54 protein-coding genes (1 of these 54 running past the window's edge) are annotated in these 56,687 nt (G+C 61.1%); 34 read left to right on the top strand and 20 right to left on the bottom strand.

The window, feature by feature from the left end:
* Positions 1 to 118: 118 nt before the first annotated feature.
* The 7 genes from M0H32_RS25435 to M0H32_RS25465 all read right to left on the bottom strand — a co-directional run bounded on the left by M0H32_RS25435 (position 119) and on the right by M0H32_RS25465 (position 6,214).
* On the bottom strand, positions 119 to 376 hold the full coding sequence (locus M0H32_RS25435) for a hypothetical protein (protein WP_248159180.1): 258 nt from the start codon (positions 374 to 376) through the stop codon (positions 119 to 121).
* The gene (locus M0H32_RS25440; RefSeq protein WP_248159181.1) at positions 369 to 1,715 is read right to left on the bottom strand and encodes a DNA cytosine methyltransferase; all 1,347 of its coding nucleotides are present in this window, start codon (positions 1,713 to 1,715) and stop codon (positions 369 to 371) included. Before M0H32_RS25440 ends, M0H32_RS25435 begins: the two co-directional genes overlap by 8 nt.
* A gap of 67 nt (positions 1,716 to 1,782) precedes the next feature.
* Complete coding sequence (locus tag M0H32_RS25445) at positions 1,783 to 2,187, bottom strand: very short patch repair endonuclease (RefSeq protein ID WP_248159182.1); 405 nt, start codon at positions 2,185 to 2,187, stop codon at positions 1,783 to 1,785.
* 110 nt (positions 2,188 to 2,297) lie between these two features.
* A complete protein-coding gene (locus M0H32_RS25450; protein ID WP_248159184.1) occupies positions 2,298 to 2,645 on the bottom strand; it encodes an SMR family transporter in 348 nt (115 codons plus the stop codon).
* A 395-nt stretch (positions 2,646 to 3,040) separates the two neighbouring features.
* On the bottom strand, positions 3,041 to 3,859 hold the full coding sequence (locus tag M0H32_RS25455) for a hypothetical protein (RefSeq protein WP_248159185.1): 819 nt from the start codon (positions 3,857 to 3,859) through the stop codon (positions 3,041 to 3,043).
* A gap of 181 nt (positions 3,860 to 4,040) precedes the next feature.
* Positions 4,041 to 5,489, bottom strand: coding sequence for an aldehyde dehydrogenase (locus M0H32_RS25460; protein ID WP_248159186.1), 1,449 nt, complete (start codon positions 5,487 to 5,489; stop codon positions 4,041 to 4,043).
* A 20-nt stretch (positions 5,490 to 5,509) separates the two neighbouring features.
* Positions 5,510 to 6,214, bottom strand: a complete 705-nt coding sequence (locus tag M0H32_RS25465) for a GntR family transcriptional regulator (RefSeq protein WP_248159187.1) — start codon at positions 6,212 to 6,214, stop codon at positions 5,510 to 5,512.
* 209 nt (positions 6,215 to 6,423) lie between these two features.
* On the opposite strand from M0H32_RS25465, the gene M0H32_RS25470 reads away from it, so the two are divergent.
* The 16 genes from M0H32_RS25470 (at position 6,424) to ptsN (ending at position 21,185) form a co-directional block, all read left to right on the top strand.
* Positions 6,424 to 7,617, top strand: a complete 1,194-nt coding sequence (locus tag M0H32_RS25470; RefSeq protein WP_248159188.1) for an amino acid ABC transporter substrate-binding protein — start codon at positions 6,424 to 6,426, stop codon at positions 7,615 to 7,617.
* Positions 7,618 to 8,201: 584 nt separating this feature from the next.
* Positions 8,202 to 9,065 (top strand): branched-chain amino acid ABC transporter permease, encoded by an 864-nt coding sequence (locus tag M0H32_RS25475; RefSeq protein ID WP_248159189.1) that lies wholly within the window; start codon positions 8,202 to 8,204, stop codon positions 9,063 to 9,065.
* A complete protein-coding gene (locus M0H32_RS25480) occupies positions 9,062 to 9,988 on the top strand; it encodes a branched-chain amino acid ABC transporter permease (protein ID WP_248159190.1) in 927 nt (308 codons plus the stop codon). The genes M0H32_RS25475 and M0H32_RS25480 overlap by 4 nt, the downstream gene beginning before the upstream one ends.
* A complete protein-coding gene (locus M0H32_RS25485; RefSeq protein WP_248159191.1) occupies positions 9,985 to 10,716 on the top strand; it encodes an ABC transporter ATP-binding protein in 732 nt (243 codons plus the stop codon). Before M0H32_RS25480 ends, M0H32_RS25485 begins: the two co-directional genes overlap by 4 nt.
* On the top strand, positions 10,716 to 11,426 hold the full coding sequence (locus M0H32_RS25490; RefSeq protein WP_248159192.1) for an ABC transporter ATP-binding protein: 711 nt from the start codon (positions 10,716 to 10,718) through the stop codon (positions 11,424 to 11,426). Before M0H32_RS25485 ends, M0H32_RS25490 begins: the two co-directional genes overlap by 1 nt.
* A gap of 98 nt (positions 11,427 to 11,524) precedes the next feature.
* Complete coding sequence (locus M0H32_RS25495) at positions 11,525 to 13,897, top strand: heavy metal translocating P-type ATPase (RefSeq protein ID WP_248159193.1); 2,373 nt, start codon at positions 11,525 to 11,527, stop codon at positions 13,895 to 13,897.
* Positions 13,894 to 14,313 carry a Cu(I)-responsive transcriptional regulator gene (cueR, locus tag M0H32_RS25500; protein WP_248159194.1) on the top strand — a complete coding sequence of 140 codons (420 nt, stop codon included), beginning with the start codon at positions 13,894 to 13,896 and terminating at the stop codon, positions 14,311 to 14,313. The genes M0H32_RS25495 and cueR overlap by 4 nt, the downstream gene beginning before the upstream one ends.
* Complete coding sequence (locus M0H32_RS25505) at positions 14,313 to 14,738, top strand: c-type cytochrome (RefSeq protein WP_248159195.1); 426 nt, start codon at positions 14,313 to 14,315, stop codon at positions 14,736 to 14,738. The genes cueR and M0H32_RS25505 overlap by 1 nt, the downstream gene beginning before the upstream one ends.
* A 15-nt stretch (positions 14,739 to 14,753) precedes the next feature.
* Complete coding sequence (locus M0H32_RS25510) at positions 14,754 to 15,209, top strand: c-type cytochrome (protein WP_248159196.1); 456 nt, start codon at positions 14,754 to 14,756, stop codon at positions 15,207 to 15,209.
* 130 nt (positions 15,210 to 15,339) lie between these two features.
* On the top strand, positions 15,340 to 15,960 hold the full coding sequence (locus tag M0H32_RS25515) for a ribonuclease D (protein WP_248159197.1): 621 nt from the start codon (positions 15,340 to 15,342) through the stop codon (positions 15,958 to 15,960).
* Between the two features lie 50 nt (positions 15,961 to 16,010).
* Positions 16,011 to 16,661 (top strand): LPS export ABC transporter periplasmic protein LptC, encoded by a 651-nt coding sequence (gene lptC / locus M0H32_RS25520; RefSeq protein WP_248159198.1) that lies wholly within the window; start codon positions 16,011 to 16,013, stop codon positions 16,659 to 16,661.
* 3 nt (positions 16,662 to 16,664) lie between these two features.
* A complete protein-coding gene (locus M0H32_RS25525; RefSeq protein WP_248159199.1) occupies positions 16,665 to 17,243 on the top strand; it encodes an LptA/OstA family protein in 579 nt (192 codons plus the stop codon).
* Positions 17,244 to 17,383: 140 nt separating this feature from the next.
* The gene (gene lptB / locus M0H32_RS25530) at positions 17,384 to 18,139 is read left to right on the top strand and encodes an LPS export ABC transporter ATP-binding protein (protein WP_248159200.1); all 756 of its coding nucleotides are present in this window, start codon (positions 17,384 to 17,386) and stop codon (positions 18,137 to 18,139) included.
* Positions 18,140 to 18,228: 89 nt separating this feature from the next.
* Entirely contained in the window at positions 18,229 to 19,782 is a 1,554-nt protein-coding gene (gene rpoN / locus M0H32_RS25535; RefSeq protein ID WP_248159201.1) for an RNA polymerase factor sigma-54, read from the top strand.
* A gap of 287 nt (positions 19,783 to 20,069) precedes the next feature.
* A complete protein-coding gene (gene hpf, locus M0H32_RS25540) occupies positions 20,070 to 20,657 on the top strand; it encodes a ribosome hibernation-promoting factor, HPF/YfiA family (protein ID WP_248159202.1) in 588 nt (195 codons plus the stop codon).
* Between the two features lie 60 nt (positions 20,658 to 20,717).
* Positions 20,718 to 21,185: a PTS IIA-like nitrogen regulatory protein PtsN gene (gene ptsN, locus M0H32_RS25545; protein ID WP_248159203.1), complete on the top strand. Its 468-nt coding sequence runs from the start codon at positions 20,718 to 20,720 to the stop codon at positions 21,183 to 21,185.
* A 73-nt stretch (positions 21,186 to 21,258) separates the two neighbouring features.
* On the opposite strand, the gene mdoH is transcribed toward ptsN, so the two are convergent.
* The gene (mdoH, locus tag M0H32_RS25550) at positions 21,259 to 23,034 is read right to left on the bottom strand and encodes a glucans biosynthesis glucosyltransferase MdoH (RefSeq protein WP_248159204.1); all 1,776 of its coding nucleotides are present in this window, start codon (positions 23,032 to 23,034) and stop codon (positions 21,259 to 21,261) included.
* A 146-nt stretch (positions 23,035 to 23,180) separates the two neighbouring features.
* On the opposite strand from mdoH, the gene M0H32_RS25555 reads away from it, so the two are divergent.
* The 11 genes from M0H32_RS25555 to M0H32_RS25605 all read left to right on the top strand — a co-directional run bounded on the left by M0H32_RS25555 (position 23,181) and on the right by M0H32_RS25605 (position 34,479).
* Positions 23,181 to 24,194: a zinc-dependent alcohol dehydrogenase gene (locus M0H32_RS25555; protein ID WP_248159205.1), complete on the top strand. Its 1,014-nt coding sequence runs from the start codon at positions 23,181 to 23,183 to the stop codon at positions 24,192 to 24,194.
* 48 nt (positions 24,195 to 24,242) lie between these two features.
* The gene (locus M0H32_RS25560) at positions 24,243 to 24,641 is read left to right on the top strand and encodes a 6-pyruvoyl trahydropterin synthase family protein (protein WP_248159206.1); all 399 of its coding nucleotides are present in this window, start codon (positions 24,243 to 24,245) and stop codon (positions 24,639 to 24,641) included.
* Between the two features lie 7 nt (positions 24,642 to 24,648).
* Positions 24,649 to 25,707, top strand: coding sequence for a glycosyltransferase family 4 protein (locus M0H32_RS25565; protein WP_248159208.1), 1,059 nt, complete (start codon positions 24,649 to 24,651; stop codon positions 25,705 to 25,707).
* Positions 25,704 to 26,492 (top strand): class I SAM-dependent methyltransferase, encoded by a 789-nt coding sequence (locus tag M0H32_RS25570; RefSeq protein WP_248159210.1) that lies wholly within the window; start codon positions 25,704 to 25,706, stop codon positions 26,490 to 26,492. The genes M0H32_RS25565 and M0H32_RS25570 overlap by 4 nt, the downstream gene beginning before the upstream one ends.
* A 71-nt stretch (positions 26,493 to 26,563) precedes the next feature.
* Positions 26,564 to 27,094 carry a cytochrome b gene (locus tag M0H32_RS25575; protein ID WP_248159212.1) on the top strand — a complete coding sequence of 177 codons (531 nt, stop codon included), beginning with the start codon at positions 26,564 to 26,566 and terminating at the stop codon, positions 27,092 to 27,094.
* 215 nt (positions 27,095 to 27,309) lie between these two features.
* Entirely contained in the window at positions 27,310 to 27,558 is a 249-nt protein-coding gene (locus M0H32_RS25580) for an acyl carrier protein (protein WP_248159214.1), read from the top strand.
* A gap of 3 nt (positions 27,559 to 27,561) precedes the next feature.
* On the top strand, positions 27,562 to 28,743 hold the full coding sequence (locus tag M0H32_RS25585; RefSeq protein WP_248159216.1) for an acyl-CoA dehydrogenase family protein: 1,182 nt from the start codon (positions 27,562 to 27,564) through the stop codon (positions 28,741 to 28,743).
* Positions 28,744 to 28,745: 2 nt separating this feature from the next.
* Entirely contained in the window at positions 28,746 to 29,654 is a 909-nt protein-coding gene (locus tag M0H32_RS25590) for an amino acid--[acyl-carrier-protein] ligase (protein ID WP_248159294.1), read from the top strand.
* A 13-nt stretch (positions 29,655 to 29,667) separates the two neighbouring features.
* Complete coding sequence (locus tag M0H32_RS25595; RefSeq protein WP_248159217.1) at positions 29,668 to 30,693, top strand: DUF1839 family protein; 1,026 nt, start codon at positions 29,668 to 29,670, stop codon at positions 30,691 to 30,693.
* A 242-nt stretch (positions 30,694 to 30,935) separates the two neighbouring features.
* On the top strand, positions 30,936 to 33,413 hold the full coding sequence (locus M0H32_RS25600) for a glycoside hydrolase family 2 protein (RefSeq protein ID WP_248159219.1): 2,478 nt from the start codon (positions 30,936 to 30,938) through the stop codon (positions 33,411 to 33,413).
* A 1-nt stretch (position 33,414) separates the two neighbouring features.
* Positions 33,415 to 34,479, top strand: a complete 1,065-nt coding sequence (locus M0H32_RS25605) for a glycosyltransferase family 2 protein (RefSeq protein WP_248159221.1) — start codon at positions 33,415 to 33,417, stop codon at positions 34,477 to 34,479.
* An 18-nt stretch (positions 34,480 to 34,497) separates the two neighbouring features.
* On the opposite strand, the gene M0H32_RS25610 is transcribed toward M0H32_RS25605, so the two are convergent.
* Positions 34,498 to 35,817, bottom strand: a complete 1,320-nt coding sequence (locus M0H32_RS25610; protein WP_248159223.1) for a lipopolysaccharide biosynthesis protein — start codon at positions 35,815 to 35,817, stop codon at positions 34,498 to 34,500.
* A gap of 239 nt (positions 35,818 to 36,056) precedes the next feature.
* Between M0H32_RS25610 and M0H32_RS25615 the strand changes: the two genes are divergently transcribed.
* On the top strand, positions 36,057 to 36,737 hold the full coding sequence (locus M0H32_RS25615; protein WP_248159225.1) for a polysaccharide deacetylase family protein: 681 nt from the start codon (positions 36,057 to 36,059) through the stop codon (positions 36,735 to 36,737).
* 5 nt (positions 36,738 to 36,742) lie between these two features.
* On the opposite strand, the gene M0H32_RS25620 is transcribed toward M0H32_RS25615, so the two are convergent.
* Positions 36,743 to 37,798, bottom strand: coding sequence for a glycosyltransferase family 2 protein (locus M0H32_RS25620; RefSeq protein ID WP_248159227.1), 1,056 nt, complete (start codon positions 37,796 to 37,798; stop codon positions 36,743 to 36,745).
* 37 nt (positions 37,799 to 37,835) lie between these two features.
* Here M0H32_RS25620 and M0H32_RS25625 point away from each other — a divergent pair, with 37 nt between their 5' ends.
* The gene (locus M0H32_RS25625) at positions 37,836 to 39,608 is read left to right on the top strand and encodes an alpha/beta hydrolase family protein (protein ID WP_248159229.1); all 1,773 of its coding nucleotides are present in this window, start codon (positions 37,836 to 37,838) and stop codon (positions 39,606 to 39,608) included.
* 97 nt (positions 39,609 to 39,705) lie between these two features.
* On the opposite strand, the gene M0H32_RS25630 is transcribed toward M0H32_RS25625, so the two are convergent.
* The 6 genes from M0H32_RS25630 to M0H32_RS25655 all read right to left on the bottom strand — a co-directional run bounded on the left by M0H32_RS25630 (position 39,706) and on the right by M0H32_RS25655 (position 48,156).
* Complete coding sequence (locus M0H32_RS25630; protein WP_248159231.1) at positions 39,706 to 40,182, bottom strand: PAN domain-containing protein; 477 nt, start codon at positions 40,180 to 40,182, stop codon at positions 39,706 to 39,708.
* Positions 40,179 to 41,561 (bottom strand): GMC oxidoreductase, encoded by a 1,383-nt coding sequence (locus M0H32_RS25635; RefSeq protein ID WP_248159235.1) that lies wholly within the window; start codon positions 41,559 to 41,561, stop codon positions 40,179 to 40,181. The genes M0H32_RS25630 and M0H32_RS25635 overlap by 4 nt, the downstream gene beginning before the upstream one ends.
* A gap of 164 nt (positions 41,562 to 41,725) precedes the next feature.
* A complete protein-coding gene (locus tag M0H32_RS25640) occupies positions 41,726 to 44,062 on the bottom strand; it encodes a GumC family protein (RefSeq protein WP_248159238.1) in 2,337 nt (778 codons plus the stop codon).
* A 114-nt stretch (positions 44,063 to 44,176) separates the two neighbouring features.
* Positions 44,177 to 45,490 (bottom strand): O-antigen ligase family protein, encoded by a 1,314-nt coding sequence (locus M0H32_RS25645; RefSeq protein WP_248159242.1) that lies wholly within the window; start codon positions 45,488 to 45,490, stop codon positions 44,177 to 44,179.
* Between the two features lie 105 nt (positions 45,491 to 45,595).
* Entirely contained in the window at positions 45,596 to 46,927 is a 1,332-nt protein-coding gene (locus M0H32_RS25650; protein WP_248159244.1) for a glycoside hydrolase family 5 protein, read from the bottom strand.
* Complete coding sequence (locus M0H32_RS25655; RefSeq protein WP_345779371.1) at positions 46,924 to 48,156, bottom strand: glycosyltransferase; 1,233 nt, start codon at positions 48,154 to 48,156, stop codon at positions 46,924 to 46,926. The genes M0H32_RS25650 and M0H32_RS25655 overlap by 4 nt, the downstream gene beginning before the upstream one ends.
* Before the next feature lie 431 nt (positions 48,157 to 48,587).
* Between M0H32_RS25655 and M0H32_RS25660 the strand changes: the two genes are divergently transcribed.
* Positions 48,588 to 49,370 carry a WecB/TagA/CpsF family glycosyltransferase gene (locus M0H32_RS25660; protein ID WP_248159250.1) on the top strand — a complete coding sequence of 261 codons (783 nt, stop codon included), beginning with the start codon at positions 48,588 to 48,590 and terminating at the stop codon, positions 49,368 to 49,370.
* 8 nt (positions 49,371 to 49,378) lie between these two features.
* On the opposite strand, the gene M0H32_RS25665 is transcribed toward M0H32_RS25660, so the two are convergent.
* The gene (locus tag M0H32_RS25665) at positions 49,379 to 50,131 is read right to left on the bottom strand and encodes a cobalt-precorrin-6A reductase (protein ID WP_248159253.1); all 753 of its coding nucleotides are present in this window, start codon (positions 50,129 to 50,131) and stop codon (positions 49,379 to 49,381) included.
* A complete protein-coding gene (locus M0H32_RS25670) occupies positions 50,118 to 51,215 on the bottom strand; it encodes a cobalt-precorrin-5B (C(1))-methyltransferase (RefSeq protein ID WP_248159255.1) in 1,098 nt (365 codons plus the stop codon). The genes M0H32_RS25665 and M0H32_RS25670 overlap by 14 nt, the downstream gene beginning before the upstream one ends.
* 130 nt (positions 51,216 to 51,345) lie before the next feature.
* Here M0H32_RS25670 and cobA point away from each other — a divergent pair, with 130 nt between their 5' ends.
* From cobA to bchE, 3 genes are all read left to right on the top strand, one after another.
* Entirely contained in the window at positions 51,346 to 52,224 is an 879-nt protein-coding gene (gene cobA / locus M0H32_RS25675) for a uroporphyrinogen-III C-methyltransferase (protein ID WP_248159256.1), read from the top strand.
* Complete coding sequence (locus M0H32_RS25680) at positions 52,214 to 53,533, top strand: cobyrinic acid a,c-diamide synthase CobB (RefSeq protein ID WP_248159258.1); 1,320 nt, start codon at positions 52,214 to 52,216, stop codon at positions 53,531 to 53,533. Before cobA ends, M0H32_RS25680 begins: the two co-directional genes overlap by 11 nt.
* A gap of 112 nt (positions 53,534 to 53,645) precedes the next feature.
* Entirely contained in the window at positions 53,646 to 55,241 is a 1,596-nt protein-coding gene (gene bchE, locus M0H32_RS25685; protein WP_248159259.1) for a magnesium-protoporphyrin IX monomethyl ester anaerobic oxidative cyclase, read from the top strand.
* On the opposite strand, the gene M0H32_RS25690 is transcribed toward bchE, so the two are convergent.
* Both M0H32_RS25690 and M0H32_RS25695 read right to left on the bottom strand, forming a co-directional pair.
* Positions 55,190 to 55,819: a class I SAM-dependent DNA methyltransferase gene (locus M0H32_RS25690; RefSeq protein ID WP_248159260.1), complete on the bottom strand. Its 630-nt coding sequence runs from the start codon at positions 55,817 to 55,819 to the stop codon at positions 55,190 to 55,192. The genes bchE and M0H32_RS25690 overlap by 52 nt on opposite strands.
* A 53-nt stretch (positions 55,820 to 55,872) precedes the next feature.
* The gene (locus M0H32_RS25695; RefSeq protein WP_248159261.1) at positions 55,873 to 56,466 is read right to left on the bottom strand and encodes a Crp/Fnr family transcriptional regulator; all 594 of its coding nucleotides are present in this window, start codon (positions 56,464 to 56,466) and stop codon (positions 55,873 to 55,875) included.
* Positions 56,467 to 56,580: 114 nt separating this feature from the next.
* Between M0H32_RS25695 and M0H32_RS25700 the strand changes: the two genes are divergently transcribed.
* A protein-coding gene (locus tag M0H32_RS25700) for a hypothetical protein (protein ID WP_248159262.1) crosses the window boundary here: on the top strand, positions 56,581 to 56,687 show its 5' portion. It continues 463 nt past the right edge of the window; 107 of the gene's 570 nt are visible here — the first part of the coding sequence; its start codon is at positions 56,581 to 56,583; the stop codon falls past the right edge of the window.

A 56,687-nucleotide genomic window follows, 5' to 3' on the forward strand; every position in this document is an offset into this window, starting at 1 on the left:
GTCCCGGTTATGCTGTCGGCGAGTGATATCATCCCAGGGCATTCGATCCTCCATCTTCTAGACAAAGACGGTTGAATCACAACCCTTTGATATCACTCAACTACTTTTAAATCGGGCTCTAAACAGCTCGACCAGCGAGCTCAATTATCCATTCTTTTTCGTCGGGCTGAGTTTCCAATATTGAATCAGGTAGTGAGATCCGAAATCTAAACGAATAAAGTACGTCGCCAAGGTTCTTGGGTAAGGCGATGTCTAGTGCATTTGCCGCGACTTCAATATCGTCGCGAGCAAATTCAAGTTCAGTTGAACCTTCCTCGAACCGGTCAAAAAAAATCTTTTCAATAAGAGCGCCGTAGCGATTAACTGTTTTATCCATACGCCGTCCTTTTGGCGATCAATGTCTCTTCGATTTCTTCTTGTTTACGTTTTTTCGCACCGCTTTTCCTGTCTCTACGTGAGGGAATTGGAGGTACTCCAAACTTTTTCGCTGCCGCCGTAAGGTCCATTTCAAGAAGGCTGCGCCTGCCAAGTTCAATAGCATAGTCCGGTTGCGTGGGAGTAACGCCCAGAGCGTCAATCACTGCGGTCGCAACCGCACGAGCGAGAGGTGGGGGAACTGAGTTGCCAATCTGACGTGCGCCGTGCCATTTGGTTACGTGAAATCGAAACCAATCAGGATACCCGTGCAGACGAGCCATTTCACGCACAGAGATGCAGCGGGGATATTTATAGTGCACTGGTCGAGGGCTGGTGAATGCGCCCCGAGAACCGTCTGTGCCTGCCCGCAGCGTATTCGATAAGCCGTTGGCGGCGAGCTTGTAGAAGCGACTGATGGGTTCAACGCTCCCTGGTTCAGTAGCGGCAAAGCGCTTGCGCGAGATTTCAGTATGTTCAGTTCGAGCGCTTGAGGTTAATTTATTTGGCTGCCAAAGCCTTTGATAGCCGAAGTGCCAAGAATTATTTTCGAGACAGCGCATTTTTTTTCCGTAGGAAGAAAGAGCGCCAAATTTTACACTATTGACAGTATCGCCGGACAAAAGAGAAGGAAATTGATCGACATCAGGGAGGTCGCCAATAGCTTCCTCTACAGTTGGGCCAAGCGGTAAACCTTCAATCGGCTTCTTACCATCGGCTGCAGTTGTCACTGCGCCAGGATAATGAGGTAAATTTTCTCCCTTCTTTGCACCTATCAATATTAGCCGCTCTCGGTGTTGGGGTACGTCGAAATTTGAAGCGTTAAGAACCGTACCCTTCTTGTTCTTAAAGTTTACTTCGTAACCGTGGCTTTCAAATTCGCAGGCTAATTCTTCTAGAAATTTCTTGTGTTTGCCGACCGTCAAACCTTTGACGTTCTCAAAAACGAATGTGCGTGCATCGAGCTCAGCTACAAGCCTAACAAATTCCATCACCAAAGCGTTGCGAGGATCGTCGAAAGCGCGATGCCCAATCAGAGAAAATCCCTGACACGGAGGGCCGCCAAATACGCAATCTACCCGTCTATTGCCGATTCCTGCTCGTTCACGGATTTCCACCGCTGATAAACCGACAACGGACTTTGGAATTATTGCAGTCTCTGGAAAGTTAAATTCGTGTACCGCGCAATGCACCGGATCAATTTCTACTGCGGCAACGACGTCGAAGCCTGCCTGTTCGAAGCCGAGGCTCATACCGCCGGCGCCGGCGAACAGGTCAATACCGATCGGTCGTTTGTTCATGGTATGTCCCTCTTTTGATTCTGCACCATAGCGCAAACGGTTGTGGTTGTCGATCGGAAAAATGGATTTACTCTTGCAGAAAGCTGCGCAGTTTTTTCTCTAGTGCATCGTGATCGTCGATCTCGCATTGCCAGACGTCTAGCAGACGCCAATCCAGTTCTTCGAGTTCACTTCTTTTTCGAGCATCACGTGCCTTATTTGCTGTGATTTTTGGGCCCCAATATTCGAGTCTCGATTTTGGTAACTGACCCTTCGGGCAGCCGTGACCGTGCCAGAAGCAACCATTTACATTTATTGCTCTTTTCTTACTTCTAAACACTATGTCGGGCTTGCCAGGAAGGTCTTTCGGATGGAGCCGGAATCTAAAACCCATGGAATGCAGTAGCTTTCGAACAACTAGCTCAGGCGCGGTATTTTTGCTTTTCACTGACTGCATAATGCGTCGGCGTTGTTCAGGTGTTCTTGTGTCCATGGTGCAAAATATAAGGGGAATCTCAAAAATGTTCCATGATGAGTGAGGGGTTGTACTTGAAAAGTTGAAAGGGCCAGAAGGCCTTAATTAAGGAATGCAGCGAAGCCCCCTCAATGCCCCACCGCCTTCGAAAACACGTTGATCACCACCACCCCGGCGATGATCAGCCCGAGGCCCAGGATCGCGGGCAGGTCAAGGGTCTGTTTGAAAACCAGCCAGGCCACAAGCGTGATCAGGACGATGCCGGCGCCGGACCAGACGGCGTAGACGATACCGGTGGGCAGCACACGGATCGGGTAGGAGAGCAGCCAGAAGGAAATGGCATAACCGATCACCGTGATCAGGCTCGGGGCAAGCTTCGTGAAATTTTCCGTGCGAGCCAGGGCGGAGGTGGCGATGACCTCGGCGAGGATGGCGGCGGCGAGGAAGAGATAGGTGGTGAGCGGCGTCGCGGGCATGATGGGGATCCTGGCGTGGCGGATTTCTTGGCGGGCACGCATCGGCGGCGGCCGTCTTCCCAGTTACCACGAAACCAGCCGGCCCGCGCGGGCGCTCCGGACGCCAGACAGGCCTGAAAACGTCCTCCCGGGTCATGAGGTGCGGGGCGGGCAGCGTTCAGGTGGGGGCGAGGGACGGGGGGCTTTGACGGCAACGGCCTGGACAAAATGCTCCGGCGGCCGGTCCGCCAGGTGGTTGCCTTGGCGGCAAACGCGGGCGGTTCAGCGGAGCAGGCGCCTGCCGGTCGATCCGGCGAGCTGCTTTCAAGGCGCGGGTTGTTGTCTGTCCGGTTGTCTTCCGGCCCCTCAAAGTCCTTCCGGGCTCTGGCGGAAAGCGGCCATCCGCCAGCCAGCCTTCAGAACTTGTAGGAACTTTCCAGCAGCAGGCCGTAGCGGTGGTAGTTCTGGTCGAAGACGACCTTCTCGCCGGTGACGACATAGCGCCGGTCGAAGTTGGACTTCAGCCACCAGTAACGGCCGCCGACACCCACTTGCCAGTTCTGCGTCAGGTTGGCGGTCAGCATGGCGTCGGCCTCCAGGCCATAGGCCCAGTTGCTTTCCCAGCTCTGGATCTTGTTATGCGCCCAGGGCACGCCGGCGACATCCACCGACCAGCCAGCCCGCTGGCCGATATCGCCTTCCGCGCCAAGGCCGACCCGAAGCGCGTGCCAGTCCCGGGATTGCTCGTAGGTGCGGGAGTTGTAGCGCATGGACAGGTCGTCGGAGAGATACTGGTAGCCGGCAAAGCCCTTCAGGCGCGCATGCCCGCCCGCGAATCGCGCCACCTGCCAGCCGCCGTCGACCACCACATAGCTGAGCGTTGTGTTGTCCTTCTGGTCCATTTCCACGCCGAGATAGTCCGCTTCGCCGCTGACATTGCGGCCGAGGCCGACATAACCGCGCACAAAGGCGTTCGTGGTGGTGTCCTCCAGGGTGCCGACAAGTTCCGCCGTGTGCGATTTGACATTGTCGGTGGAAGAGAGATCGAAGCCGGTGCCGAGAAAACTGGAATTGTCCAGGTCCGACCGGGACTGGCTGTACCAATAGCGCAAGCCGATGCTGCCACGCAGGCTGGAGGTTTGGTAAAGCTGGTTGTCCGCCGGATAAGGATCGGCCGCAAGGACGGGGGACGCCAGGCAGGTCACCGCCCCAAGCGCCAGGAAAAGTCTTTTCATCACTGAAACACCGTTCGTTCGAAAAGGGATCGATTCGCGTTATTGGTGTGCCAGTTTATTGCCACTTATGGTTAATGAGGCGTGAAACCGCACCTGTGAAAAAGGACGATGCCAAGTTCCCGGTTCGGAAGCCGTGCCGGGAGCGAAGTGCTTGACGCAGAGGCAGAATTCAGGGCTGGCCTTAGATCGGATAGCCCTGCGCCGGGTCCTCGATGGTGATCCAGCGCAGCTCGGTGAATTCGTTGATCCCGGCCGAGCCGCCGAAGCGGCCATAGCCGCTGGCCTTGACGCCGCCGAAGGGCATTTGCGCTTCGTCGAACACCGTCGGGCCGTTGATGTGGCAGATGCCGGACTGGATCTGCTGCGCCACTTCGAGCGCCCGGCGCGTGTCCTGGCCGAAGACCGCAGCCGACAGGCCATACTCCGTGTCGTTGGCGATCTCGATGGCATGTTTTGTGTCGCGGGCGCGGATCATGGTGGTGACCGGGCCGAAGCTTTCCTCGCCATAGATGCGCATGTCGGGCGTGACATGATCGACAATGGTCGGCGCCATCACCGTGCCGACGTCCGGCACGCCACCGCACAGAAGCTTCGCGCCCTTGTCCAGGGCATCCTCGACCAGCAGGCGGGCATGATCGACCGTGTCCCGGTCGACCACGGAGCCGATATGGACAGGCGTGTCCGGCGCGCCGACGGTGAGGGCGCCGGCGCTGGCGGCGAATTTTTCCGCAAAGGCATCGGCGATCCTTGTGTCCACCACGACCTTTTCCGTCGACATGCAGATCTGGCCCTGGTTCATGAAAGCGCCGAAGCGGGCGGCGTTGACGGCCCCGTCCAGGTCGGCATCGTCCAGCACCACCAGCGAGGCCTTGCCGCCGAGTTCCAGAAGGCAGGGTTTCAGATGCCTTGCGGCACGCTCGGCGATGATCCTGCCGACCCTTGTGGAGCCGGTGAAATTGATCCGCCGGGTTTTCGGATGGTCGATCAGGGCGTTGACCACTTCCGGCGCATCGGCCGCCTCATGGGTCAGGATGTTGAGCACACCCGCCGGCAGGCCGGCATCGGCCATGACGTCGCCAAGCAGGCGGTGCAGCCCGGGGCATTTTTCCGAGGCCTTCATCACCACGGTGTTGCCGCAGGCGATCGGCAGGGCGAAGCAGCGCACGCCGAGGATCGTCGGCGCGTTCCAGGGCGCCATGCCGACGAGCACGCCGACCGGCTGGCGCAGGGCCATGGAAAAGGAGCCCGGCTTGTCGGAGGGGATGACCTCGCCCTTGATCTGGGTGGTCGCGGCGGCGGCCTCGCGCAGGATCTTGGCGGCGAACATGTTGTTGAAGCCGAGCCAGGGTGCGGTCGCGCCGGTTTCCCTGATGCCGACGGCGACAAAGTCCGGGGTGCGCTCTTCCAGGAGATCGGCGGCCTTGTTGAGGACCTTGCGCCTTTCGCTGGGGCCGGTCTTCGACCAGCCTGCGAAAGCGGCGTCGGCGGCGTTCACGGCCCGGTCGACATCGGTGGCGGTGGCGGCCGCGGCCAGGCTGGCGCGGTCCCCGGTTACCGGGTTCCTGCGTTCGAACACGGCGCTGGTCGCCGCCGCCCGGTCCTCGTTGTCAATGAAAAGGCCGTAATCCATGCCGGGTCTCCTGAAGTCGCTTAAGTGTCGTCCTTGCCCGTGAACAGGGCGGAATAGACGAGGGTCTGGTTGGCGTGTTCGCGCATGATCGATTCCGCCCGCTGCGGATCGCGCTTTGAAATGGCGTCGTAGATCAGCCGGTGCTGCATGTTGCCGAGACGCAGGCGCATCAGGTCCTGTTCCGGCTTGTCGCCGCTGAAGACGACCGTGCCCAGCTTGACCATCGGCAGGGTTTCCATGCGGTCGAAGGCAAAGCCGATATAGTCGTTGCCGCATTGGCGCATGATGGTTTCGTGAAAGGCGACATTGCCGTCCTGGTAGCCGGCGATCTTGGCGCCGGTGTCCGTTTCCGCCTCCAGCGCCGCGTCCATCGCGCCGATGACCTCGCGCAGGGTTGCCTCGACGGAAGCGCTCATGCCGGCCTTGGCCAGCGTACCGGCGGCGAGGCCCTCCAGCACGCCGCGCACCTCGTAGGCATGCTTGATGTCGCCGAGATTGAACTCCTGCACGGTGAAGCCGCGGCCGTCGCGTTTCTTGATCAAGCCTTCGACTTCCAGGGCGCGCAGGGCGAGGCGCGCGGGCGTGCGCGAGACGTCGAACATGTCGGCAACGCTGACTTCGCTGATCTTCGAGCCGGGTGCCAGTTCGCCGTCCATGATCATGCGATGCAGCACCGCCAGAACGCGTTTGTCGGACGGGGAGGCGTCGTTTGTCTTGGCCGTCATGTCATCTGCCATTTTGGATCCAGAAATCGTCAAGGGCGTCGAACCTAGCACAGGTAATTTTCCATTTATGTATCCAAAAATCATGAAATGTCATCATTTTATTTCGAAAATTGGCGTAAATGAATTCATTATGTTGCCATGATCAAAATTTATGGATACAAAATTGAGGTGCTCGGGTTTGGTCCGGAGCGCGACTGGGAGGACTTTCGATGCGTAAACTTTTCCTTGGAGCAACGGCGCTCACCGCCGCGCTGCTCGCAACGACCGCCTTCGCGGCGGACCCGATCAAGATCGGCCGGGTGGTGCACATGACCGGCCCGGCGGCCGGCGGCGACGCCGTCAGCCACACGCCCAATGTGAAACTCTGGGTGAAGCAGGTGAACGATCGCGGCGGCCTCAAGGTCGGCGACGAGATGCGGCTCATCGAGATGGTCGAATATGACGACAAGTCCAATCCGGCAGAGATGATCAAGGCGGTGCAGCGCCTGGCGACCCAGGACGATGTCGACTTCCTGCTGTCGCCCTGGGGCACGGGCTTCAATGCCGCGGCCGCGCCGATCTTCGCCAAATACGGCTATCCGCAGATCTCGGTGACCAACATCACCGACGAGATCCCCGAGCTTTCCGAGCGCTTTCCAGGCATGTTCTTCACCCTTGGCAGCACCACGGGCTTTGTCGAGGGCCTGCGCGACACGCTGAACAAATTGCGCGACAGTGGCGCCATCGGCAACAAGGTCGCCATGGTCAATGTCGCCGACAGTTTCGGCATCGAGCTCGCCGCCGTTGCCCGCGAGCTGCTGCCGGCGGCCGGCTACGAGATCGTCTTCGACAAGTCCTATCCGCTCGGCACGGCCGACCTGTCGCCGGTGGTCAAGGGCGCCAAGGCGGCCGAACCGGATGCCTTCATCGCCTTTTCCTATCCGCCCGATACCTTCGCGCTGACAGAACAGGCGATCATCGAGGACCTGAATGTCGGTGCGTTCTATACCGCCGTTGCCACTGCCTTCCCGGCCTATGCCGGCAAGTTCGGTTCCAAGATCGAGGGCAATCTCGGCGCCGGGGGGGTCAATCTCGACCAGGAGGCGATGAAGGCCTACCGGGCGGCCTTCACCAAACACAATGACGGTCCGCCGGAATACTGGGCGGCGGCCACCTATTATGCCGGTCTGCAGGTTCTCGAACAGGCGATCGAAGGCGCGGGCACCACCGACAGGCAGGCGGTGACCGACTTCATCAAGGCCAATGAATTCGACACGGCCATCGGCGCGATCAGCTTCGACGAGCACAACGAGTCCAGGCATTACTGGACGGTCGGTCAATGGAAGGACGGGGCCTTCAACGCGGTCGCGGGCGTTGGCGTTCCGGTCGGCATGGAGCCGGTCGCCAAGGACGGCTGGAACTGAACCGGCCGCTACTTCACGGGCCGGTTCGCGCCGGCCCGTTTCTTCTGGCTCGATGCCGAAGAAGGCAGCGCGGAAAGCGGGCAGCCACCCTCGGTGTCACCCCGGACGAGCAACGCGAGATCCGGGGCCCACTCATTTCCAGAGAATTGGGGCGTGTGGCACGATCTGAGAGATTTGCCAAGCGGATCTGCGAGTAGGCCGCGGCTCGCGCTGCGCTTGGCCGGGGGGCACCGAAGGGTGCGGTGTGATCGTGCCAGAGAGAGGGCAGTGGTTATTTCGTGTGTTGAATTGTGAATGGAACCGTCACGTTTGGTCTTGCTCCCGTCTCCCCCCTTGCGGGGGAGATGTCTCTGTCAGGAGACAGAGGGGGGGGACGGTCTATCGGCAATGACTGTGGTCCGAATTCGTGGTGAGGCTTCACCCCCCTCTGTCCGCATAGCGGACATCTCCCCCGTAAGGGGGGAGACAGGAGCAAGCGGTGACGCCTGTTTCGGACAGGAAAAGCGAGGCGCAGTTAAATGCCTTTCTGGAGAACGAAAGCAAATGGGCAACAAGACCCCGGTGCGGGTGAAGTGGAAAGCTGAATGGACATCCTGATATCCGGCCTGCTGCTGGGCGGGACCTACGCGCTGATCGCCATGGGACTGACGCTGCAATATGGCGTCGCGCGGATCATGAACCTTGCCAATGGCGAGGTGCTGGTGATCGGCGCGCTGACGGCGTTCCTGGTCTACACCTCGCTGGCGGTCAGTCCGCTGGTGACGGTTCTGGTGATCGCACCGCTGGCCTTTGCCGCCAGCTGGCTGGTCTACCGCATCCTGCTGCTGCCCCTGGTCAGGCGGGCCAAAAACCAGGGGCAGCTGGAGGTGGATTCGATCCTGGCGACCTTTGGCATGGGTTTCTTCCTGGTCGGCGGGATGGTGTTCATCTATCCCGAACTCTTCGCCTATTCCTATCTGGCGGTGCCGGTGGATCTCGCCGGCACGACGGTCGCCGCCAACCGGCTCGTCGCCTTTGGCGGCGCGGTCCTGATCGGGCTGGCGCTTTATCTGTGGCTGAACCGCACCCGGGCAGGCCTGGCGGTGCGCGCGGTCGCTGTCAGTCCGCTGGCGGCCGGCCTGGTCGGCATCAATGTCGAAAAGACCAGCGCGCTCGCCTTTGCCATTGGCGGCATGATCACCGCCATGGGGGGTGTCTTGATCTCCACCTTCATCACGCTCGATCCGTCCTTCGGGGTCATCTTCACCATGAAGGCGCTGATCATCGTCATCATGGGCGGGGTCGGCGACATTCGCGGCGCCATCGTTGCGGCGCTCATTCTCGGTGTTGTCGAAACCGCGGTGGCGACCCTGATCGATCCGGGCCTGACCCTGGCCGCGGCCTATACCATTTTCCTCCTGGTGCTGCTGTTCCGGCCCGAGGGCCTGTTCGGCCGGAGGCCCGCATGATGCCCGCGTCCCTACGTCCGCTCCTGGTGGCCGGGGGCCTCCTTGGGCTGGCCGGTTTCGTGCCGCTGGTCGCCGACGGCTACTGGCTGTCGATTGCCGTCACCATCCTCATGTATGTGGCGCTCTCGACCTCCTGGGCGCTGTTTTCCGGCCCGACACACTATATCGCGCTCTCCACCGGGGCCTTTTTCGGCATAGGCGGCTATCTCGTCGGCCTCGGCATGAGCGACTATGATCAGAGTTTTTGGGCCATGGCCGCCATCGCTCCGTTTGTCGCGACCGGTCTGGCGGCCCTGATCGGCTGGGCCACCCTGCGCCTCTCCGGCGTCTATTTTGTCATCTTCACGCTCGGGCTCGCGGAGATGATCCGCAACCTGATCAGCTGGATCCAGAACAATTTCCTCGGCAGCCGCGGGCTTTATGTGCTGACCGACCTGGACGAGCGCCACATCTACTGGATGTTGCTGGCGATCACCGCCGGTGTCTTCCTGTTCGGCTGGCGGCTCGGGCGCTCGCGGCTGGGCTTCGCGCTGCGCATTCTCGGCAATGACGAGGAGGTCGCCCGCCATGTCGGCATCAACACGGCGCGAACCAAGATCCTGATGTTCATGACGACCGGTTTTGTCGCCGCCCTGGTCGGCGCTGTGGTGGCGCCGCGCTATTATTACATCGAGCCGAACGTGGTGTTCTCCCCCGAACTCAGCTTCATCGTGGTGATCATGGCGCTGCTTGGCGGCACGCGCCGGCTCTATGGGCCTCTGCTCGGCGTCATTCCCTTCACGCTGCTATGGGAAGTGATCTCGGTGTCCTTCCCGAACGCCACCACCATGGTGCTCGGCCTGACCTTCCTTTTGATCGTCTACGGCATCCCGAACGGCATCACCGGGCTTCTGTCCGGCTTTGCGGCAAGGAGAAGCGCATGACCCCGGGCGATCCGATCCTGTTCGTCAACAATGTCACCAAACGCTTCGGCGGTCTGGTCGCGGTCAACAATGTCAGTTTCGAGGTGCGCGAACACGAGGTCATGGGCCTGATCGGGCCGAACGGCTCCGGCAAGTCGACCACCATGAACATGATCTCCGGCGCTCTCAAAGCCACCTCCGGCTCGATCACGCTGAAGGGGCACGACCTGACCCGGGCAAAGACCTTCGAGAATGCGCGCTTTGGTGTCTCGCGCACGTTCCAGCTGGTGCGCATCCTGCCCGAACTCTCCGTGCTGGAAAACGTCATCGCCGGCGCGGTTTTCGGTCACAAACGGCGCTGGGGCGCCGAGGCGGAAGCGTTCGCGGCCGGACTGCTGGAGCGTGTCGGATTGGCGGAGCGGATCACCGCACCGGTCGGGTCGCTGACCTATATCGACCAGAAACGGCTGGAGCTTGCCCGCGCGCTTGCCGGAGAGCCGAGCGTGTTGCTGCTGGATGAATGGCTGGCCGGGCTCAACCCCTCCGAATTGAAGGTCGGCATCGACCTTGTCGCAAGCCTCCGGCAGGAAGGCCGCACGATCATTCTGGTGGAACATGTCATGGACGCCATCCGTTCGCTCTGTGATCGCTGTCTGGTGATCAATTCCGGCACCAAGATCGCCGAAGGCACACCGGACGCGGTGCTGTCCGACCCGGACGTGATCCGCGCTTATCTCGGAGAGGGCTGATGCTGGAGATCCGGAACCTCACCGTCACCTACGGACTGCACAAGGCACTGCAAGGCGTCAGTCTGACGGCGGAAAAAGGCGAAGTGGTCGTCATCCTGGGCGCGAACGGGGCAGGCAAGAGTTCGCTCCTCAGGGCCATTGCCGGCATCAGCGAAGGCGATGTCGCTGGCGACGTTACGCTTGCCGGTGCATCACTGCGCTCCCTTGGTGCTGACCGGATTGTTGAGCAGGGCATTGCCTTCGTGCCGGAAGGCCGCGGCATTTTCGGCGATCTCAGCGTCTGGGAGAACCTGATGCTCGGAGCCTATCCGGAGCGCGCGCGGGCGCGCCGCAAGCAGAACCTGGAGCGGGTGGTGTCTCTCTTTCCGAAACTGGCGCAGCGGCGCGGACAGACGGTGCGCACCATGTCGGGCGGCGAACAGCAGATGGTGGCGATCGGCCGGGCGATCATGTCCAACCCAGACATCCTGATGCTGGACGAACCGTCCCTCGGCCTGTCGCCGCTGCTCTGCAGGGATCTCTTCGAAAACCTGTCGAAGATCCGCGAGACCGGCATCGGCGTGCTGCTGGTGGAGCAGAACGCCAAGCAGAGCCTTGCCATGGCCGACCGGGGCTACCTGATCGAGAACGGCCGGATCACCGGCGAGGGCCAGGCGGACGCGCTGCTCAGTGATCCGGCAGTGCAGAAGGCTTATCTGGGCGGGGTCTGAAGCGCCCTTTGCGTCTACGCAATTCCCCGTCTTGACCTTCCAGTGACTGGAGGTTCTATCTGCAGGGTCAGCGAAACGCGATCAGAGCCGTCAGGACCATGCAGGACACAGCAGATACCCCCAACGAAATCCAGCCGGAAGACAAGGTCCAAGACCCGGTCTGCGGCATGTCGGTCACGCTCGGCAAGGGCAAACCCTCGCTGACATACAAGGGCCGGGACTATCATTTCTGCAATCCCAAGTGCCACGACAAGTTCGAGGCGGACCCGTATTTCTACGTCTCCGGCAACAATAAGAAGAAAAAACAGCTGGAGGCGGAAAAGGACGCGGGCGGCGCGCTCTATACCTGTCCCATGGATCCGGAAATCGTCCAGGAAGGCCCCGGCACCTGCCCGATCTGCGGCATGGCCTTGGAGCCGATGAGCGGTGTTTCCGACGAGCCGAACCATGAACTGATCGATTTCACCCGCCGTCTCTGGGTCAGCGCGCTGGCGGCGATCCCGCTCCTGATCCTGACCATGGGGCCGATGCTGGGCGTGCCGATCCGCAGCTGGATCGGCGAAGGCGTCGCGATCTATCTGGAAGCCATCCTGGCAACGCCCGTGGTGCTGTGGGCGGCGCTGCCGTTCTTCCAGCGTGGCTGGACCTCGCTGATCACCCGAAAATTCAACATGTGGACGCTGATCATGATCGGTGTCGGCGCGGCCTATCTCTATTCCATGGTGGCGGCCTTCCTGCCGTTCCTGTTTCCCGAAGCGCTCAAGAGCGAAACCGGTCACATGCCGGTCTATTTCGAGGCAGCGGTGGTGATCATCGCGCTGGTCTTTGTCGGCCAGGTGCTGGAGCTGAGGGCACGCGAGCGCACGGGCGACGCCATCCGGGCTTTGCTGGATCTGGCCCCCAAAACCGCACGGCGGATCACGCCGGAAGGCGATGAGTACGACGCGCCGCTGGAGAACATCCTGGCGGGCGACCGGCTGCGGGTGCGGCCGGGCGAAGCGGTGCCGGTGGACGGCGAAGTGCTCGAGGGCGGCTCATCGGTGGATGAAAGCCTTGTCACAGGAGAACCGGTGCCGGTGGAGAAGAACCCGGGCGACACGGTCACCGGCGGCACGCTCAACAAGACCGGTTCCTTTGTCATGGAGGCCAGGCTGGTCGGTGCCGACACCATGCTGGCCAAGATCGTCGACATGGTTGCCTCGGCGCAGCGCTCGCGCGCGCCGATCCAGGGCCTGGCCGACAAGGTCGCCGGCTATTTCGTGCCGACTGTTGTCGGTGTCGCGATCCTTGCCTTTGTCGTCTGGTTGCTTGTCGGACCGAGCCCGGCTCTGGTCCATGCGATCATCGCGGCGGTCTCCGTCCTGATCATCGCCTGTCCCTGCGCGCTTGGCCTGGCGACGCCGATGTCGATCATGACGGCGACCGGACGTGGCGCCCAGGCGGGCGTCCTGGTCAAGACCGCGGAAGCGCTGGAGCGTCTCGCCTCGGTTGACACGATTGTCGTCGACAAGACCGGGACCCTGACGGAAGGCAGGCCGGTTGTCAGCGAGCTCGTCGCCGCAAAGGGTGTCTCCGAGGACGACCTGTTGCGGCTCGCAGGGGCCCTGGAAAAAGGCTCGGAGCATCCGCTGGCTGAATCCATCCTGGCGGAAGTCAACAAACACGGTCTCGACCTGCCGGATGCTTCGGGCTTCGAGGCGGTTACCGGCAAGGGCGTCCACGCCACAGTCGACGGTGCGGAGATCCTGTTCGGCAATGCCGATTTTGCCGCCGACAGCGGTGCCGATCTCTCAAGCCTCAGGGATCGCGGCGAGGAGCTTGCCGAACTGGGCAAGACAGTCATGTATCTGGTCAAAAAGTCGGGCGGTACCGCACAGCTGATGGGACTGATTGCCGTTGCCGATCCGGTCAAGGCAAATGCCAAGGCCGCCATCGGCGCCCTGCATGAGGACGGCATCAGGATCGTCATGGCGACCGGCGACGCGCCGCGCACGGCCGAAGCCGTTGCCAGGGCGCTCGGCATTGACGAGGTGCGCGCGGGTGTCTTGCCGGAAGGCAAGAAACAGCTCATTGAAGACCTTAGGGCAAAGGGCAAAGTGGTCGCGATGGCGGGGGACGGCGTCAACGACGCCCCGGCGCTGGCGGCCGCCGATGTCGGCCTCGCCATGGGAACGGGCGCCGACGTTGCCGTGGAAAGTGCCGGTCTGACCCTTTTGAAAGGCGATCTGGAAGGGATCTTGCGGGCGCGGACGCTGGCGCGCGAGACCGTGCGCAACATCCGCCAGAACCTGTTCTTCGCCTTTGTCTATAATGCGGTCGGTGTGCCGATTGCTGCCGGCATTCTCTACCCGGTCTTCGGCATCCTGTTGTCGCCGATGCTGGCGGCGGCGGCAATGAGCCTGTCGTCGGTGTCGGTGATCAGCAACGCGCTGCGGCTGCGCCGGCTGAAACTCGAAAGGGGCGGGGCATGAATATCGGTGCGGCGTCCGAGCAAAGCGGCCTGCCGGTCAAGACCATCCGCTACTATGAGGATATCGGACTGGTCCGGCCCGCCCGCAGCGAGAACGGCTACCGCGAGTTTCTCGACAGCGATCTGCAGCGCCTGAAATTCCTGCAGCGGGCGCGCAGCCTCGGCTTCTCCATCGAGGAATGCCGGGAGCTGCTGTCGCTTTACGAGGATCGCAACCGCGCCAGCGCGGATGTGCGGGAAATCACCAAGACCAAGATCAAGGAAGTGGATCGCAAGATTGCCGAACTGCAATCGTTGAAACGGGTTTTGTCGGACCTGGTCAAGGCCTGCCATGGCGATGACCGGACGGATTGCCCGATCATCGACGATCTTTCCGGCGGCCTCGACACGGCGTTCGAGGACAGGGGGAAAAGCTGATGCGCAGGACGTTTTTCTATCTGTCGGCCGCCTTGTCCCTGACCGTTCTTGCTGTGCTGGCCTGGGGCTGGCTGACCGAAGAGGACGCACCTTCAGAAACGGCGGGCGCTGCGATCGTTTCGGTGACGGTGCCGGAGCTGACCGGCGCGGCACTTGAGGGCGAGGCGCTGTTCCAGCAAAACTGCGCCGTCTGCCATGGCGACAACGCCGCCGGGCGCGACGGCATCGGTCCGCCTTTGGTGCACAAGATCTACGAGCCGGGCCATCACGGCGACGGCGCGTTTTACCTGGCGGCGCAACAGGGGGTACGGGCACATCACTGGCCATTTGGAAACATGCCGCCTGTCGAAGATGTGACCCAAAAGGACATTGAAAGCATCATTGCCTATGTGCGTAAACTGCAGCGGGCAAACGGAATCAATTGACGGAGAGGATGAACCATGCGGATTGGACGGACCGGACTTGTCGTGCTGACGAGCGTTTTTGTTGCGGGCGCTGCTCTCGCGCATGAAGGCGCAACCGGCGTCGTCAAGGAGCGCATGGACCTGATGTCGGATATCGGCGACCAGATGAAGATCATCGGCACCATGATGAAGAGCGGTCCCTACGATACCGCGGCGCTGGCGGCTGCCAGCGGCAAGATCGCCGCGCATGGCGGACCGGCGATGTTGAAACTGTTCCCGGAAGGCAGCATTCAGGAAAAGAGCGAAGCCAAGCAGGAAATCTGGACCGACTGGCCGAAATTCCAGGCCTATGCCGGTGAACTGGAAGCTTCGGCACAGGCGCTACAGGATCTCGCCGAGGAAGGCGCCGGCAAGGAACTGACCGGCCCGGCCTTCGGCACGCTGGCGGGCACCTGCAAGAGCTGCCACGAATCCTTCCGGGTGAAGAAATAGCCGAGGTGGCTTGATCCACGGACTCGAGCGGTCTTCCCGCTTGCCACATGCGGCAGCATGTTCTACCTCACGGTCAACTTAAACGTTTTTGTGCTGACGGCGCCGGACCGGCCAGAGGAGATGACACGCCATGACCATCCGCTATCACGAGGGCGATCTGCCCGATCTCTCGGGCTACCAGAGTGCAAAGGCTGTGGCGGTCGACAGCGAGACCCTCGGGCTCAATCCGCACCGGGACCGGCTGTGCGTGGTGCAGCTCTCGGCGGGCGACGGCTCGGCGGATGTGGTTCAGATCGCCAAGGGGCAGACCGGCGCGCCGAACCTCAAGGCGTTGTTCGAAGATCCGTCCAAGCCGAAAATTTTCCACTTCGCACGATTTGATGTTGCGGTGCTCCGGCACTATCTGGGAATTCAGGTCACGCCGGTCTGGTGTACGAAGATCGCCTCCAAGCTGGTCAGGACCTACACGGACCGGCACGGATTGAAGGACATTACGCGCGAACTGCTCGGAGTAGAGCTGTCGAAACAGCAGCAGAGTTCCGACTGGGCCGCCGAGACCTTGAGCGATGCGCAGCTTGCTTACGCGGCCTCCGACGTTCTGCATTTGCATGACCTGAAGGAAAAACTGGAATTCATGCTTTCCCGGGAAGACCGCGGCCATATTGCCGACGCATGTTTCCGGTTTCTTCCCGTTCGCGCCGAGCTCGACCTGAAGGGCTGGGAAGAAAACGATATTTTTGCCCATTCGTAATCGATAACGGGCCCGCCAGCCGAGCCCGGGGGCCATTCGCGGAGACGCCGTTGACTGCAGCCATGGATCAATTAGGGGGAGAGGCTCCCAAACGGCGCTACAGCCGCGCGCAACGCGCCGCCCGGAGGCACAGCCTCCTTGTGCATGTGATGCGCTGGCTGTTTCCCGGGATCGGCCTTGCGATCCTCGCGGGCATGATCGGCCTTGTGGTTCTGTTCAACATCCTGAGCGGCTTTGGCGCGTCCAACGTGATGCTGACAAGCGAAGGCCTGGTCATGGACCAGCCGGAGCTTTCCGGCCATGACGGTGAGCGCTCCTACAAGGTGACGGCGACCCGGGCGATCCAGCGTCTCAGCGATCCGCGCATCATCGATCTGGAAACCATCCGGGCCGATATCGTGCTCTCCAAGGACCAGCGCGCGGAGATAATCGCGCTCAAGGGCACCTACAACAACGCAGCCGAGACACTCCGGCTCTACGAGGGCATCCAGCTGGAGTGGAGCGAAGGCTACACTGTCGACCTTTCGGAAGTGGAGATCGACCTCAACAACGGCGCCCTGTCAACGTCCGAGCCGGTCTCCATCCGTTCAGCTCAGGGTCATGTTGTCTCCGGCAAACTCGATTATGATCAGACCAAGGGACTGGTGCGGTTTTCCGACAGCATCAAGATGACCCTCAATCCGGCCTCGCAAGGACAATAGGCAATGACATTTTTCAAACGCTTGATGATTGCATCGGCAGCAGCGGTCCTGTTCGCGGGGGCGGCGCAGGCCCAGACCTTTTCCGATGCCTTCGCCGGCTTCGGCTCCAATGACGGCGAACCGATCGACATCGAAGCCAGCGAGCTCAGGGTCGAGGACAACAACTCCACCGCGACCTTTGTCGGCAACGTGGTTGTAACCCAGGGCGAAACCAGCCTGAAAACCCAGCGTCTCAAGGTGTTCTATATCGGCTCCGGCGCCGAGCAGTCCAAGGACAGCGCGGTTCAGCAGCGCATCTCCCGCCTGGAAGCAGCCGGCGGCGTCTATATCACCTCCAAGGACCAGACCGCGCGCGGCGATGCCGCCAGTTTCGATATGACCCGAGAAGTCATGGTCATGACCGGCAAGGAAGTGGTGCTGAGCCAGGGGCCGAATGTGGTTGTCGGCAACAAGCTCACCGTCAACCTGAAGACCGGCCAGGCGAATCTTTCCGCCGGCAGCGGCAACGTCTCCGGGCAGGGCGGTGGCAGCGGCCGGGTCAAGGTTCGCATCCAGCCCAACAGCGTGCAGGACGGAAATTAATTGCGGCTGGTATAAGTTTGTTTGCGGGCTCCGACTCGACACTCTGGCCCGCAGACCTTATGTGAAGCCGCGACAACGAATGCATGGACAACGCATCAGTGAACAGAATTCCCCCGGACGATAACGATTTGCAGGGAAGCATGCCGGGTTCCGCCTATGCGGCGGAAGACCTGAGCCAGGCCCTGGTCGTGGACGGCATCGGCAAGACCTATGGCCGCCGTCAGGTGGTGAAATATGTCTCCTTGACCGTGAAGCCCGGGGAAGCCGTCGGATTGCTCGGACCGAACGGCGCCGGCAAGACCACGACCTTCTACATGATCACCGGCCTGATCCGGCCTGACCAGGGCCAGATCTCCCTGGAAGGCTTCAACATCACCCGCATGCCCATGTACCGGCGCGCCCGTCTCGGCATCGGTTATCTGCCCCAGGAAGCCTCGATCTTCCGCGGCCTCACGGTCGAGGAAAACATCCGTGCGGTTCTCGAGGTGATCGAGCCGAACCGCCAGAAACGCCGCGAGGAACTCGACGAGCTCCTGGCCGAATTCGGTCTCACACACCTGCGCAAATCGCCAAGCATCGCGCTGTCCGGCGGTGAGCGCCGGCGCGTAGAAATCGCCCGTGCTCTGGCCAGCCGGCCGTCCTTCATGCTGCTTGACGAACCCTTTGCCGGCATCGATCCCATTGCCGTCGGCGACATCCAGCAGCTTGTGCGGCACCTGACCCAGCGCGGCATCGGCGTGTTGATCACCGATCACAATGTCCGCGAGACCCTCGGTCTGATCGACCGTGCCTATATCATTGCGGCGGGTGAGGTTCTGACCGAAGGTCTGCCGCAGGAAATCGTCACCAATCCGGATGTGCGCCGGCTTTATCTGGGTGAACAGTTTACCCTCTGATGACAGGTTAGGCTCTAAGCTATACACTCGGTCTGCAACAAATAAGCAAGAAGCAGACCAACTGGGTAAAGCGGGCACCTAAGAGTCAGATGGCCATTTCAACAAAACTGGAGATGCGGCAGAGCCAGTCGCTGGTGATGACGCCGCAATTGATGCAGGCGATCAAGCTCCTGCAGATGTCCAATCTCGATCTGGTCTCTTACGTCGAAGCCGAGCTGGAACGCAATCCACTGCTGGAAAAGAGCGACGCCTCCGACGCGGCGCCGGAAAGCGGCAATGGCGCGGACAACCAGGCGGAAGCCTTCGCTGAAGCAGCGGAGCCACAATCCGGCAGCACCGACGAGCCGGGCTCCGGCGACTGGATGCAGAACGATCTGGAGACCGGGTCGGAGGCCATCGCCTCGCGCATGGACACCGATCTCGGCAATGTCTTCCCGGATGAGCCCGGGGTGCCGGCTTCGCCCGATCCCGCCATCCTGAAGGCCGGCGACAGTTACAAGAACGTCTCCAGCGGCGGTGCGTCCGAGGACTACAATCTGGAGGCCTTTGTCGCCGATGAAGCCTCGCTGGTGAATTCTCTGGAAGAGCAGATGCATCTGGCGCTGAACGATGAAGCGGACAAGATGATCGCCGGGCACCTGATCAATTCGCTGGATGAAAACGGCTATCTCTATCTCGACCTCGGCGAGACCGCGGAACTCCTTGGTGTAGAGCTGGAGCGCGTCGAAAGCGTTCTGGCCGTCTTGCAGACCTTCGAACCGGCCGGCGTGTTCGCGCGCGATCTCGCGGAATGCCTGAAGCTGCAGCTGATCGACAAGAACCGGTACGACCCGGCCATGGAAGCGTTGATCGACAATCTCGAGCTGCTGGCGAAACGCGACCTGAACGCGCTGCGCAAGGTCTGCGGTGTCGACGATGAAGACCTGATCGACATGATCGCCGAAATCCGGGCGCTCGACCCCAAGCCCGGCAGCGTTTTCGGCTCGTCCCTGGTGCAGCCCGTCGTGCCGGATGTGTTTGTGCGGCCAGCCAATGACGGCACCTGGGCGATAGAACTGAATTCCGACACCTTGCCGAAGGTGCTGGTCAACCAGACCTATTTTGCCAAGGTCATCAAGACCGCACGCAACGAGACGGAAAAGGAATACCTGACCGACTCGCTTCAGACCGCCAACTGGCTGGCCAAGAGCCTCGACCAGCGCGCCAAGACGATCCTGAAAGTGTCGACGGAAATCGTTCGTCAGCAGGACGGCTTTCTGACCTACGGCATCGCCCATTTGCGTCCGCTCAACCTAAAGACGGTCGCCGAGGCCATCGGCATGCATGAATCAACTGTCAGCCGGGTGACCTCGAACAAGTTCATGGCCACGCCGCGCGGCATTTACGAGCTCAAATATTTCTTCTCCTCGGCCATCTCGGCAACCGTCGGCGGCGACGCCCATTCGGCGGAATCCGTCCGGCACAGGATCAAGCAGATGATCGATGCCGAGGACCCCAAGGCCATCCTGTCGGATGACACGCTTGTCAAAATTCTGAAGGATGACGGCATCGATATCGCCCGGAGAACAGTGGCGAAATACCGCGAAGCCATGAAAATCGGCTCGTCGGTGCAGCGGCGGCGGGAGAAAAACAGCCGTTTGTAGGCGCAAGTTGCACCGCGTCGCCAGGGGTCAGACGCAACTTTCCCAAAGTTTCAGAGATTTCCACCGAAACAATACCTTGGAATTACACGGTGGTTTCTGAACATTGTTACGATATTTCATAATCAATTGACTCTTTGATCCGGCGCAATTATAGCACCGCCCTCGTGACGTAATCAGGGGATGGCGCTTCGGCGCTGACTGGTCCATTCTGTAGGCTTGAAACGTTTCGCGTTTCAGCGCCGGCGCTCGCCGGTGACCCGCGGTCAATAGAAAAAGAAGAGGTCCCCATGGCTTTGCGGATTTCGGGTAAGAATGTTGATGTTGGCGATGCAATGCGCGAACACATCACAGACCGAATCGAAGACGCTCTGGAAAAATATTTCGCAGGCGGATTTACAGGCCACGTTACGCTGAGCAGGGAGGGCACCGGTTTCAAATCGGAATGCAGCCTGCACCTGGACACTGGAATTGTGCTTCAAGTGTCCGCGCAGGATCAGGACCCGCGCAACAGCTTCGATCAGGCTGCTGACAAGATCGAAAAACGGTTGCGGCGCTATAAGCGCAAGCTGAAGGATCATCACGGCCACAACGGGGCCGACCGGGAAGCCATGGAAGCAGCGTCTTACGTGCTGGCTTCACCGGAGGAAGACGAGGAAGTGCCGGCGGATTTCAATCCGCTCGTCATTGCCGAGACTTCCGCGAAAGTTAAAACGATGACCGTCGGAATGGCGGTCATGGAGCTGGATCTGACCGAAGCGCCGGTTGTCATGTTCAAAAACGCGGCAAATGGCGGTGTCAATGTTGTTTATCGCAGATCCGATGGCAATATAGGCTGGATTGACCCAGCACTGGTGGCCACTGTGGCCGCCGAATAGTGATGCGGACGGGACCGGCTTCCATGGGGAAGCCGGTTTCCGAAACGAGTAGGCGAACTGATGGATCTTAGTGATCTTCTGGGTAAAGACGCAGTGATTGCCGGCCTGAAGGCCAAAAGCAAGAAACAGGCAATCCAGGAACTTGCAGGCAAGGCAGCGGAGCTGACCGGCCTTTCGGAGCGGGAAATTTTCGACACGCTCCTGCAACGCGAGCGCCTGGGCTCCACGGGTGTGGGCCACGGTATTGCCATTCCTCACGGCAAGCTGACGCGCCTGGACCGGCTCGTCGGTCTGTTTGCGAAGCTGGACAAGCCGGTCGATTTCGATTCGCTCGACGATGAACCGGTCGATCTGGTGTTTCTGCTGCTGGCGCCGGAAGGCGCGGGCGCCGACCATCTCAAGGCCCTTGCCCGGATTGCGCGCCAGCTGCGCGACGGCTCGGTTACGAAAGGCCTGCGCGGGTCTTCCGACAAGCAGGAAATCTACGATCTCCTGACCCAGCCGTTGACCTCGTCCAACGCAGCTTAATCGATTCAGTTGTAGCGGCATGAAAAAAGACCGGCCAAGGGCCGGTCTTTTCGCGTTTTCGGGACAGTTTTTCTTAAGCTTCGACCGGCTTGGCGTCGCCTTGACCGAGATCGGACTGCGTGGCCATCGGGGCCGTTCCCTTGGTGAGGGCGGGCAAATGCAGGGCCTGCAGCTCTTCCGGCGGCGTGGTTTCTTCCGGTATGCGCCACAGGGTCGAGCGGACGGCGATCCTGCCGAGGGTCGGCGTGGAGGTTCCGATCGCGATGATCGTGGCCAGAAGCGGACCAATGGCCACCGGGATGACCGGCCACACCAGGGCAAGGTCCTGGCCTGACAGCCACGCCAGACCGGCAAGCCCGAACAGGGTCTGGGGCCACAGCTTTTGCAAGGTCAAAAGCACCGGCAAACGCTGGACGCCGCGCGCCTGGGCGCCCCAGCCGATGGACTTGCCGAACAGCAGTCCGCCCATGAAAAGGGTGTGGGCGACCGCCATGATCGGCGCCAGCATGGCGGCATAGACGATTTCCGCGCCGACGCTGAGAAGAACGCGCACCGGGCCGCCAAAGGCACGGCGCAGATCCTTGCGCGCCAGCACATCCGCGACGGTCGCAAGTTTCGGCGCGAACACCATGGTCAGAACGGTGAAGAACAGCGCTGCGCCCGTGTCGGCCCGGTAAGGCATGTAGTCGGTGACCATGCCGAGAATGGCGGCGGCGGTCATGAAACCGATCCAGGCCGGCGAGCCCAGGAACATCAGGATGGCCAGCACCAGCTGGGCACGGCTGATCGGTTTCAGGCCGGGCAGGCCGAGCAGGCGGCGGTATTGCAGATTGCCCTGGCACCAGCGCAGGTCCCGGCGGATGAACTCCAGCAGATGTGGTGGATTGGCCTCGTAGCTGCCCGTTTCCAGCGGCAGCACGCGAACTTCAAAGCCCGCCCGGCGCATCAGCACGGCTTCCACCTGGTCATGCGACAGAATGGTGCCTGACAAGGGACCTTTGCCCGGCAGTTCCGGCAGGCGGCAATGCTCCTTGAAGGGCTGGATCCTCAAGATCGCGTTGTGCCCCCAATAGGGACCGCAATCGCCCTGCCACCAGGCGCTGCCGATTGTGTAGGAGCGCATACCGAGACGCATGCCGAACTGGAAGACACGGGCAAAGGCGCTGTCCGTCGGCAGGCCGACGACGAGGCTCTGCAGGATGCCCACCTTCGGATTGGCTTCCATGCGCCGCACCAGGCCCGTGATCGCCTCCGCGGACATGTAGCTGTCCGCATCCAGCACCAGCGCGAAGTCGTGCCGGTCACCCCAACGGTCGCAGAAATCCTCGATATTGCCGGCCTTGAAGCCTCTGTTGTTGCTGCGGCGGCGATAGATGACTTCCATCTGCCCGGCGAAACGCTCCGTGAGCCGTGCCGTCATCTGCTGTTCTTGCAGCGCGATGTCGTTCATGTCTGTGTCGCTGAGGACATAGAGCGTGAAATGTCGGGCCTCGTCCGCGCGAATGAGCTGCGCCACCATCGCACTCAGATTGGCCTCAAGGGACGCGGCGTCTTCGTTCCGGACGCAGGACAGAAGCGCCGTGGAGCTGGTCAGCCGCCGGTCAGCGTTGCCGTGCTCGATCGGGCAGACGGCATCGACCGGGTTTTTGGCAAGCCGCATGACCAGAAGTCCGATCACGGCGTTCCAGAAACCGATGATCGTCCAGGGCAGCGTGATCAGGAAACAGGCCAGGATGAACAGATCCAGCGGTGTGTATCCGCCGGGTGACAGCGTCACGGTCATCAAGGCGCCGAGGCCGACGAAGCTGACGGCGAGGAGGGCAAAAAAGAGGACGCGTCGGGCGGTCATGGAGGCGATCGATCCTTTAAAAGCAGTCATGTCGAAGACTCGAAACATTTTTGTGACTTCCAATCGCGGCGGTCATCGCAATAGTGCGCATGTCAAAATGTCCTAAGATTGACGGAGCCAGGGTTGATGACCGGAGAGGATAAAGCATGACCGCGGACACACCGGTGACGTGCGACACAGGCAATTCCAGGGCACTGTGGTACACGGGCCCCGAGCAATGCGGGTTGGAGCAGGCGGCGGTCGCCGGCGTTAAGGCCGGCGAGGTCCTTGTCCGCTCGCTTTTCAGCGGCATCAGCCGCGGCACCGAAGGGCTTGTGTTCCGGGGAGAGGTTCCGATGAGCGAATGGCAGCGGATGCGCGCGCCCTTTCAGGCCGGCGACTTCCCGTTTCCCGTCAAATACGGTTACGCCAATGTCGGCGAGGTCCTGGAGGGCGACCCCGGACTTGCCGGTCGTATCGTTTTTTCGCTCTATCCGCATCAAAGCGTCTTTACTCTCCCGTCAGATGCCTGCGTTCCGCTTCCGGACGGTGTACCGGCCGAACGTGCTGTTCTGGCGGCCAATATGGAAACGGCACTTAACGCTTTATGGGACGGAAAACCATCACCTGGGGATCACATCTGCGTGGTCGGCGGTGGTGTCGTCGGCCTTTTGACCGCATACGTTGCCGGGCGGCTGCCTGGATCAAAAGTGACGCTGGTCGATCGATATCCCGGTCGTTCTGCCGTAGCGGAAGCTTTGGGGCTTGGTTTTGCCCTGCCGGAGGACGCACCGCGCGACCAGGATCTTGTCTTTCATGCCAGCGCGACGTCCGCAGGGCTCGCCACCGCGCTGCAATGCGCCGGCGACGGTACCTCCGTCGTCGAGATGAGCTGGTATGGGGCCAATGAGGTCCAGGTGCCGCTCGGCGCCGATTTCCATTGCCGCCGTCTCAAGCTGGTGTCCAGCCAGGTCGGAACCATTCCGGTCGAGCGGCAGGCGCGCTGGAGCTACCGCCGGCGCCTGGAAACGGCAATGACCCTGCTCTGCGATCCCGCACTGGATCGTCTGATCAGCCATCGCCTGCCTTTTGCCGACCTGCCGCAGCGCCTTCCCGAAGTGTTGAACAAAGCGTCAGATGTCTTGGCGGCCGTGGTCGTCTATGAACCGGAAAGCCACTGACATCTCTGAACGACCCATCGAAGACCCAGTTATTTCAGGACGATAAGCATGTTTGCAGTTGAAGTACGCGACCACGTGATGATTGCCCATTCCTTCAAGGGGGACCTGTTCGGTCCGGCCCAGGCCCTGCATGGCGCCACCTTTGTCATCGACGCGGCCTTCCTGGCCGAGAGCCTGGATGCCAACGGGGTTGTCATCGATATCGGCCGGGCGCACCAAGCCCTGAAGGAAGTGCTCGAGTCGCTCAATTACAAGAACCTCGATGAAGTTCCCGAATTTTCCGGCATCAACACCACGACCGAGTTCCTGACCAAACATGTCCACGATCACCTGGCTCAGGCGGCCCGGGACAACCGGCTGGGCCGGCCCGGCCCGGAGCTGGCCGCCATCCGCGTGACGATCTCCGAAAGTCATGTGGCGCGCGCCTGGTATGAAGCGGCGATCTGATCGGCCGATGCCCTGCTTCTATTTTGCCTATCCGGGCGATCTGGACACGCCCACCGGCGGGTACGGCTACGACCGGCGCATCCTCGACGGGTTGCGCGCCCTCGGCTGGCGGGTGGAGCTGGTGCCGCTCGGCGACGGGTTTCCTTTTCCGAATGCCGGAACGATGACCGCCGCCGGCGACCGGCTTGCGGCGCTGCCGGATGACGCGCTTGTCGTTGTGGACGGGCTGGCCTATGGCGTTTTGGGAGAGGCCGCGGCTGCCCACGGCGACCGTCTCCGTCTGATCGCGCTTGTCCATCACCCCTTGTGCAAGGAAAACGGTCTCGACGAAGGCTCGGCAAGCGCACTGTTCAGAAGCGAGCAGGCAGCCTTGCAACATGTTCGGCATGTGATCGTGACCAGCCCGGCCACTGCCGCGCAGGTGCGGGAGCTGTTTGACGTTCCGAGCGGTCGGATCTCCACGATCCTGCCCGGTACAGACAAGCCGGAACCCTATCCGCGTTCGTCAGGCGAGTTGGTCAAGCTGCTATCTGTGGGCACGATCGTGCCGCGCAAGGGCTATGACCTGCTGTTCGAGGCCCTGGCAGAACTGGACGGACCGGATGCCGGCTGGCGCCTCGACATTGTCGGCGGGCTGGACGCCGATCCGGCCTGTTACGAGACCTTGCTGAAACAGGTGTCCGATCTCGGACTGGGGGCCAGGGTGACGTTTCACGGCGCCGTTCCGGCGGAGCGTCTGCCGGAGTTCTACCGCGCGGCGCATGTGTTTGTTCTGGCTAGCCGCTATGAGGGATACGGCATGGCCTATACCGAGGCGCTGGCCCATGGTCTGCCGGTGATCGGCAGCGGCGGCGGCGCGGTGCGCGACACCCTTCCGGAAGGGGCCGCGCTTTATTGCGGTACTGAAAATGTCGGGGCTCTGCGTAAGGCCCTGGAGCGGCTGATCTGTCATCCGCAGGAACGGGCAAAATTCGAAAAAGCAGCGAGAGTAGCCGCGCAAGGCTTGCCGAACTGGCAGGGCGCAGCGGCCGGTTTTGCCGAAATACTGAAAGGGGCCGGGAAATGAGCGGGTTTTCGTCCGACTGGCTCGCCTTGCGCGAACCGCTCGATTTGGCAGCGCGCAACAGCGACGCGGAAATGGTATTCTTCGACGCGTTGCCTGAGGGTCCCGTCCGCATCCTGGATCTTGCCAGCGGCGCCGGGTCGACGGTCGCAGCCCTCACGTCGCGCCTCGGCCGGGCAGCGGACTGGCAGTTGACCGACTATGATCCGGCGTTGCTGGCGATTGCTCAGAAGCGCTGGCCCGGTGTGATCGCGTGCCGCCGGATCGATCTTCAAACGGATCTGGAACAGTTGCCGTTCGACGATGTCGACGCAGTGACGACGTCCGCCTTTCTGGATCTTGTGTCGGCTCCGTTTCTGGAGCGGCTGGCCGGGCATGTGGTGTCCGCGCAAAAGCCGTTTCTCGCGAGCCTTACCTATGATGGCCGCACGAACTTCGAGCCCGCGCATCCGATGGACGAGACGCTGTTGACGGCGCTCAACCGGCATCAGCGCACCGACAAGGGGTTTGGACCGGCCCTGGGACCCGAGGCGGCACAAACGGCGATATCCCTTTTTGAAGCCAAAGGCTGCCGTGTCGTGCAGGGTCACTCCGACTGGGAGATCACGCCGGGGTCCTCCGGTTTCCTGATGGAGTTCCTCGGAGGTTGGCTTCGGGTCGGGCGGGAGCTGAAGCTGCCCGAGGACACTTTGCTGGACTGGTGGCGTGACCGGGAGGCCATGATCCGCTCCGGGAAGCTCTCCATGAGTGTCGGTCACATCGATTTTGTTGCGCTGCCACCCGCTTGAAGTGGCTTGCAGGCTTGTTCAATTTGCCGAGCCTGCCTAGGATAGTGGCCTTCGGGAGAGGAGAGGCGCGCATGGCGGACGTCAACGAACGCTATAGCCTGATTGCTCGGTCGATCCATTGGTTGACGGCGCTCATGGTGCTGACCATGGTGCCTGCCGGTCTGATCATGATCCGCATCGGCGGCGGCAGTCTTCAGAACCAGCTGTTCGACTTCCACCGCTCGGTCGGTATCGTGCTGATGGTCCTGACCGTTCTGCGTCTTGCCTACCGGCTCACGCACCCGCCCGCGCCTCTTCCGGACAGCATGCCCGGCTGGCAGAAATTTGCCGCCAAGGCCACACATGTCTTCCTCTATGGCTTTTTGCTGGTCAATCCGTTCCTCGGCTGGTTGGCGACATCCGCCTATGGTGCGAAGATCTCGGTCTTTGGCCTGTTCACCATGCCGGAAATCATCGCCAAGGACCGCGTGTTGTCCGAACAGCTGTTCCAGATCCATCTGGTTCTGGGCCTGCTTTTCACCGCGGCTGTCCTGATGCACATCGGAGCGGCACTCTATCACGGTCTCATTCGCCGTGACGGTGTCCTAAGCCGCATGATATGAGGCGTGCCGGCGCGTAACTCTACCTTTTGGTTGAAGTTGAAGCCTTCCGAGTTTCAATGATTAAAGAAAGATTAACTTAAGAAATTTTAATCCTGCTTCTTTTGTAATTTTTTACCATGCCCTTTAAGTGCAGTTTATTCTTTTTTGCACTAAATGACGCTTCGGAACATAGGCACAGGTTCCCGGCGAACCGAAAGACAGTGGCAAGGACTATTATGAAACAGACCATTCGGACCCTCCTGGCAAAACACGGCAACCTGCCTGTCTCGATCGAAGACGTCGCCGACGGCGCCGATCTCTACGACACGGGCCTGTCCTCCTTCGCGTCTGTGCAGGTGATGCTGGCTCTGGAAGAGGAGTTCGACATCGAGTTCCCGGAACATCTCCTGAACCGCAAATCCTTTTCCTCCGTCGAGGCAATCGAAGCGGCTCTGACCGAGATCCTCGAAGACCAGGCAGCCTGATCCATGACCGCTGCAGCCAAGATCACGGCGCTGGGCCTGGCCGAGCGCGCGAAACGCGCGGCCAAGGCCGCCACTGAGTTTGCCGATCGGGTCGATGTCGAAGGCAGGTTCCCGGCCGAAGGCATGGAGGCCCTGAAATCCGAACGTCTGATGGGCATCATGATCCGCCCGGAATTCGGAGGAGAAGGCGCCAGTCTGACCGAGGTTGCCGATGTCTGCGCCATCCTCGGCCAGGCCTGTGCAGCCACCGCGATGACCTACGCCATGCACCAGATCCAGATCGCCAGCTTGGCCGATTATGCCGTTGGCAGCGCCTGGCACGAGGCGTTTCAGCGCCGGATCTGTGCCGAGCAGCTGCTGATCGCCTCCGCCACCAGCGAGGCCGGCATCGGCGGCAATCTGCGCAATTCGCTTTGCGCAATCGAGGTTGACGGCGACACCGCGCGGCTTACCAAGGATGCCACCGTGATTTCCTATGGCGCCAATGCGGATGCCATCATGGTGACCTCGCGCCGCCATCCGGACGCAGCCCATTCCGATCAGGTCGCTACGATCTTCCTGAAGGACCAGTATACGCTCGAGCAGACCAGCAAATGGGATACGCTCGGCATGCGCGGCACCTGTTCCGACGGCTACATCTTCAAGGCCGAAGCGCCGGCCGAACAGATCCTGCCGCGTCCGTTTGCCGAAATCGCCGCGCAGTCCATGCTTGCCGTCTCGCACCTCCTGTGGGGTTCGCTGTGGTATGGCATTGCCGCGGACGCCGTTGCCCGCGCCCAGAGCTTCGTGAAGGCAGCCGCGCGCAAGTCGCCCGGCCAGGTGCCCCCTGGCGCGCTGCGTCTGGCGGAAGCCTCCAGCCTGTTGCAGCTGGTCAAGGCCAATGTGGTCGCTGGCCTGAAACAGTTCGAAGGCTGCAAGGGCGACAGCGATGCGCTGAACGCGATGAGCTTTTCGGTGGCCATGAACAACATCAAGATCGGCACCTCGCAGACCATCCTCGAGATCATCAATCACTGCATGCTGATCTGCGGAATCGCCGGATACAAGAACGGCACGCCGTTCAGTCTCGGCCGCCATCTGCGCGACGCCCATTCGGCACAGCTGATGATTTCCAACGACCGGATCCTCGGCAATACGTCGACAATGCTTTTGGTCAACAAGCAAGACACGAGCCTTTTGGGGTGATGATGGACGCGCAGGTTTCCTTTCTCGATCAGTTGTTCAATGAAGGCGTTTTGCATGACAGCGGCGTGGACGGGCTCTATGCCCGCAGCGGCGAATTTGAGGACGTCATCGCCCGCTTTGAAAAATTCGCCCTGACCTATGGCCAGGACGAGATTTCCGAAGCCATGGTGTTCCCGCCGGGCATGACGATGCAGGACTTCGAAACCAGCGGCTACATGAAGAGTTTTCCGCAGCTGGCCGGTACCGTCCACGCCTTTTGCGGCAACGATCACGACCATATGGGCCTGCTGCAATGCATGGCCGCCGGTGACGACTGGTCGGAACATCAGAAACCAACCCAGGTGGCGCTGACGCCGGCCGCCTGCTATCCGCTCTACCCGATCCTGTCGCGGCGCGGACAGCTTCCCGCCGATGGCGCCTATGTCGCCCTGCAGTCCTACTGCTTCCGGCATGAGCCCTCCAAGGACCCTGCCCGGATGCAGATGTTCCGCCAGCGCGAATATGTCCGGGTCGGCTCCGCCGAGCAGACCATGGCCTTCCGGGAAACCTGGAAAGAGCGTGGCCAGGACATGATGAAGCGCCTGGAACTGCCCCATCATGTCGACGTCGCCAACGATCCGTTTTTCGGCCGGGCCGGCAAGATCATGGCGTCCGGCCAGAGGGAACAGGAACTGAAGTTCGAGATGCTGGTGCCGATCACGTCGGAGGAAAATCCGACGGCCTGCATGAGCTTCAACTACCACATGGACAATTTCGGCAAGGCCTGGAACATCCGCCAGGCCGACGGCGAACCCGCTCACACCGCCTGCGTCGGCTTTGGCCTGGAGCGGCTGGCGCTCGCCCTGTTCCGGCATCATGGTTTCGACACCTCGAAATGGCCGGACGGCGTCCGCGCGACGCTTTGGGGCTGAGGGAAAACGCTTGATGACTGAAGCCGTCTTCGACCGCCTCAGCGCGGCCAGCTACGTGCGCAGCCCGCTCCATTCCCAGGAGCGGGACTGGCCGGAAACCAATTGTTATCTCGACGTCTGGATCGAGCTGCTGCCGTCCCTCGGCCTGCCGCCGGAAGCCTGTCTTGCCTATTCGGTCACCCAGGATTTCGAGGGCGACCAGTTCACCTTCTTCAAGGTGCCGCTGGAGGACCTGGAAGCGCTCTACGGGCTGAAGGTCACGGAGCTGGCGATTTATGACCGGGTCGAGACCCACGTCCAGCAGCAGATCGGGCGGGGCCGGGTTTCCCTGGTCGAGGTCGACAGCTATTTCCTGCCGGACACGCAGGGCGTCGGTTATCACGAGGCCCATGGCAAGACCACGATCGCGGTCAACCGGATGGATTTCGAGGCACGCACCATGGAATATTTCCATGGCCTTGGCCTGCACCGTCTGGAAGGTGACGATTTCGACGGCATCTTCCAGCGCGGAGCGCATGCGCAGCCTTTGCCGTTCCTGCCCTATACCGAATTCGTGAAGTTTCCGGAGGTTCTGCCGACGCCAGAGCATATTCTCTCGGTGTCCGAAGACCTGCTGCGCCATCACCTCAAGCGCCGCCCCGCCGACAACCCGATCGCGGCTTTCGCAAGCGTGTTCCCGGCTCAGGTGGAAAAGGTCAGCGAACGCGACTTCGGCTTCTTCCACCTTTACGCCTTCAACACGCTGCGCCAGCTCGGCGCGAATTTCGAGCTGTTCTCCGCCTATCTGGACTGGCTCGCAGGACAGGGGCGTTCAGAGCTTGCTGAAGGCGTGGACCTGGCCAAGACCATCTCGTCGACGTGCAAGATGGTCCAGTTCAAGCTCGCCCGTGCGGTGATGCGCAAGAAGTTCCAGGGCCTGGATGAGGGCCTGAACCCGGCCGTCGAGGCCTGGGACAACCTGATGCAGCTTTTGGATCGCCATTACGGTCAGGATCAGAAGCCCCGCTTTGCCCCCGTCGTCAGCGCCGCCGGGGCATGACCTGCATTTGCAAGGATCAACAACCGACGCTTCACCCAAAGCGTCATCCTGAGGAGGACCTTCAGGTCCGTCTCGAAGGATGGGCCACTCGTCAGGGAGCTTGTTGCAGATCCTTCGAGACGGGCTTGCAGCCCTCCTCAGGATGACGACATGGGGCGGCCACCTGGTCTGTCGGGAAATTGGATTGAACGTCAGGCAAAGAACAAGGTTTCGCCTTGCCTGACCAAATTGAAAGGGTCCGGATGATCGATCTGTCCGGAATAAACTGGACGCTGTCGGTAACCGAAGCAGGCGCTTTCGGCTCACCGCTGGTCACGGGGCATCAATGGGACTTCGTGCCGGCGGCCGTGCCCGGAACCGTTGCCGGTGCGCTTGCCGAGGCGGGCCGGTTCGATCCGGACGCGCCCACCCCGCTGCATGACAAGGACGTCTGGTACGAGGGCTGGTTCGAGGCCGAACCTGGAGCCTATCGCCTGTGTCTCGACGGCCTCGCGACCATTGCCGAAGTCTATCTGAACGATGTCCTGGTGCTCGACAGCCGCAACATGTTCCGGCGCCACGAGAGACCGGTCGAGCTTCAGGGCAACAACGTTCTGAAACTCTGTTTCCGCGCCCTGGCACCGCATCTGAATGCCAAGGGATCGCGCGCCCGCTGGAAACCGCAGCTGGCCACCTCGCAAGGGTTGCGCCTGATCCGCACGACCCTGCTCGGTCACATGCCCGGCTGGTGTCCGGAAATTCATGCGGTCGGTCCCTACCGGCCGATCCGGATCGAACCGGCGGACCGTCCGCGGATTTCAGAAAAGACCATTCTTGCCGATTTGGCGCCGGACGGCAGTGCGTCCTTGAGCGTTTCGGTCCGGCTCGAAAATATCGGCGCCGTGCCCGTCCTGTCCTGTGCCGGCACCTCTGCGGAAATGGCCTTGCAGGAGGATGGTTCCTTCGCCGCGACGTTGCGTCCGGGCACCGTGACGCCGTGGATGCCGCACACGCATGGCACAGCGGCGCTTTACGAGGTGACCATCGACGCCGGTGGCGACCAGTTTTGTCTCGGCAGGACCGGCTTCCGCCGGCTGGAGACGGATGCGGGCGAAGACGGCAAGGGCTTTGGCCTCAAGGTCAATGGCGTCCCTGTCTTCTGCCGCGGCGCGGTCTGGACCAGTGCCGATCTTCTGGGGCTGTCTGGAGACGCCGAGATCTACCGGCCGCTGCTTGAAGCCGCCCGCGACGCCGGCATGAACATGCTGCGCATCGGCGGCACCATGCTCTATGAGACAAGGGCCTTTTTCGAGCTTTGTGACGAACTCGGGTTGCTCGTCTGGCAGGACTTCCAATTCGCCAATTACGACTACCCCGTCAAGGACGAGGCCTTTGTTGCGGAAGTCGAGGCCGAAATCCGCGACCAGCTCGCGATCTCCATGGGCTGCCCGTCGCTGGCCGTTCTGTGCGGTGGCAGCGAGATCTACCAGCAGGGCGCCATGATGGGCCTCCCCGAGGAGCGCTGGAAGGGACCGCTTTGCGAGGAAATCCTGCCGGCTCTGGCAACGGACCTGAGGCCGGACGTACCCTATGCTCCGAATTCGCCCTCTGGCGGTGTGCTGCCGTTCTCGCCCAATGAAGGCATTGCCCATTATTACGGCGTCGGCGCCTACCTGAGACCGCTGGAAGACGCCCGCAGGGCGGAGGTCCGGTTCGCGGGTGAATGCCTGGCCTTTTCCAATATTCCCGATCGGCAAAGTCTTGATGAACACCTGCCGGTCAAGCCGGTCCATGACCCGCGTTGGAAAGCACGGGTGCCGCGCGACCGCGGTGCGGGCTGGGACTTCGAGGACGTGCGCGATCACTATCTGAAAACGCTCTATGACGTTGAGCCCGCAGACCTGCGCTATGGCGATCCGGACCGCTATCTGGATCTTGGGCGGGCGGTAACGGGCGAGGTCATGGAAAAGACCTTTGCCGAATGGCGCCGGCCGGGATCGCCCTGCCAGGGCGCTCTGGTCTGGACCTTCCAGGACCTGGCGCCGGGGGCGGGCTGGGGCGTGATCGATGCCGGCGGCCAGTCCAAACCGGCTTATTATGCGCTCAAACGCGCTTTCCGGCCGCTTCAGTTGGCTCTCACCGACGAGGGCACCAACGGCCTTGCCGTTCATGTTCTTAATGACGGTCCCGAGGAGAGAGCGGTCACGCTGTCGCTGACCTGCCTGCGCGATGGCCAGGTGCCGGTGGTGTCTGGCAAGATTGATCTGGCGCTTGCGCCGCACAGCGCCCGGACGCTGAATGCTGTTGAGCTGATCGGCGCCTTTTTCGACGTCACCTATGCCTATCGCTTCGGTCCGTTGTCCCATGATGTCACGGTGGTCGAGCTGAGAGACCAGGGAAGCGGAGACCTGATCGCGGACGCCTATCACCTGACCGGGAGCGGCCTGTCGCCGATGCATTTCGACCTGCCCGATATCGAGCTCAGGCCGGACGCGGCTGGCGGCTGGCTGTTGTGTCTGGCCGCGCGGCGGTTTCTGCAATCGGTGTCCTTGTCCATTCCCGGATTTCAGCCAGAGGACAACGGCTTCCACCTGGCACCCGGGATTGCTAAACAAATCGGGCTGAAGCGCAGCCTGTGTTGCGAGCCGTCGACCGCGCCGGCAGGTGTGCTGCGAGCCCTGAACCTGCGCGGTCAGGCCAGTTTCAAACCGACTGAATCAAGTGACCGGGAACCAAGCTGACATGACATTTCCGTCGAAGGGACCATCTCGGGTCACCATGCAGATCAACACCTATCCGCTGGATCTGCCGCATTTTGAAGCGACTCTGGACCACAAGATGCGCACTTTCGGGTCTCAGGTGGACAGGACCATCGTCACCGTCGACGTGCGGCCGCCTCAGTCCGGCCGCTACAAGGGTGACCCGAAAGCCAATCGGTACATGCACAGCCTGGAGACCTTCCGCGGGCTCTACCCCATTCTCGAAGACCGCTACGAGAACCTCTCCTTTCACGAAGTGGATTATAGCGCGGCGGAAAAGGCCAAGGTGTCGAAATATTTCCTCGGCTCGGAGGAAATGCCGGACAAGGCCTGGGACGGTGGCCCGTTCTATTGCTACTTCCAGGGTATTCTGGATGCGGACAGCGACTATGTGCTGCATATGGATGCCGACATGCTGTTCGGTGGCCAGAGCCAGACCTGGGTGGAGGAATCCATCGCCTTGCTGCAGCAGCGCGAAGACCTGCTCTTCACCAGCCCGTTGCCCGGGCCGCCCGATCCCGGCGGTCTGAAGGGAAAACATGAGGGTGCCGATCACGCCTTTGACGAGGACACTGTCGACGGCCGTCTGGCCTATCGCTTCCACTTTGTCAGCACGCGTGTCTTTCTCATGGACATGAAGCGCTTCAAGGCGCTGGTCGGCACGCTGCACCTAGACACGCCGCCATTGACCTATCGCTTGCGCGGCAAGCTGCTCGGCAATCCGATCAAGGCACTCAGCGCGGAACAGGTGCTGAGCCTGACCCTGCAGAGACACAAGCTTGGCAACATGTGTTTCGAGGGGGCAGGGGACGGCATGTATTCACTGCATCCGCCGTTCCATTTTCCGGCGCTTCACGCCGCGCTTCCCGACTTGATCGAACGGATCGAGCAAGGGGATATCCCGGACGGACAACGCGGCGACTATGACATCAACGACAGTCTGTTTGACATGTCGGAGGCTCGCCAGCAGCATGCGCGCCACAGGCGCATCAAGAGGCGGTTGAAGGATTTCATTGCCTATTGGAGCGCGCGGCTGAAAGTCTCCTGAGAACCTGGTCCCCGGAGACTATGGGGTGCCGGGGCTGCTGGGTTTCGCGCTGACCTGTGACCTCTTGCGCCCGATCAGCCCCCAGGTCAGCGCAACGATGCATGCCTGCAGCGCCATGCGTGACAGCACGGCCCCTTCCAGGCCACCAAGGTCACAGCCGACCCAGACCACGCCGACAATGACGAAATTCGACAGGAACACGAGGATCACCCGAGTTCCTTGCATGCCGATGGAGCGCATGATGTCCGCGCCGATACCCGCTGCGCCGAGCAACAGCGGATAAGCTGCAAGCAGGCGGATGAGCCCGATCGCCGGCTCATATTCGCTGCCAAGCAGGAAAGGCACGTAGCCGGCTATGAGGATGATGAAGACGGCAACGGCAATTCCCAGTCCCGAAATCACCGGCAGAACGCGCAGTCCGAAGGCAATGCCGTGTTCGGCGCCCTTGTCGGCATGGCGGAAATAGCGGGTATAGGTGGCGTATAGCGCGGCCTTGATCGGTGTCGTAGCCGCATCGATGATTCGGAAGGCGGCGGTATAGATACCGGCCTGGACAGGGCCAAGCAGTTGCACCACGACCGGCTTGTCGAGGTCGCGTATGCCGGACACGGAGGTGAACTCGAGGCTGAGCAGAAAGCCCTGCCTGAACTCGAAACCGGAAAAGACGGGCCGGGGCAGACCGTAGTCTTTCAACACCATCATCAGCGAGACGCCCGAGGCCAGCAGGCTGGCACAGACATACCACATCGCCCAGGTATCCAGATCAACCGTGTCGGCCGTCAGCGTGAGCGCCGCGACTGCCAGGAACCTGAGGATCATGATGGCATTGTCGACCGCAAACTGCTTTCCGGCCCGGTCATGCGCCATATAGGTTGCCGAGCACAGAAACGAGATTTTCCGGAAAATACACTCCGCCGCCAGGATGCACAGCAACCCGAAAAAGCTGAAGGTCCCCGTGTCGAGGAAGTAGAATACGCCGAAGGCAAACACGATTGCCGGCACGAAAGTCATCAGCATCATGGCAAGCGCGCGGCCGAAATAGCGTGCAAAAGCATCCTTGTCGACCGCCAGTCTCTGGATTAGCAAGTGGTCGCTGCCCAGGCCGACAAAGACGCTGACCATCAGGGCAATGGCCGACACGCTGGCAAAAATGCCGTAGCCGCCCGGACCGAGCGCACGGCTGATCAGTGCGAAGAAGCCGAACTGGGTGAGGATCTGCAGACCGAAATTGATGCCGTAAAAGACAGTATTGCGCACTACCGGCTGGGCGCTGACCTCGCGAATTTTTTCGATCATGCCGGACGGTTTGCGCGGGTGCTGCTCTGTCTCGTCACGCACAGTCTGGCCTCTCGGCTGGGATGTGGATCGGCATCACAGGACTCGGCATCGGGTTTGTTGGCTCATCTGTCTGAGAAAAGGGCGGGTGCGTAGCATGAGTTTGCGACCCATATCATTGCATCGGTTAACATTCTGACCCGGTGATGTTTTTTTCAAGGTATTGCCGTTTATGATCCGACGGAATCAAGTACGGATCGTGTCTGCTAGACCGGTCGCAACTGACAAAGGTAGCGCAGCGCATGTTTGCCAGGACCCAATTTCTCACATTTCATGGCATTGGAACGCCTGCAGTCGCGATTGCCTCAGATGAACAACGTTTTTTTGTCTCGGCAGAGACCTACCGTCGGACCATTGGCCGTTTGGGGGAATTGGAACAGCGGCACAGTGTGCGCCTGGAGGTCACCTTTGACGACGGCAACCTGTCCGATTTCACCATTGGTTTGCCGGCATTGGTGGAGGCTGGCAGATCTGGGCGGTTCTTTGTGCTGGCAGGACGGATCGGCACAAAGGGTTATCTGAGCGCGGATCAGATGCGGCAGATCCTTGCAGCGGGGTCCACAATAGGCAGTCACGGCCACGATCACGTCGATTGGCGCAAACTGGATGCGGTTGGCATTCAGCACGAGCTGGTGGATGCGCGGCGGAGAATCGAAGACACCGTCGGGACAGCGGTTACGGAAGCGGCTATCCCTTTTGGAGCGTTTGACCGACGGGTGCTACATCTGCTGAGGACGGCAGGCTACAGCCGGATTTACACCAGCACCTCAGGTCTCGCCTATGATCAGGCCTGGTTTTGCCCACGTTGGTCTGTGACCGACAAATTCGATCCGGACCGGGATGTCGAACCTCGGCTTGCCATGAAACAGAAAATCCGCAGTTCGCTCTATGCGATGGCCAGGCGGGTCCGTTACCGGATTTAGGGAAGCTATTCCGTTTTTTTGTAAAGCTCTGCCAAGGGCAAGCTGAGCACCGCACGCAGCTTGCCCGTGTTGAGCGCAAGCTTCTGCCGCATGCGAAAGGACCGCGGACGGTTGAATATCCGCAACCCAACGGCAAGCAAACCCGCCGCTGCGCATTTGGTGAGCGCCGCCAACGCGAAAAAGATGTGCCAGACGGGATCTGGATGACGCGTCAGCCGCATCTGACCATAAGATTGACCCGAGCGGACGGCTCGGCTCAGGATGTAATTCACGGACAATCGATCCGAAGGGACGTGTTCGCGGGCGATTGCATCATCGGTGGCAAAGATTCGGGCGCCTCTCTCGGCGGCCTGGCCGAAAAAGATCGTATCTTCACCGCCTGTCCGGCCATAGGCTTCATCGAAGCGAAGCTGAAGCGAGCGGATAAGGTCGACCCTGACCAGGGTGTTGCCACCGCGCCCGGTATAGAGCCGTTTGCCGCGTGAGCCCCAGTCGCTGTAAAGGGGGTTGGCTTCTTGCAGCCAGGCCGGGGTGCCGTCGGGATAAACCGGATGCACCGGCCCGATCACCACGTCGGCCTCGAACTCTTTCTGACAGAGAAACAGCTTCTCCAGCCAGTTCGGTTCCACCCATTCGTCGTCATCGACAAAGATCAGCCAGTCACCTTCGGCCGCATCGATGAGCGCGTTGCGCGCCGTCGAGATATTGCCGCTGGCGACGGTCAGACAGGTGACCTGAAGGTTCTTGATTGGGTGCGCGGCAACAAGCTTCGTCGCGTCGCCGTCGCTGGAATCGTCGGCAATCAGGACATCCAGAACCATCTCCTCGGGCAGCCGGACCGCTGCGACCGACCGAAGCGTGTCGAGCAGGGTCTCTCGGCCGATACTGGCGATGGCAACGGATGCTCTGGTCATTTCATCTTTGCTCCGAACGCGGGTTAAGACTGTCTTGAGACGGACTGTGCTTTGTAATGCAACGAAGACCCCTGCCGCATTATTAAGATTGGTGCGGCAGGTCCGGGGAAGATAGAGCTGTTTTGTCCGGGGCAACGACGAACGCATGGGTAGCCGGAGCACGCGTTCAGAAATGGACCAACAAGTGATCGACAACCAATTCGAAACGGCGCCCGGTGAAAAATCGAGCCCTGCACACCCGTATTTCTTTGACGGGCTTGCCGGATATTTTCACCCTGCCGGCGGACGCACGGCCATCTTGTTGCTGAGCCCCTGGGGCTATGAGGAGCTGTGTTCGCGCAAGAGCTACCGGATGCTGGGCGAAAAACTGGCCGCGTCCGGCTATCCTTGCCTGCGTTTCGACTATCCGGCGACCGGGCATTCGCAAGGAAATCCATCTGAACTGAATCACAGCAACGCCTGGCGCGGTGCCGTCACGAGTGCCTTGGCGGAGCTCCGGCAACACAGCGGCGCCGACCGCATTGTTGTCGTCGGGCAAGGTATCGGCGCAAGCCTTGCCGCCGATCTGGCACAAAGCGAGCCGGTGGCGGGACTGGTGCTACTTGCCCCCGTCGCACAGGGCCGCGCTTATCTGCGCGAGCTGGCTGCCTGGACCGCCATGACCCAGCCAACTTTCCTGGTCAGCGCGTCGGACGGGCCGGAAGGCGGGTTGATGGCAGGAGGCTTCGTGCTCTCCAGCGCGACATCTGAAGAAATCAAGGCACTCAATCTTTTCAAGATGAAAATGCCGGCCAAGGTCCCGACTCTGTTGCTGGAACGCAAAGACCATCCGGGCGATGACAAGCTTGCACAGCATTTGGCGGCATCAGATGTTCCGGCCGACCGTATGGAGTTCGAGGGCTATGTCGACTACGTGTCCGATCCGACCCTGTCGATCGCGCCGGAGGCAACGCTCGATCGAATTGTCGAATGGGTGAGGGGCACTTTCCCTTCCGAGGAAAAAATGGCCCCTACGGCCGCCTGCCGCATCCCGACCGGGCCTTTGTCGGACCCGGGGTATCGTGAAGACCTGGTACGGTTCGGCCCCGGTGACATGTTTTTTGGGGCGCTGACGCGGCCGCACAACGGCACGCCTGACACCGCCGTCCTGTTTCTGAATTCCGGCTATGATCATGCCATTGGCTGGGCTCGTATGACCGTCGGTTTCTCAAGGGCATTGGCTGCTGATGGGGCAGCTGTTCTGCGCATGGACCTCGCCGGCATCGGAGAAAGCCGATATTGGCCGGATCAACCGCCTCAGGTGCTCTACTCGGACCGGCAGGTGGACGACGTCCGGGCGGCCATCGATTGGTTGCAAAGTCACATGAAGGCTGAGCGGATCATCCTGGCGGGGCGCTGCAGCGGTGCCTATCTGACGCTGCTGGCGGCGGCGCGGGACGAGCGTGTGAACGGCGCCTTCCTGATCAACCCCCGCCGTCTCGTTTGGGATCCGGACGAGGACGTTGATCAGGCGATCCGCGAGCCGATCCAGACGCTCGAGACCTACAGCCGCAAGATATTCGATCGGGAGACGGTCAAACGGGTTCTGTCCGGTGAAATCAATCCGGTCTCGGCGGGCAACAAGCTCTCGCGTGCATTGGCAACGAAGTCGGACCGGGTCTTCGCGCCGGTTCTGCGCAATTTCTCCAGGCATCATCGGCTGTCAATGACCCTTTTCAATCGACTTGACGCATTGAAGGAGCGCGGCATTCCTGTGCACCTGGTTTATAGCGTAGGCGATCGTGGACTGACGGAATTGGATCTCTGGTTCGGAAACGATCGTGAGGGATTGGCAGCCTATTCAAATCTGACGGTCAGCAGCATCGCCGACGCGGATCACAACCTGACCCCGCTCAAATCGCGCCAGGACGTGCAGGCGCTGTTGCGCGCATTTGTATTCGGCTCCGGCGGGGAATGAGCAAGGGCGCTTCCAGGAAATCGGGTGGCGATGCCATAGACGCTTTCCAGCTCGAAGTTTCTGGCAACGATCCGTTGGAACGCTACCGTGCGCCAGTCTACCATCCGTCTCTGCGGCCGGAGACATATCGGGAATCGCCGGTCACAGGTGTACCGGTCGATCCGGATTTCAGCCAGCAGGCCCGCCGTTTGCCGCTGTCAGAATGAGATGCCCGCGCGTAGGTAAAGGCCTTGCAGCTGGAATCCTGTTCGCAGGCCGTCACGCATTCCTGGACACTGCTGACCTTCAGCTCATCGTAATCGCCACCTGGAATGTCGACATTGTCCCGAACCTCGAGAATGTCGCTTGTCACTGCCGTGTCCGCATCCTGAAACGCAGCCCATTCCTGCTCGGTGAGCAACCAGCCGTCATCATAGGTGGGAAGCGTCCGGTCTTGCGGAGTGCCCGGCAGCCCGACCAGCTTTTTGATTTGTGATCTGAAGGTCAGGCCAACCGCGGTCGCCACGGCTCCGCCGACGGCGATGCCGGTGAAGCCAAGTAGAAGATCCCGTCTTGAAAGAGGCGCTTTTTTCATGAGGTCCCGGAAATCTTGTCGCCCAGCCTCGCGGCGAGGGCCATGAGTGTCAGGGTGGGGTTGGCATACCCGCCAGACGTGAACACGGAGGACCCGGCCACAAACAGATTGCCGTATCCATGGACGCGGCAGTCCCTGTCCACGACGCTGGTTCGCGGTGAATCGCCCATTCTGGTTGTGCCCATCGTGTGTCCGCCGCCGGTCACGTTGCGGGCAATTTCTTCGTTGCGGATAGCCAGTCGGGAGGGACCGGCTTCGACAAGCGTGTCGCTGAGGAACTCGAGGGCGGAATCCACCGCTCGGAACGTGTCTGTGCCGATGTAACAGATAGCTCTGAGGCGGCGCAGACCCGCCGGATCATGACCCTCTGCCACCTTGAGGCGGTTTTCTGCCTCGGGTGGCATTTCGGACCGGACGTTCAACTCGTATGCGATCGGGGGTGTTGTGAAATTGCCCACCAGGAACCTCTCGACCGGATCGTCGAGGTCCACGTCGCTGTCGAGGAGTTCAATCGACAGATCGATCGATCCAAGTTGGTCGTAGAGCGCGTCGTCAGGTGCGACGGCGGGAATAGCGATGCCAAAGTCCTCGGGCAGTTTCGGAAGGATGTGGTCCGCGGATGCGAGAATGCGCGCGCAATTGTAAAAATGCGGATGCTCCATCAGATAGCGCCCGACCTGATCCTCCTCGTTGCCGACGGCTTGTCCTGACTCGCTGGAGGAACTGAGCAGGATCTGAGCGTTGCCGACACCGCCTGCGGCAAGCACCACCGTCTGCCCCTCGCGCAGCTTCACAAGCATGTCCGGACCGTCCGGCGTATAGATCGAGATCGCATCGATCGAGCGCCGGTCGTCAGAAGGATGCAATTCCTTGAGCGTTGTTGTCAGCGCGATGTCGGCCAGTGAGAGCTCTTCAAGGAGGTCAGGCTCGGAATTCAGATTGAGGGCCGGTTCGGCGGACAGCGGCCGATAGTCAAAGCCGGGAACAAAGGGTTTGTCGTAGGTGAGAAACGCGTCCGTTCTGCGCAAATACCCGGCAGCAAGCAGGTAGTAGGGATCGAGATCCTTTCGCGAGATTGGCCAGTCGCGGAAATTGCGTTCGGTCAATGGCGTGCACCAGCCTGCCCAGAAGGCTGAGGTGCCGCCAAGCATGCGACCCCAATGTAATGGCCAGTACTGGGCGTCAAAATGCCCGCGACCGAACATCGTCGTGAAATCTTCCTGGAGCGTGCCGTCATATTCCAGCATGCCGCTCTCCAGGATGAGAGCGGACTTGCCGCCGCGGGCAAGACGTTTCACCAAGGCATAGGCCGCCAGGCCGGAGCCGGCGACAATGACATCGTATTTCTCAATCTGAATTTCGCGAATATTGACGAACATTGAACGAGTCCGGTTGGAAGCTTCAGTATGAGGGCGTGTCCGGCAGGAGATGAAGCTTGGAAATGGCAAACGCGAATTTTGTCTAAGCCATGGGCTTTAAGATTGTGTTGTCGGGCATCACGCACGCCTGACCCGTAACAAGTCCTTGTTGTTCTTCTACAGCATCAAGCGTATTTGCGCCTTTTTGGTGATGTCGCGCCGGTCATCGTACGGACCAAGCCGGCTGTCCGGTTTCCGGCGATTGTCAGCAAGTCCCGCGCAAGGATCGGCATCGAGATCTGGCCTTCCTCGCGCTCGGCCACTGTCACGAGGAAATTGGTGGACAGGCCTACAAGCGGGTCATCGTCGGCAAGCTGGGGCAACGCCACGCCGTCAATGATGACGAGGTCGTAATCGCGGGCAATGTCTGCGAACTCGAAAGCCTCACGGATGTTCATGCGGTGGTGTTTGTATTTCGGCAGGCCCGAGACCAGTGAAACGAAGGAAATCCCGAGCTCCTCGTAGTCCGTGACCCGGTCGCGCAACGGCCCGGCTTGCTCGTCCGGATCGACGCTCAGATCGTGACTGAGCATGCGTTGTTTCGGTTCTCCGTCGGCCAGAAGGACATCGAGGTCGCGCTGAGCGGCACTGAGGGCGAGTGCGAATGCCGTCACGGTCTGTCCGTGACCAAGCGTCGGCGAGGTCAGGAAGGAAATGCGGGCCGAGTTTTCCACCGGGGTCTTCAGAATATCCGTGACAATCCGGTCGACCTCACGCGCGAAACGCTGGTTGGGGCCTTTCCGGCCGGCGGCGAAACGCTCGATGGTCTCCTGGACCGCCGAGATGGCATCTGACGATAGCGGCCTTGTATTGCCCGCCCGATCGGTCTGCGACAGCCATGGCAACTTCGCAACTTCCCGAAGTTCCGGCGTTGCGTCGCGGCTCTTCAGGCTTTGGGTGCGTCTGGAAACACGCAGCTGGGCCAGTTTGCTTGCTGGTCCTGCAGTGCCCGTCGCGCTCTCTTCCAGACGGACAGGCGAGCTGGCAGGCTCGGCCAGCACGGCAGAGGGCGCCGCCATAACGGGAAACTCGCTGAGAAGGCGTCGCTTCGCAATCCGGAGAGCCTCTCCACTCACGGCCAGGATCGTACCGATCACCAGCCCGAGCATGCCGGCGAGAATCACCATGATTTTTCTTTTCGGATAAATCGGGCTTTCCGGGGGTGTTGCCGGGGAAATGATCCGGGCGTTCGGCAGGACGACCTGTTCGAGCTGGGAAATCTCCTTGGCTCTGCTCAGGGCTATCTCATAGAGCTGACGGGTCGCCTGGGCCTCCGTCTCCAGTTCGCGCAGCTTGATCGAAGCTGCTTCGTCCACATTGGACAGGCCTCTGGTCGAATCGAGCTGTTGCTCGAGTTTGGCGACCTGTTCCTGGCTGACCTGAAGGTCGATGCGGGTGGATTCGGCGATCCGCCTGACCTCGTCGCGAATGAGAGCACGCAGGCTCTCCAATTGCGAGCGGGCGCGGATCGCGGAGGGATGGGACGGCAGCAGTTCGGCCAGCAGTTGCGCTTCGTTCCTGGCAGCTTGAGCATATTGCTGGCGCAACGAGGAAATGGTCGATGAATTGACAACATCGCCGATGGCTTCCGCGTCGACGCCATTGCTCAGGACGCGCTGGATTTCGTCATATTTGGCGGTTGCCTGCGCAAGCGCCGACCTGGCGTCGATCAGGCGCGAGTTCACGCCCGACAACTCCTGTTCCGTCAGCAGCAGGCCTTCGTTGGAACTCTGCAGCTTGTTGTCTGCCTTGAACTTCTGGATATCCGATTCAGCCTGGCGCAACCGCTCGCGCAGATCGATCAGCCTGTCGTCTATCTGGGAGGCCGCCTCGTTGGAGACGCGGCTGGCTTGCCGCTTCTGATCCGACAGATAGCTTTCGGCAATGGCGTTTGCCAGGACGGCAGCCTGCGTCGGCGACGGCGATTCGGCGGAAATGCTGATGACATAGGTCTGACCGACCCGTTTCACCACCGTTGCATCCGCCAGCGCTTCGACGGTTGCCGATTCCTGGGCTTCGAGTGTTGCGGCATCCTTTTGGGTGTTGCCGGTGAAAAGGCTCTTGAGCTGGCTGAAAAGGCCGGGACGTCCTTCGCCGAAAAAAGGATCGTCAACTAGGTTGTTGTCACGGGCCACCGGCCGCAGGACCGTGTCCGAATGAATGACCGAGATCTGACTGTCGATCACTTCCGAGCTCTGGCCGGTGCGGTTGGGCCGGTTCGGGTCGTCAAACGGCTGGCGCACCAGTGGATCGAACAGGACCTGGGACGAGGCGCTGAAGATCGGCGTGAGCGTCAGCGAATAACCGGCGGTCAGAACCGCGAAAACAAACGCCAACGCCAGAATCAGCGGAATCCGCCGGCGGACAATTTGAAGGATCGACAGCACGTCAAGCGCAAGGTTGTCGCGCTCCTGCGAGCGCGTGTCAGCGTTATCCGGATCTGCGATATACGGGGGTGTCACCAAATTTCACCTAAGGACCTTACGGGCACATCTCATACTGCTTGTAAGCACTTATGGTTAGTGAACTGCTAATTTGAGGCGACAGTGCGATGCGGTCGATCCTGGCAAGCACTGCTAAGCCGAGCCGGCGTGCCTCCAGGTGCGCGTCATTGCGTGCGGCAGGAGCGCTGCAATCATGAAGATGATCCAGTTGAGCGAATAGGCCCGGAACCAGCTGCTTTCCAGCAAGTTGTGGCAGATCACAAAAATCAACAGCGCATAACACAGGAAGGCCATCCGGCGATCCAGCCTTACGACTCGTGCTGCGGAAAACAGGGAGGCGAGGATCAGGAACACCAGAAAGACCAGGCCGACCAGGCCGAGTTCCACCAGCACGTCAAGGTACCCATTATGCGCCTGTGTCAGTGCCTCGATAAATCCGGGAGCTTCCCGGAAGGCGATTGAGTCCGTCCCCGTCGCCCAGAAGGAGGCATAGCCCTGGCCCAGGATCGGCGCTCTGGAGATCACGTCGAGGACGAAGGCCCAGATGAAGGTTCTGCCCGTAAAGGTTTCGTCGTTGAATATGAGGACCGACAGGTCGGCGAAATCAAACCGGGTCACCGTGGAAATGAACGACCACAAGAGCGCGACTGTGAGCGCTCCGAACAGAAGCAGGACAGCCGCATTGATGCGGAAGATAAAAGCCATGCCGACGAGGAGATAGGCGATCATGGGCGCGACAAAGGCCAGTCCAAGCGACGTCTTTGATTGGCTCAAAAAGAGCAAGGCGATCGCCAGCGCAGAAATGACCAGCATGACAAACCGTTTCCAGCGGCCGGTTGCCGTCATCAAACCGTAGAGGTTGAAAAGGAAGGCCAGGGCCATGATCGCGCCAAGGGTGTTCTTTTGCGAATAGATGCCGGCATGCCCGATGGGGGTGGGCGGAAGAACCGCGACGGCAGCGGTGTTCATCAGGACCACGACGCTCATCAGGACCATGAGCCGTCCGAGCAGGGCACGGGCATCGTCCGTAAAGGAGACCGCGAGGACAAGACTGAGCACGATGATGATCTGCAGGACCACACGGCGGAACGCGATGCCGGGAGCCGGGGACCACAGGACGCTCATCACGGCCAGCGTCAGATAGGCAAGGAGCAGCCAGACCACCGGACTGCGCAAGACCGCGAAGGCCTGCAAGAGACGCCTTCCGGAGCACACCAGCGTGAGGCCAAAAAGGCCGATCCAGAACAGCTGATTCAGGGCGTTGGAATGCGATCGTCTGAGGTTCGCCGGCCCGTCCGACTCGCCGGAAAACTCGGCCAGGAAAGGTGCGATCAGTATCGGGTAGGCAAGCAAAATCACCGGAATCAAGTTGAAGATCCGGTCCCGGAGTGTCCCCTTGTGCCCGCCGGCCTTTGGCCGGGAGTGTTCAACAGGATGAACTGTCAAAGCCTTCTCCAGATTAACCTGGCAGCTCATGTGCTTCCAGGATAAGAGCCTATTGCTCCATTGCCCGGCTCGTGACGGGGAAGTCGATCTCCGTTGTCCCGGACGTTATGGCCCGACCGGCAGCTTCGCGGCTTCGGCATTGAGGCCGAGCGCGTCGACGATGCCCGGATCGATCGTTTTCGTGTCCCTGTCCGTCAACAGGCCGAACTCGGTATCGTAGGACCAGAGCGCCCATCCGTACCCCAGCTCCTCCACGATCGTGCGCACATCGTTGATCCAGGCCAGTCTGCTGCCGTCGTCGGGGATACCCTTCGGGGGTCTGATGGCGCTGAATTCGCCCAAAACGATCCGCTCGGAGGCAATACCATATTTCTCCGACCATTGTGCCAGAGTGTCGAAGCGGCCTGCAACATAGGCCCGGTCCGGACGCTTGCGGTTGTAATAGTCCCTTATGCCCGACATCGCCTTGTCGAAGGCATCGTCCGGCAGCTCTTTACCCTGCTCTTTCAACAGCTCCTGATATCGCCGCGTGAGCTTCTCGGCGGATTCGATGCTGCCGTTTGTCCACGGATAGGTCAGGCCGGCGATGTAGCGGAGCGGAAACTGGGACCAGGAAATGGACTGGTGGGTCAGGTAATAGGGGTCATAGAAATGAAAATCGAAAACGGTCCGGCCATCGTAGCCTTCAAGGCTCATGTTTTCGAGCCCTCCCAGGGTGTGCCAGCACGCGGGTGTAAGCACGATGACAAGCTCCGGCGCGGCACTGCGCACACTGTCGAAAAGCCGTTTCTGGGTCACCGACCAGTCTTCGCCGTCGTCCCGGTAGCAGGGAGACTGGGGCTCGTTCATGAGCTCCAGGGCAACTTTGTCGGCGGGCAGATCGCGCAGCCGCTTGGCAACATCGACGAGAAACGTCTGATAAGCCTGGAACCGCGGGCCGTGCGTGTCGGCAAGGATGTCCTTGGGTTTCCAATCCGAGCTGTAAGTGGCCGGATGACTGTCAACCATCACGGAAAAACCGGCCTCGATCAGCCGCAGTATCAGGGTCTTCAGGTCGTCCAGCAGAATGCGCCGTTCCGTGTCGGTTGCAGCCAGAAAAACACCGGCGTCGACCGGTAGCCTGAAAAAATCCATTCCAAGTGCCTTCAACCGGTCAAGTTCGCTGTCTGAAATGCTTGACAGGGGGCCTCGAAAAGGCGGCCAAAGATATTTGCCGGGACGGTCAGGGTCGCGATAGGCATAGTTCTGCAGGCGGGACAGGTTGATGCCGCGCTGGAAATGGGGAAGGACCACGTCTTCGCTGCTGATGGCCTGTACGATGTCCGCACGGATGCGCTGGGCCCGAACCTGCATGATCAGGGCGCCGGCAAGAATGCAAATCAGGACCAGGCCGGAAAACACAAGCCAGAAGAGGGACCGTCTGGTCCTGAAGGTCATGTCGCGTGGCTCCGCTGCTGAGGGATTGCCAGAAGGTCTTCAATATCCTGACGATAGACCGCGCCGATCATTTCAGGGTTGAACCGGTCGTGCAAGAGTCTGGAACTGGACGCAATTTCCTTGCGGAAATAGGCATTTTTTTCAAGCAATTTCTCAAAGGCCTCGGCGATGCCGCGAATGTCGCCGGGCCGCACCGAGACCCCGGCCTGAACGTCGTCGAGATATCCGTCGATGCCGGTGTCCTTGCCGTAGGCAATCGGGATGCCTGCGAAGAGCGCTTCGAGATACACCATCCCGAAGGTCTCATTGTGGCTGAGGAGCGCCATGCCGAGATAACCGGGCAGAGCCGCGAACAGCGCGTCGCTGTCCATGGGGCCGAGAAGGCGCACGCTGTCCTGCAGGCCCAGGCGAGTGATTTCCTGGTCAATAGCTTCTACGGAGTCAGGGCTGCCGGGCCCAATCAGGTCCAGGCCGATATCGGGATGGGAATGCCGGAACTGCGCAAATCCCTTCAAAAGGGCCGAAGCGCCTTTTCTGCGGCGGATATCCAGGTTGAACACGCTGGTGAAGCGGTTTCCTGCCGGACGCGTCCGAACCTCGGTGGTCGTGTTGGCGACGATGTTCGGCAACAACCGTTCTTTGTCCGGTTGCTCAGGCAGATAGGTGTGAAAGGTTTCACGGAACCAGGCGGACACATGGTAGATCCGGTCGGATCTTGCGGCGATCCGGCGCATCAGGCGCCGGTAGGTCGGCTTGAAAAGGAGGATCTTCCGGTCTGCTTCACCGCGCACCGACACCATCAGCTTGACGTCCTGCCCAAGGCGATCACACAGCCAAAGGGCCGAAATGCCCTCGAAGGCGAATTTATGCGCATGAATGATATCGGGCAGGAGCTGTTCCTGTTCCAGGAAGGCCGCCACACGCCGCGCCACGACGCGCATGCAACTGGCCAGAAACAACCCCATCGGAGGGGCGAAATAGCGGTAGGCAATCACGCGGACATTGTCGGTCGCCCCGCAATCGATGAAATGGGTCTTTACCGGATTGCCGCTTCTGGAAAGGGAGATCACGATGTGGTCCGAGTCCGGCGCTTTTTTCACAAGCCGTTCGACCGCCGTTGTGGACCTGTCTCTATGAGGATTGGGATAGTCGGCACTCAAATGCAGGATGAGCGGGCGGTTTCCGCCGCGCGCTTCTTGCTGTTGTTGAAGACTGGATTCGGTGCTCAACGTTTTGGATTGCCTTGGGCGTGACTGTCGGTACCGGTTCGTCGGCCTTGCGCCGATCGGACAACAGCATAGTGTCGCTGATCATCCTCGGACAGGTGGGGAAATGGGTTCTTAACTGCTTTGCGTGAAGGCTTTGTTACTGCAAAGGCTAACCATTCTTGTTTCCGTGAGCCTTTCGGCCAAAGGCAAGGAATTGTAAATGTGCCGATGTGACAGGTGCACATAACGGGCTCTACCCCACAAACGGGAGCATTGCGACGCGACAATCCCGGTCCGGGAGATCCTTCAAGCGGACCGGCCCGTCGATCAATTGTTTACCTTCGCTGCAAATCCATCGACGAAATTAAAGATTTGTCATGCCCTACAGGATAGGCATGTCAGTGCTTACCTAAACACCTACCCATCGTTGTGACCGGGTTGCCGGAGCGGGAATGCTAGCCAGAGACACGGAATTCGAGACGTCAGCGGAAACGGCCGGTCCCATCGCGATCGGACCCTTTGCCATGCAAAGATTTCAGCTGGCTGATGTCGTCGCCTTGGTTCGCTCCCACGTGCAGCAGCGCAAACCGCTCGACATCGCCATCTGCAATGCCCACACCATTTTGACGGCGCTGGACGATCCGGACTATGCCGACACGCTGCAGAAGATGACCTTGCTGAATGACGGCATCGGCATCAGTCTCGCCAACCGGTTTCTGCATGGACAGTCCTTCCCGGAAAACCTGAACGGCACGGATCTCATTCCGAACATTCTGGCAGATATCGGCTTGCCCCTGCGGATCTACCTGCTGGGCGCCCGGGAAGAGCAGGTCACCGGTGCCAGGGCGCAAATCGAAGCGACCTACCCGATGCACGAGGTGGTCGGTTGCCGCGACGGCTATTTCGGAGCGGACGAGACCGACGAGATCTGCGCTGCCATCAACGAGGCCAAGCCGGATCTTCTGCTGGTCGCGATGGGCAATCCGCGCCAGGAGTTTTTCATCACAAGCAACCGGTTGCGGCTGGACGTGCCGGTGGCGATCGGTGTCGGCGCGCTGTTCGACTTTCTGTCCGGCGCCGTCGTGCGGGCGCCCAGGGCCGTGCAGAAACTGGGTCTGGAATGGCTGTTCCGCCTGCTTCAGGAGCCCCGCCGCCTGTTCCGGCGATACGTGATCGGTATTCCGCGTTTTCTGTTTGAGATGGCCAAGGTCAAATACCGAAGACCGGCCGAATAATCCTGATCCTAACCGGTCAGGAGAGGCCGGAGCCGCTTCAGAATGTCTTCGACGGTGTCGGCAGTTTCGGCTTCGGGCAAGGCCGGGCGGTCGACCATCAGAACCGGCAGAGCCAACCGGCGCGCGGCCTCGATCTTGGCATGGGCGCGGGTTCCGCCGCTGTTTTTCGTGACCAGATGCGTGATCCGATTGCGTTCCAGCAGCGCGATCTCCTCATCCGCCGTTTGCGCCGGCCGCGCCAGAACCAGCTGCCAATGATCGGGGAGCTCGGCACTGGGCGGCTCGATCATGCGCGCCAGTCCGAAGAGATCGCTCCGGTGGGTGAAAAGCCCGAAGTCCTTGCGTCCGACCGACAGAAACACCCGCGCCTCGGCCGGCAACACGCTTGCGGCCTCTTCCAGCGAGGCCATCGTCTGCCAAATGTCGTCCTCGACAGGGCGCCAGGCCGGCCGCTCCAGCCGCAGCAGCGCCGTACCGGCAACTGCCGCTGCGGCGGCCGCATTGCGGCTCATCTGTGCGGCAAAGGGATGGGTGGCGTCGATCAGAACCGTCACGGCTTCGGCCCTGAGATAGGCCTCGAGGCCTTGGGGCCCGCCGAAGCCGCCGACACGCGTTGGCACGCCGAGATCGGGCAGATCGGCGACAACGCCGGCGAAGGAGGCGGTGACGCGCGCTGCAGGGAACTGCTCGGCAAGCGCCCGGGCCAGCAACCTGGCCTCAAAAGTGCCGGCCAGGAGCAGGATATGATCAGGCTTCGTCAAAACCGCATTCTCCCAGAACCTCGCCGGACCGGTCGGTGATCAGGATTTCCACCGCAACCGGTGCATCTCTGAGGATCTCCCGCACAGCTGATCTCGTGCGCAGCGCCAGCGGTCCGCTCAAGTCGATCCCGGTGCTGAGCGCCCGGTCGAGCACTTCCTTGGCCGTGTTGGCGGTGGCGGCGGCGCGGATCTGATCCTCCGGCGCCCCGGCATCCGTCAGCAATTGCTGCAAGAAGCCGAAATCGACGGAACTGCGGGCGGAATGCAGGTCGAGCGCGCCCTGGGCCAGCTTGGTGAACTTGGCGAAACCGCCGGACAGCGTCAGCTTCTCGACCGGATGGCTGCGCAGGTATTTCAGGAGCCCGCCGGCAAAATCGCCCATGTCGAGAAAGGCGGTCTCATCGAGATCGTAGCGCGCCCGGACGGCGTCTTCGGAGGCAGATCCGGTCGCGCCGACAACATGGGTGAGGCCAACGGCACGGGCGACGTCGATGCCGCGATGGATCGAGGCGATCCAGGCCGCGCAGGAAAACGGCCGCACGATGCCGGTCGTGCCGAGCACGGACAGACCGCCGACAATGCCAAGGCGCGGGTTCATGGTCTTGAGGGCAAGTGTCTCTCCGCCGGCAATCGAAACTTCGATTTCGACATCGCCCGAGCCGCCATGCTGTTCGGCAATTTCCGCGATGGCCATCTGCATCATCTGCCGCGGCACCGGATTGATGGCCGGTTCCCCGGGCGGGATCGGCAGACCGGGCCGCGTCACGGTGCCGACACCGGTGCCGGCCTTGAAGACCACGCCCGTTCCTGCCGGCAGCAACCGTACGGTCGAGGTGATCAAAGCGCCATGAGTGACATCGGGATCGTCACCGGCATCCTTGGTGATTGTTGCAATCGCCGTGTCGCCGGACAGGTCGTGCCGGGTCAGGACGAAATCCACTGTGCCGCCCCGTGGCAGCGTGATTTCCACGGGGTCGGGAAAGGACCCGCTCAGGAGCGCGCAATAGGCCGCCTTGGCGGCGGCCGTCGCACAGGCCCCCGTCGTCCAACCCCGTCGCAATTCCTTTGGTTCGCCCTTTGACATTCGTCCTCTATAGCGGAACTTCGGCGGCTTTGCCTCCCTTGTGGCGGCTGCGCGATAAAATGTCGTAATCCGTTTGTTTTGGTTCGCGGAATCGCTTGGCGCTGTTGGCCCGGGCAGGTAAACAGGAAGCATGAACGACGACAAACACATCTCTTCAGGGCCGGGCACACTGCCGGCCGGGCTGCCTGACTTCGAGCCGGGATGGGTCTGGCTTGCCGGTGCCGGGCCGGGCGATCCGGGCCTGTTGACCCTGCACGCGCTCAACGGCCTGCGGCAGGCCGATGTTGTCGTCTATGACGCTCTTGTCGACCAGAGTATTCTCGCCTGGGTCAAACCCGGCGCCATCACCGATTACGGGGGCAAGCGCGGCGGCAAACCCAGCCCAAAGCAGCGCGACATCACGCTGAAGCTGATCGACTATGCCAAGGAAGGCAAACGGGTGCTGCGCCTGAAGGGCGGCGATCCGTTCGTCTTCGGCCGTGGCGGCGAAGAAGCGCTCGGCCTGGTCGAGGCGGGCGTGCCGTTCCGGATCATTCCCGGCATCACCGCTGGCATCGGCGGCCTGGCCTATGCCGGCATTCCGGCGACCCATCGCGACTGCAACCAGGCGGTCACCTTCCTGACCGGCCATGACCAGACCGGTCTGACGCCGGACGCGGTCAACTGGGACGGCATTGCCAAGGGCTCGCCGGTGATCGTCATGTATATGGCGATGAAGCACCTGGAAGCGATCGCCGGCAAACTCATAGCCGGTGGACGGTCTGTGGACGAGCCTGTGGGCATCGTGTGCAACGCTTCGTTGGCCGGGCAACAGGTTCTGGAAACAACGCTGGGCAAGTGTTTCACCGACGCCGCAGCCGCCGGAATCGAGCCGCCGGCTATTGTCTGCGTCGGTGAGGTGGTGCGCCTGCGCAACGGTCTGGACTGGCTCGGCGCCTTGTCCGGCAAGGTGCTGGAGAGCGATCCGCTGGGCTTGCGTGCAGACCGCCGTTCGGCCGATGCCGGCTGACCCTCCCGCTTCAAGGTCTCGCGGGCTTCTGATCGCCGCGCCGTCTTCCGGCGCCGGCAAGACCACGCTGACCCTGGCGCTGTTGCGCGCGCTGAAATCAGCCAGCAAGTCGGTGGTCTCCGCCAAGTCCGGCCCCGACTATATCGATCCGAAGTTCCACGAAGCCGCCAGCGGCGCGCCTTGCGTCAATCTCGATGCCTGGGCAATGACGTCAGAAACGCTGGCAACGCTGGCCGCTGAGCAGGCCAGGAGACATGACCTTCTGGTGGTCGAGGGCGCGATGGGGCTCTTTGACGGGGCCGCCAGCGGCAGGGGCTCGGCGGCGGATCTTGCCGCCACGCTCGGCCTGCCGGTGGTGCTGGTGGTCGATTGCGCAAAGCAGGCGCAGTCCGTTGCAGCGTTGGTCCATGGCTTCCGGAGCTTCCGGCAGGATGTCACCATTGCCGGTGTCATCCTCAACCGGGTCGGCAGCCCCCGGCACGAGGCAATGTTGCGCACGGCCCTGTCGCCTTTGCAAGTCGAGGTTCTCGGTGCTCTGCCGCGCTCGGACGCCCTGATCCTGCCCGAACGCCATCTGGGCCTGGTCCAGGCCGGCGAGCATCCGGATCTGGACCGTTTCCTGGACGATGCGGCTGAACTCTGCCGCAGCCATGTCGATCTGGAAAGGCTGGATCAGGTGGCCGGAGGGCTCGTGACCTCCATTTCCGGAGACCGGCATCTGCCCGCCCCGCTGGGGCAAAGGATCGCAATTGCCCGCGACACGGCCTTTGCCTTTTCCTATCCGCATCTGCTGGATTTCTGGCGGGCGGCCGGCGCGGACCTGTCCTTCTTTTCACCGCTTGCCAATGAGCCGCCCGCGCTTGATGCCGATGCCATCTATCTGCCGGGCGGCTATCCGGAACTTCATGCAGGCGAGCTGGCCGGTGCGTCGTCGTTCAAATCCGGCATGCGGGCGGCAAAGGACACGGGCAAGCTGATCTATGGCGAGTGCGGCGGCTACATGACCCTAGGAACGGGACTTGTCGATGCGGCGGGCACCCGACACGAGATGCTTGGCCTGCTGCCGCTGGAAACCTCGTTCCAGACTCGCAAGCGCCATCTCGGCTATCGCAAACTTCGCCCGTTGGGTGGCCTGCCCTGGACGGGAGACCTCACGGCCCACGAGTTCCATTACGCCTCGATTGTCTCGGAAGGCGCCTCGGACCGGCTCTTTGCCGCCGAGGATGCGGAAGGCACCGTGTTGGCCGGAATGGGCCTTCGCAACGGCGCCGTCATGGGCTCCTTTGCCCATGTGATTGCTTCCGCCTGAGCCCTCTGCACAAAAACTGCCGGCAATTCCTCCAAAGCGCCTGAACCGCTCGCGGCTTTCTGCACGCTCTCCTGCGCCTAGTCCCCATGGGGCCCAAGGAGAGTTTTCGAATATGCGTATTCTGATCGTCAATCCGCCGCACACCGCCATTGGCAGCCGCATTCCGGATGATCACCTGCCGCCGCTCGGGCTGCTATCCATTGCCGGACCGCTGATTGACGACGGCCACCATGTGGAGTTGCTCGACGCGGAATTCGGCCCGATGAGCGTCGAGGAGACGGTCGAGCGGATCGCCGCTTCGGGATGCGATCTGCTGCTGCTCGGACATTCGGGTTCGACCTCCGCCCATCCGACCGTGGCCGAGATCGCGCAGCTGGCAAAGCTGGTCTGTCCGGGTCTCAAGATCATTTATGGCGGTGTGTTCCCAACCTATCACTGGCGCGAGATCCTGGCCAAGGAACCGCAATTCGACGTGATCGTGCGTGGTGAGGGCGAAGAGACCTGCCGGCAGCTCGTCACGGCCCTGGACGAGGGCCGGGCGCTGGCCACGGTCAACGGACTGGCCTACCGTCATGGCGGCAAGGTTGTTTCGACGCCACCGCAGGTGATGATCCGCGACCTCGACCACTATCGCATCGCCTGGGAACTGATCGACTTTTCCCGCTATTCCTATTGGGGCGGAAAGCGCGCGGTCGTGGTGCAGTTTTCACGGGGCTGCCCGCATCCCTGCACCTATTGCGGTCAGCGCGGCTTCTGGACCCAGTGGCGTCATCGCAATCCGGAGATTTTCGCCGCGGAAATCGCCTGGCTGCACAGGGCGCATGGCGTCGAGGTGTTCAATTTCGCCGACGAGAACCCGACTTCCTCGAAACGCATGTGGCGGCGTTTTCTGGATGCGCTCATTGCCGAAGACATCGATATCACCCTGGTCGGCTCGACCCGTGCCGACGACATTGTCCGCGACCGGGATCAACTGCATCTCTACAAGAAAGCCGGGGTCGAACGATTTCTGATGGGCATGGAGCACACCGATCAGACCGTCTTGTCAAAGATCCGCAAGGGCGGCTCGACCAGCACGGACCGGGAGGCAATCAAGCTGATGCGCGCGCACGGCATGCTCTCCATGGCGACCTGGGTGGTCGGTTTCGAAGAGGAGCGGGACCGGGATTATCTCAGGGTCCTGCGGCTGCTGCTCGCCTATGACCCGGACCAGATCCAGTCGCTCTATGTCACCCCGCATCGCTGGACACCGCTCTTTGCAGATATCGGCCACCGCCGGGTCATTCAATTGGATCAACGCAAATGGGACTACAAGCACCAGGTGCTGGCAACCCGCCATGTGCCGCCGTGGCGCGTGTTCCTGTGGGTGAAGGCAATCGAGTTCATCGTGCAATCGCGGCCGAAGGCGCTCTTGCGGCTTCTGACGATGCGCGATCCGAAACTGAAACACGCCCATCGCTGGTATTACCAGATGGGGCGGCGGGTCTGGTTCCACGAGCTCTTCGGCTTCCTGTTCCGCGACAGGCGCGTCCGGAACGGCCCGACGGTGACCGAATTCTGGGGCGCGAGCCGTGACGGCGAAGACGCACTGGCGCGCAAGGGAGCCGAGCCTCTGGCCAGCCCCGGTCAACCGTCTCTGAAGGCTGTTGGCCTTGGTCAGATCACCTGCAGCACCACCAGTTCGCAGAAAACGTCTTCCTTGGTGTGATAGGGGCTGTGGGTGATTTCCAGCGTCTTCGTTTTACCGTCCTGTTCCAGCTGCTCGATCTTGTCCTTGAAGCCGTCCGCTTCCCAGGCGCTGTCTCGCACCGTGATGACGATGGCAGCGCCCGGCTTGGCGACCCGGATCAGTTCCTCAAGGCCTTCCGGACCGACATGACCGTTGGTGAACACGCCGGCGCTGACGATGCCGTCATAGGTGTCGTCGCCGATGTCATAGAGCGGTCCGCCCATATCGGCGATGTTCAGCTTGCGATAGGGCCCCTTTGAACGCGATTGCGCCAGCATGGCCGGCGTCAGGTCGATGCCGTCGATGGTCAGGTCCCATTTGCGCTTGATCAGTTCGATCCCGACCAGACCGGTTCCGCAGCCCGCATCCAGGATCAACGCCGTGTCGGAAACGTGTTTGACCAGCGCCTCCGCCGCGATTTCAGGGCCGACATAGCCGATCGCGAGCAGCAGGTCGTTGTCGTAATGCTCCGACCAGTCCTCATAGAACTCGCGGATCGCGTCGGGATCGCCGCCAAGCGAGATCGCCTGTTTCAGAAGCTGGTTTTCGTCCGGCATGGCGGTCTCCTGTTTGGGTGAGGAAGTCAATCTAGGCGAGGGCGGGATGGCAATCAAACTTCGCGCAGCAACCGGTAACGGTTTTCCGTCCGCTCGATCCGTTTTTCCCGGACAAGTCTGCTGAGCGCCCGGTAGATCGCCTCATGGGTGAGGCCCAGTGTTCTGCCGATGTCCGTCCAGGCAAGGCCCGGTTCCCGCCAGCCTTCGCCATCCGCCGGCAGCAGGGCCAGGTAGGCCAGCACCCGGTCGTCGGCGCGTTTGATGTTGCGCAGCTCGATCTGGCCTCTGAGATCCCGGATCGTGCGGGAATAGATCTTCAGCGCAGCGAACGAGACCTCGGGCCTGCTTAACGCGGCCAGGATCGCCTGTTTTTCGAAAACGGCGCATTCAACGTCCGTCTCGCAGATTGCGTCGCAATGGTAGCGCTCGGCAAACAGGGAGGCCTCGGCAAGAAGCTCGCCCGGTCCGGCGCGTTGGACAGCGACTTCCTGGCCGGATTCCAGCGTGCGCACCATGGTGAGCAGACCTTTTTGTACAAAATACATGCGCGTGATCGAGTCACCCGTCCAGAACAGATGGTCGCCGGACGCAAGACTGAGCTGGATGGACTCCAGTCCGGCCTGTTTCAGAATATCGGTGATGTCCACCCTGGCCCCTCAAAGGTGAATTGAACGTCATGCATATGATCGCGATCATATGAGAACGCTTCGGGATTTGCCACACTTGACCCACAAAGCCCCATCGACCTGCGAGAAGCACGCATGTTACCGATAATCCCACACAAGGCTTCGGCCATACTCGGAATATGCCTCTGCTTCTCGCATTTTTCTTCCGCACAAAGCGCGTCGCTGCTGCAGCCCTATGCCGG

The organism is Roseibium sediminicola (genome assembly GCF_023156505.1).
In the GTDB taxonomy this organism is placed as follows: Bacteria; Pseudomonadota; Alphaproteobacteria; order Rhizobiales; family Stappiaceae; genus Roseibium; species Roseibium sediminicola.

Bases quoted from the DNA above. Each gene is read 5' to 3' on its own strand.
- M0H32_RS25435 (WP_248159180.1), bottom strand. From the start codon at position 376: ATGGATAAAACAGTTAATCGCTACGGCGCTCTTATTGAAAAGATTTTT.
- M0H32_RS25440 (WP_248159181.1), bottom strand. From the start codon at position 1,715: ATGAACAAACGACCGATCGGTATTGACCTGTTCGCCGGCGCCGGCGGT.
- M0H32_RS25445 (WP_248159182.1), bottom strand. From the start codon at position 2,187: ATGGACACAAGAACACCTGAACAACGCCGACGCATTATGCAGTCAGTG.
- M0H32_RS25450 (WP_248159184.1), bottom strand. From the start codon at position 2,645: ATGCCCGCGACGCCGCTCACCACCTATCTCTTCCTCGCCGCCGCCATC.
- M0H32_RS25455 (WP_248159185.1), bottom strand. From the start codon at position 3,859: ATGAAAAGACTTTTCCTGGCGCTTGGGGCGGTGACCTGCCTGGCGTCC.
- M0H32_RS25460 (WP_248159186.1), bottom strand. From the start codon at position 5,489: ATGGATTACGGCCTTTTCATTGACAACGAGGACCGGGCGGCGGCGACC.
- M0H32_RS25465 (WP_248159187.1), bottom strand. From the start codon at position 6,214: ATGACGGCCAAGACAAACGACGCCTCCCCGTCCGACAAACGCGTTCTG.
- M0H32_RS25470 (WP_248159188.1), top strand. From the start codon at position 6,424: ATGCGTAAACTTTTCCTTGGAGCAACGGCGCTCACCGCCGCGCTGCTC.
- M0H32_RS25475 (WP_248159189.1), top strand. From the start codon at position 8,202: ATGGACATCCTGATATCCGGCCTGCTGCTGGGCGGGACCTACGCGCTG.
- M0H32_RS25480 (WP_248159190.1), top strand. From the start codon at position 9,062: ATGATGCCCGCGTCCCTACGTCCGCTCCTGGTGGCCGGGGGCCTCCTT.
- M0H32_RS25485 (WP_248159191.1), top strand. From the start codon at position 9,985: ATGACCCCGGGCGATCCGATCCTGTTCGTCAACAATGTCACCAAACGC.
- M0H32_RS25490 (WP_248159192.1), top strand. From the start codon at position 10,716: ATGCTGGAGATCCGGAACCTCACCGTCACCTACGGACTGCACAAGGCA.
- M0H32_RS25495 (WP_248159193.1), top strand. From the start codon at position 11,525: ATGCAGGACACAGCAGATACCCCCAACGAAATCCAGCCGGAAGACAAG.
- cueR (WP_248159194.1), top strand. From the start codon at position 13,894: ATGAATATCGGTGCGGCGTCCGAGCAAAGCGGCCTGCCGGTCAAGACC.
- M0H32_RS25505 (WP_248159195.1), top strand. From the start codon at position 14,313: ATGCGCAGGACGTTTTTCTATCTGTCGGCCGCCTTGTCCCTGACCGTT.
- M0H32_RS25510 (WP_248159196.1), top strand. From the start codon at position 14,754: ATGCGGATTGGACGGACCGGACTTGTCGTGCTGACGAGCGTTTTTGTT.
- M0H32_RS25515 (WP_248159197.1), top strand. From the start codon at position 15,340: ATGACCATCCGCTATCACGAGGGCGATCTGCCCGATCTCTCGGGCTAC.
- M0H32_RS25525 (WP_248159199.1), top strand. From the start codon at position 16,665: ATGACATTTTTCAAACGCTTGATGATTGCATCGGCAGCAGCGGTCCTG.
- lptB (WP_248159200.1), top strand. From the start codon at position 17,384: ATGCCGGGTTCCGCCTATGCGGCGGAAGACCTGAGCCAGGCCCTGGTC.
- rpoN (WP_248159201.1), top strand. From the start codon at position 18,229: ATGGCCATTTCAACAAAACTGGAGATGCGGCAGAGCCAGTCGCTGGTG.
- hpf (WP_248159202.1), top strand. From the start codon at position 20,070: ATGGCTTTGCGGATTTCGGGTAAGAATGTTGATGTTGGCGATGCAATG.
- ptsN (WP_248159203.1), top strand. From the start codon at position 20,718: ATGGATCTTAGTGATCTTCTGGGTAAAGACGCAGTGATTGCCGGCCTG.
- mdoH (WP_248159204.1), bottom strand. From the start codon at position 23,034: ATGACCGCCCGACGCGTCCTCTTTTTTGCCCTCCTCGCCGTCAGCTTC.
- M0H32_RS25555 (WP_248159205.1), top strand. From the start codon at position 23,181: ATGACCGCGGACACACCGGTGACGTGCGACACAGGCAATTCCAGGGCA.
- M0H32_RS25560 (WP_248159206.1), top strand. From the start codon at position 24,243: ATGTTTGCAGTTGAAGTACGCGACCACGTGATGATTGCCCATTCCTTC.
- M0H32_RS25565 (WP_248159208.1), top strand. From the start codon at position 24,649: ATGCCCTGCTTCTATTTTGCCTATCCGGGCGATCTGGACACGCCCACC.
- M0H32_RS25570 (WP_248159210.1), top strand. From the start codon at position 25,704: ATGAGCGGGTTTTCGTCCGACTGGCTCGCCTTGCGCGAACCGCTCGAT.
- M0H32_RS25575 (WP_248159212.1), top strand. From the start codon at position 26,564: ATGGCGGACGTCAACGAACGCTATAGCCTGATTGCTCGGTCGATCCAT.
- M0H32_RS25580 (WP_248159214.1), top strand. From the start codon at position 27,310: ATGAAACAGACCATTCGGACCCTCCTGGCAAAACACGGCAACCTGCCT.
- M0H32_RS25585 (WP_248159216.1), top strand. From the start codon at position 27,562: ATGACCGCTGCAGCCAAGATCACGGCGCTGGGCCTGGCCGAGCGCGCG.
- M0H32_RS25590 (WP_248159294.1), top strand. From the start codon at position 28,746: ATGGACGCGCAGGTTTCCTTTCTCGATCAGTTGTTCAATGAAGGCGTT.
- M0H32_RS25595 (WP_248159217.1), top strand. From the start codon at position 29,668: ATGACTGAAGCCGTCTTCGACCGCCTCAGCGCGGCCAGCTACGTGCGC.
- M0H32_RS25600 (WP_248159219.1), top strand. From the start codon at position 30,936: ATGATCGATCTGTCCGGAATAAACTGGACGCTGTCGGTAACCGAAGCA.
- M0H32_RS25605 (WP_248159221.1), top strand. From the start codon at position 33,415: ATGACATTTCCGTCGAAGGGACCATCTCGGGTCACCATGCAGATCAAC.
- M0H32_RS25615 (WP_248159225.1), top strand. From the start codon at position 36,057: ATGTTTGCCAGGACCCAATTTCTCACATTTCATGGCATTGGAACGCCT.
- M0H32_RS25620 (WP_248159227.1), bottom strand. From the start codon at position 37,798: ATGCGTTCGTCGTTGCCCCGGACAAAACAGCTCTATCTTCCCCGGACC.
- M0H32_RS25630 (WP_248159231.1), bottom strand. From the start codon at position 40,182: ATGAAAAAAGCGCCTCTTTCAAGACGGGATCTTCTACTTGGCTTCACC.
- M0H32_RS25635 (WP_248159235.1), bottom strand. From the start codon at position 41,561: ATGTTCGTCAATATTCGCGAAATTCAGATTGAGAAATACGATGTCATT.
- M0H32_RS25650 (WP_248159244.1), bottom strand. From the start codon at position 46,927: ATGACCTTCAGGACCAGACGGTCCCTCTTCTGGCTTGTGTTTTCCGGC.
- M0H32_RS25660 (WP_248159250.1), top strand. From the start codon at position 48,588: ATGCTAGCCAGAGACACGGAATTCGAGACGTCAGCGGAAACGGCCGGT.
- M0H32_RS25670 (WP_248159255.1), bottom strand. From the start codon at position 51,215: ATGTCAAAGGGCGAACCAAAGGAATTGCGACGGGGTTGGACGACGGGG.
- cobA (WP_248159256.1), top strand. From the start codon at position 51,346: ATGAACGACGACAAACACATCTCTTCAGGGCCGGGCACACTGCCGGCC.
- M0H32_RS25680 (WP_248159258.1), top strand. From the start codon at position 52,214: ATGCCGGCTGACCCTCCCGCTTCAAGGTCTCGCGGGCTTCTGATCGCC.
- bchE (WP_248159259.1), top strand. From the start codon at position 53,646: ATGCGTATTCTGATCGTCAATCCGCCGCACACCGCCATTGGCAGCCGC.
- M0H32_RS25690 (WP_248159260.1), bottom strand. From the start codon at position 55,819: ATGCCGGACGAAAACCAGCTTCTGAAACAGGCGATCTCGCTTGGCGGC.